Source organism: Enterobacter cloacae complex sp. P12RS, from assembly GCF_014895875.1.
In the GTDB taxonomy this organism is placed as follows: Bacteria; Pseudomonadota; Gammaproteobacteria; order Enterobacterales; family Enterobacteriaceae; genus Enterobacter; species Enterobacter bugandensis.
This window is the reverse complement of record NZ_JADBQO010000004.1, coordinates 1-57671: the sequence shown is the minus strand read 5'-3', so window position 1 is coordinate 57671 and position 57671 is coordinate 1. Positions and strand designations below refer to the sequence as shown.

Here is a 57671-nt window from a genome sequence, read left to right as displayed (position 1 = left end):
CTGCTCCAGCTCCTGAATCGCCCCGGTGACCGCCGACTGAGAAATATTGAGATGCAAGGCCGCCAGCGAGATCTGCCCCATTTCGGCGGTGGCAACAAAATAACGAACCTGGCGTAATGTCAGCATCTCTGCCCCTCTTTTTATTTAAGCAAAATGTTTGCCCATGAGCGTTCTGTTTTTCTGATATCAGACTATCTAAAAATAATACTTTTCGGATACAAATAAATCTTCATATAGTGAATTGACGTCCCCAACGGAAATAAGAAATTATTATGATGAAAACGGTCGATATCAACTCCGATATAGGAGAAAGTTTTGGCTCATGGATAATTGGCGATGATGTTGATAATGAACTTATGACGATAATCAGCTCCGACAATATTGCCACCGGGTTTCACGCTGGTGATCCCAGTATTATGCGAAAAACTGTCGAGTCGGCCAGAAAAAATGGCGTAGCCATTGGCGCACATCCGGGATTTAATGATTTACAAGGATTTGGTCGCCGCCATTTATCTATTCCGATGGACGAACTGGTTAACGACATTATTTACCAACTGGGTGCATTGCGGGAATTCGCACGTTTATACTCCTTGCCATTACAGCATATTAAACCGCACGGCGCGTTATATATGCACCTGGCGCGGGATGAAACGGCAGCGCAATGTTTTGTTGCCGCCCTGCATCAACTCGACGCCGGCCTCTATCTTTACTGCATGGCGGGCTCCGCCGTCTGGCAGGCAGCGCAGCGGCTGGAGCATCCGGTAGTCACCGAGTTTTACGCCGACAGAGAGTATGACGATCAAGGGCTTATTGTCTTCACCCGCAGTACCGGACGTCTTAATGTGCAGGCGATCACCGAGAAAGTGTTAATGGCCTGTCTGGAGGGGAAAGTCAAAACCGTTACCGGCAATACCATCCCGATTCGTTTCGATTCTATTTGTATCCACAGTGATACGCCCGGCGCACTGGAAATTATCAGCTCGGTAAAAATGGCGCTCATTAATGCAGGTATAAACGTCTGCTCACCGGGTATGGTTTAATCATTCCCGCTTATCTGGAGAGAAATACGATGTCTGATATTGAAATTTTTTCGCCATTGCCAGGTATTTTTTACCGGCAACCCTCACCGGAGGCTGCACCTTTTGTTAAGGATGGCGATAAAGTCGAACCCGATACCATTATTGGTTTAATTGAAGTGATGAAGCAGTTCAGTGAAATATTCGCCGAGACTCGCGGCATAATAAGCGCCATCACCATACAAAATGGTGATGCCGTCGAACCCGGACAGGTGATCGCCATAATAAAAACCGATAACGAATAATCACTGCGGAGGATTTATGACGGGGAAAATAAAAAAATTATTGGTCGCTAACCGTGGGGAAATAGCGGTGCGTATTATTCGTGCTGCGCAAACACTGGGGATCCCAACGGTGGCGGCATGCAGCGAGGCGGACAGCGAAAGCCTTGCGGCAAAACTGGCCGATGAGGTGTGCATTATCGGCCCGGCACCTGCCGCGCGCAGTTATCTCAACATTAATGCCTTACTGGATGCCGCCGCGCAAACCGGTGCAAATGCGATCCACCCTGGCTACGGTTTTCTGTCGGAAAATGCCCAGTTCGCCGAGCGGGTTGAACAGGCCGGGTATATTTTCGTCGGCCCCGACGCGCAAACCATTCGCGTGATGGGCGATAAAGCCGCAGCCCGCCGCACAGCAGCAGAAGCCGGTGTGCCGGTCGTTCCCGGCTCCCGGGTGCTGGAAACGGTACAGGCAGCGCAAGTTCGCGCCAGCCAGATCGGTTATCCCTGCCTGATTAAAGCCGCAGCCGGTGGCGGTGGTCGTGGTATCCGCGTGGTAGAAAATGATGAGGCACTGGCGCGGGAATTCCCCGTTGCCCAGAGCGAATCGAAAGCCGCTTTTGGCTCAAGCGCAGTCTATCTCGAGCGTTTTATCGCCCGCGCCCGTCATGTTGAAGTGCAGATCCTCGGCGATGGCGAGCGGGTGATCCACCTGTTCGACCGCGAGTGCTCGTTACAGCGCCGTCGGCAGAAAATCTTTGAGGAAGCGCCCTCGCCTGCCCTGAGTCCTGCCCAGCGGACCGCGCTCTGCGACAGCGCAGTGCAACTGGCGCGGCACCTACGCTACCGCGGGGCAGGCACGCTGGAATACCTGTTTGATGAAACGCGCGGCGAGTTCTGGTTCATTGAAATGAATACCCGTATCCAGGTGGAACACCCGGTAACCGAGATGGTAACGGGCATCGATCTGGTGCAGTGGATGTTACGCATTGCCAACGGTGAACCGCTAACGTTGGCGCAGTCGGATGTGCACCTGAGCGGCAGCGCTTGCGAAATGCGCATTAACGCCGAAGACCCCGACAAGAACTTCTTCCCTTGCCCTGGCCGGATAGACGCAGTGGTGTGGCCGGGTGGCGAAGGGATCCGTGTCGACAGCCATGTCTTCAGCGGTTACAGCGTTCCCCCGTGGTATGACTCCTTGCTGGCGAAGGTAATTGCCTGGGGCCCCGATCGCGCCGACGCGCTGGCCCGCGCCCGCCAGGCACTCGGCGGGCTTGAACTACGTGGCATCAAAACCACCGCCCCGCTGCATCAATGGCTGCTGCAACACCCGCAATTGCAGGCGGGAGAATTTACCACCACCACCCTTGAGCAGTGGCTGGCGGAGCGCGACAGTGCAGCCACGCCGCCGCTACAGGAGAGGCGCTATGGCCAATAATCCGATTCGCTACTCGTTTGGCGGAGATGAGCATCTTTTTGCCGAAATTGACCAGTCAATGTCGTTAAATGCTTTTTTCCACGGCCTGACACTGACACGGGCACTGGAGGCATGCCAGCTCCCCGGTGTGCTGGATATTTGCCTGGCGAACGCCTCTTTCCAGGTACGCTTTAACCCGGACGTGCTGGCACCGCAAACGCTGCTCGACAAGTTGCAGGCGCTGGAAGCCGATAGCGAAGCCGACGCAACGCTGGCGACACGCATTATTGAGGTGCCGGTGCTGTACAACGATCCGTGGACACACGAGACGTTAATGCGTTTTCGCGATCGCCATCAGGCACCGGAAGGCAGCGACCTCGACTATGCCGCACACATCAACGGTTATGCGGATAAAGACGACTTTATTGCCGCGCACAGCGGTACGCCGTGGTTCGTGTCGATGGTGGGTTTTGTCGCCGGATTGCCGTTTATGTACCAGATGGTCGGGCATGACAAACAGCTCCAGGTACCGAAATACCTGCGCCCGCGTACCGATACGCCCGGGTTATCCCTCGGTCATGGCGGCTGCTTCGGCTGTATCTACTCGGTGCGTGGCGCTGGCGGTTATCAGCTGTTTGGTATCACGCCAATGCCGATCTATGATCCGGCGCAACGTCTGCCGTATCTGCAAAGCGAAATGGTGTTCTTCAAAGCGGGCGACATTGTGCAGTTCCGCGCCATCGATCATCAGACTTATGACGACATCAGCGAACAGGTGAAAAAAGGCATATTTTCCCCGCGCATTCGCGATGTGACATTTGTGCTTGCAGACTTTGTCGCCGATCCGCAGGGCTATCCTCAGTTATTGAAAAGGGGGTTGTATGACCATCAATGTGATTAAGCCTGGCCTTGCCACCACGGTACAGGATGCAGGGCGTGAAGGCTATTACCACCTGGGCATTCCCCCCTCCGGCGCATTGGATCCGTATTCAATGCAGATGGCGAACCTGCTGGTGGGTAACGCAGCCGATGATGCGGTGCTGGAGATGACGCTGCTCGGCCCGGAGTTACATTTTTCCACCGATGCGCTGATCGCGGTGTGCGGCGCGGCGATGACGCCGATCGTTGACAATCAACCTGCTGCTGCGCACAGCGCGCTGTATATCCACGCCGGGCAACATCTGCGCTTTGCCCCGGCCCGCCAGGGATGCCGTGGCTATCTGGCGATTGCTGGCGGCCTTGATGTGCCGCGCGTCCTGGGAAGCGGCTCGACCTATACGCTGGGGGCGCTGGGGGGCTTTCAGGGGCGGCGACTGGCAGCGGATGATGTGTTGAACGTGCATCCAGTAAACGCAGATCGCTTCCGCCGCGAGGGGAACACTGTTCCTGAGGCATTACTGCCGGTGCTGGAGAAATCCGTCACTCTGCGACTGGTACCGGGCCTCTATATCCACCGACTGACGGATGCCGCGGTCGATACCTTCTTTGCCGACGACTGGTATGTCAGTACCGAAGCCGACCGCACGGGCTACCGTCTGAAAGGCGGGCAGCCGCTGGCGTTTAACCCACGGACGCCACCGTTTGGCGCAGGCTCTGATCCCTCCAATATTGTCGATGCCTGCTACCCCATTGGTTCCGTTCAGGCACCGGGTGGGCTTGAGCCAATTGTCCTGCTGCGCGATGCGGTGGGCATTGCATTCACTGCCTGACAGTCTGATTGCGCTCTTACTCCTTCCAAAATCTTGCGCTTTGCCATTTGAACTGCTGCTATTTGTACTGTATAGTACAGTACAAATATCTATCCAGACCGGAAGAATAAAATGGTAGCTGACGAAAGAACCTCCGCTCCTAAGCACAGAACTGCCAGAGGAGCCCAACGTGTCCGTGACCTGACTGAGGCCGCCGCCGAGTTGTTCCTTGAACGGGGCTTTGATGCAGTCGCTGTTGATGACTTGATTGCGCGTGTTGGTGGATCACGAAGCACCATTTACAGCCACTTTGGAGGAAAAGAAGGTCTTTTCAGGCATGCAATGATCGACCTCTGTACCGAGGTTGCCAGGCCGCTGGAGCAACTGAACATCGCGGACGGAGAGCCAGGCGAGGTGCTGCCAGTTCTTGGCCGGCAACTACTGAGATCTGCCCTGTCTTCACGCACCCTTGCGTTGCATCGACTTCTGGTCAATGAAGGCCGGCGCTTTCCGGACGTTGCCAGAGCTATGTGGGACGTCAGCTACGGTAAAGCCATCCAAATTCTTTCAGTCTGGATTGCCGCTCAACAGCAGCCGGGAAAAGGATTAGGCCGCGACGTCCCCGCCAAAGCGCTGGCGGAACATTTTGTCAGTCTGGTGGCCGCTAACACCAAGCTTCAGGCTGCGTCTGGACTTCGATCACCAACATTGACTGATGCTGAAATCGAGGAAATCGTTGGTCATGCTGTACAAATTTTTCTTCATGGCGCAGCGGGTGGGCAAACGGACGAAGACAGTAAGAAATGAAACATTTTTTTAACCACGTAGCAACCAGCAAGGAGAATGGAGGTAGAAATGTATGAATACTCAAAGTAGTCAGTCCGGAAAAGAGCAGGCTAATACGAATGCGGCCAATGTAAAAGTTGCCAGCCCGGAAAAAAAACACTGGGCACAACCGAGTTTCTTTAACGACAACGTGCTGCTCGATGCGCTGATCAAGCACATCCTGGGCCTGATGCCCTATGGCATGACCGACTTCGGCGAGGTCATGGACGTGGTGCACCAGCTCAGGGGCAGCGACGAAGAGACCTGGGTCAGTGCCTGGGCCGCGCTGGCGACCCGGCTGCAAGACAGGGCCGAAGATGCGGACAGAAATAACAGGTCTGTCACCGCGGCCAGTGCCTACCTTCGCGCTTCGACGTACTGGCGCTGCGCGTTGCTTTATTTCAGCGACTTCGGGGACAAGCGTATGAAGGAGTACGCAGTCGCCAGCGCATCGTGCTACGAGCGACACATCTCTCTGTCCGGCTATCCCGCCGAACGCATCGAAATCCCCTACGAAGGCAGCTTCCTTCCCGGCTATTTCTACAGATCACCTCATGCTGACGAGAAAGCCCCGCTACTCATCGTCACACCGGGCCGGGATACCTGGGCCGAGGACACCCGGTGGGTTTGCGAAGGTGCGCTTCAGCGGGGCATTCACTGCCTGACCTACGATGGCCCTGGCCAGGGGTTCGCGCTGCGTCTGAACAACCTGACCTTCCGCCCCGACTGGGAGAAGGTTGTCAGCCCGCTGATTGACTTCGCGCTGGAGAAGTTTACGGAGATAGACGCCTCCAATATCGCGCTGATGGGCCTGAGCTTCGGTGGCTATCTGGTGCCTCGCGTGGCTGCGTTCGACAAACGTATCAAGCTCTGCATCACTGATCCGGGCAACATCAGTTGGGGACGTCAAATCATCGCGCAGCTGGAGCGTTTCGCCGACCGGCCGCTGGCCGAGCTTCCTGATCAGTTACGGAATCTGGTGAGTGATTACGCCTGGAAGCATGGCGTGCCCAACTCGATCAAAGATGTAGTGCAGGCCCTCCAGCCCTATGACAACTCAGCCATCCTGGACCAGGTGACCTGTGAAACGCTGGTGCTGGATGGAACCGGCGAGGTCTTCCACGGTGCCAGGCCGTTCTTCGACGCCTTGAATTGCCCCAAGGAGTATCTGTTGTTCGATGAGTCTTCGACGGCGCAGTCGCACTGCCAGATAGGAGGCTATGCCACGGCCACCGAATTCATCTTCGACCGGATTGCAGACCGGCTTGGGCGCGGGTAAATCGCGCGTCTCGCTGAACCTTGTGGTCTTCTCAAATTTTCCCAGGAGCATGACATGGACTCATCCGCTACCCCCTCCCCTGAATTCCGTCTCGGCGGGGATCTGTCGATCAACCGGCTCGGCTTTGGCGCCATGCGCCTGCCTTGCAATGGTTTCCGCGGCCCGGCTCGCGATCCGGAGACCGGCCGCGCGGTGCTGCGCCGCGTGGTTGAACTTGGCGTCAACCTGATCGACACGGCCGATTTCTACCAAAGCTCCGATGGTGTAGTACGAGCCAATGCGCTCATTCGTGAAGCGCTGCATCCCTATCCTTCAAATTTGGTGATTGCAACCAAGGTCGGTGTTGTATTCAACCCGGATGGCAGCCACCGGCCCGCCACGGGCGGAGACATGCGTAAGCTTGTCGAGGAGAACCTGGCAAGCCTCGGCGTGAACCGCCTCGACCTGGTGTACCTGCGCATCGGTGAGATGACGGTACCGCACGGCGAGTCGCTTGCAGAGCGCTTCGGGGCGTTGGCCGCACTTCGCGAAGAAGGCCTGATTCGCCACCTCGGCATCAGCAATGTCGATATCGGGCATTTCAATGAGGCCCGCGCCATCGCTCCGGTCGTGGCCGTGCAGAACAACTTTCACTTCGCCCGGCGCGAGGATCGGAGCCTGTTGCAGACCTGCGAAGAATCCGGCATCGCCTTCTGCCCGTTTTTCCCGCTTGGCGGAGGTGTGGGCGAGATCGACGACGGGCGGCTTACCCGAGTGGCAAAGCGGCACGGTGCCACGCCTGTTCAGGCCGCGCTGGCCTGGTTACTGGCGTCCTCACCGGCCATGCTGGCAATCCCTGGCACAGGGTCGGTCAGGCATCTTGAAGAGAATGTCGCCGCTGGCGGCATCCGGCTCACTGAAGAAGATCATGCCGAACTCGCGTGAAGCGGTTTGCCGCACGATACCGGGCCACCCGAGGCACCGTTTTATACTGATCGCAGCGACCCTTGTTACAGCGGGCATATTGACCGGCTGCGCCAGCGTAAAACTGAGCGCCCCGCCCGCTGCAGCAGTGAGCTTCGAGGACTATCGACGCGAAACAATCCAACATATACAGGCTGGTCGCCATTTTCAGCTTGCCGACCACGATGCCGAACTGACGTGGAATACACCTCAGGAGTGGCGACCCGCGTCGTCGGAGAAAGGAAGTTATCCCCGCAAAGGGATCCTGCTCGTGCATGGCCTGGGCGACTCGCCGTGGTCATTCCGGGACCTTGGCCAGCCGCTGGCAATGCAAGGGTTTCTCGTGCGAACGGTGCTTCTCCCCGGACACGGAACCCGCCCCGAGGATCTGTTGCAAACCACAGCAGAGCAATGGCAGCAGGTCGTGTGGGAACAGGCCAACGCACTGCAGAAGGATGTCGAAGGACCAGTCTACCTGGGGGGCTTCTCCACGGGCGCCAATCTGGCTCTCGACTACGCTTACTCCCATCCAGAAATCGCAGGGCTGGTGCTGTTTTCGCCAGGGTTCAAGAGCATGCCATTCGACTGGCTTGCGCCACTGGCAGCCCGTATCAGGCCCTGGCTCATCACACCGGACGGCAACGTTCCGATGCAGAATGCCGTCAAATACTTCAATGTACCGGCCAACGGTTTCGCACAATTCTACCGGACCAGCGCCAACGCGCGCCGGCTATTGCGAGAGCGGGCCTATGACAGGCCGGTATTCATGGCGGTCGCCGGGCATGACTCGGTGCTGGATACTGGTTATCTGCTCGACGTTTTCCAGCGGCGCTTCACACACCCGGACAGCCGCCTGATCTGGTACGGCAAGGCACCGGACAGTCTGGTGGATATGCAACGCGTTCTAGTTCGTCCCGACAGGCTCCCCGCATGGCGCATCAGTCAGTTTTCGCACATGAGCCTGACATTTGCCCCGGCCAACCCCGTGTATGGCGAAGGCGGAATTATTCGTATCTGCCTGAATGGCTTTAGTGCAAAAGACACGCAGGCCTGCGAGCAAGGCGTACCGGTCTGGTATTCGGACTGGGGCCACCGTGAGCAGGGAAAAGTCCACGCGCGGCTGACTTTCAATCCCTATTTCAACTGGCAGAACTCGGTTATGGCGACCGTTCTGGGCAGGTCGCAGACAGCTGATGCCTCTGCCGAAAGGCCGGCGGCTGCCAGCGTCAAAGACATCGACATCAATACTCCGCCGCGCGACGCGGTGACGTTCTAAATCCCATTGTCATTACGAGGCATCCATGAAGAGAGTCCAGTTCAGCCGCTACGGCGGCCCCGAAGAAATGTCGCTTGCAGAATATTCGCTGCCAGCCCTTGAACCCCGGCGAGTCCGCGTGCGCGTAAAGGCCGCAGCAATCAACCCGCTCGACTGGAAGATTCGCCGTGGCGTCATGAAGTTCGTTACTGGCAACCGGTTTCCCCAGGGCATGGGCTCTGACTTTGCAGGCATTGTCGACGAGGTTGGCACCGCCGTGACAGACGTCCGGGTTGGCGATGAGGTGTTCGGCACGGTAGAAATCAAAAGGCAGGGTGCGTTTGCCGAGGTCGTCGATGCTGACGCGAGGCTGGTTGCCCCCAAGCCCGCCGCGCTGTCATTCAGTGAAGCTGCGTGCTTACCCATTCCATTCGCCACCGCCTGGGCGGCCATTGTGGGCGCAGCGCGTGCTGGCAGCGAGTCGCGGATATTCATTCACGGCTGCAGCGGCGCGGTCGGCAGCAGTGCTGTGCAACTGGCTCAGGCCTGTGGAGCACAGGTTTCCGGCGCCTGCGGCGAAGCCTCGCTGGCAAGCGTGGAGCTGGCCGGTGTCCGCCCGGCCTTTACCTACCCGGACAAAACGTCCTTCGCCGCTTATGGCCCGTACGACGCGGTGTTCGACACGCTCGGCACGCTCGACGTCGCCGAGGGTCTGGCGATGCTGAAGTCCGGGGGACGCTTCATCGACATTAATCCGACACCTGGCAGAATGCTGCGCGGCTTTATTTCAGGGCGCTACCGGATGGTGTTCGCAACAGGGGGATTCAGGAACCTGCGGGAGATAGCCCGACTGGCCTGTGAAGGCAAAATCCATGTATCCATTGGACTGGAAGCGCCGTTCACCGACGCGCTGACTGTCATCAGGAACGCAGAACTCGGCCGGCGGCCTGCCGGGCGGATTGTGCTGATCATGTAATCAGCGACGGACCTGTCTCAGGAACCCGGCAATGGCAGAAAACGGCCATTGCCGAACATGATATCAACTGAAACTCAGTGGCGATCATGACGGGACATGGCGACTCTGGTTAAACAAGATTGTTCATGTATAGCTATGCCACAGCAATATCGCATGGACTGAAGCAACGAAACGACTCCAGCCTAGCCCGGGCGGCAAGGTACACGGATCGCCAGTGGTGCACGAGAATACGGGTTTTACAGCGACACAGGTATCAGTGCCTCCTGCTTTGCCGTGACGAAGGAGCCGGGCAGCATGTTGCCGGTGGTGACCTGTGCTCCATCGCTCTGGATTTGGACTTTGCGATGAGAAGGTCAGACCGAGAACAATAGTTACTGTCCCCCGCCGTTGCTGACATAAGCCCGAAGGAACGCATCGACCGCTGTTGCTACAGCTTCCTTTGGCGTAAACCAGGGTTGAGCACCAAATAACAACGGTTCAATAAATCCGATTTCGAGCAAACCCTTTAGATGCGCCGCGGCAACGCGGGCGTCTACCGGACGAATCACACCATTCTCCTGCTGACGGGCAATATAGTTTGTCATATGTTCCCACGCCCGCCCGGCCCCCATCTCGTAGAGCGTGGCTCCCAGCGTAGAACTTGCGCCTTCGGCAATGGCAGCTCGCATGATGGCAAGCGTATCTGCAGAAGTCAGCAAAGCAAGCAGGGCCTCACCAAAACGCCGAAGTGCCAGTGAAACATCCGGCTCGGACAGATCAAGCAGTCCCATAATCTCATCTGCTTGTTCTTCCATCACTGCCATCATGGCAGCAGCGAATAACGCTTCCTTGGATTTGAAGTAGCCATACAGGGTGCCTTTCGATCCTCCGATCCGCGCTGAGATCATCGCCATGCTGGCGCGCGCATAACCGACATCGCGAAATACCTCGATTGCCACATCAAGGATCGCCTTACGCCGATCGTCTGTCTTTACTCTCATTCGAAACCTCACTTTTTCATACAGCACTGTACGATTTTGCATTGACACCTGCAAGAACATATATCTAAAATGACCGTACAGTATGGTTATGTAGGGCATGTTATGGGGTCATCAAATTTCCAATGGCGGACCACGGCGTCGGGAGGTGTCACCGCCTTTGTGGTTGTGCTCATGCTAAGCAGCTGTGCTCCCCTGCCACAAAAAAATGACGTGGTGCCTGCAGGACCAGAAAGCTTCGCGAGTGCTACAAGCTTTTCCGCACCCGGGAGGGCCTGGCCCTCGGATCGCTGGTGGGAAGAATTTGGCGACGCCCAGCTCAATGCACTGATCACCGAGGGGTTGAAGGGAGCGACCGATTTGCGCGTGGCTTCAGCACGTTTTGCCCGTGCCGAAGCACTGGTTCAGGAGACCCGGAGCAGGTTGCTTCCCGCCATCACAGCAAATGGTGAGGTCGGATCGACCAAGCAAAGCTACAACTATCTTTCCCCGGCAAGTGGGCTGCCCGAGGGCTGGCGTGATTATGGTCAGACAACCCTCAATCTTACCTGGGAGCTCGACTTCTGGGGCCGCAACCGGGCGGCATTAGCAGCAGCGCGTTCACAAGCCGAAGCAACAGGTGCCGAAGCTGCGGCCACTCGTCTGGCTGTGTCAGCAGGCATCGCCAGCGCCTACGGAGATCTGGCCGGAGATTACGCCGAACATGATGCCGCCGAACATGCTATTAAAGTGCGTAAGCGCACACTGGAACTGATAGAGGGTCGTAATAAGCAAGGGCTGGAAAATAAAGGTGCGGTTGAGCGCGCCCGTTCAGCACTCGCCACAGCTCAGGGCGATCTGGCTGAACAGAATGAATCCCTCTCCCTCACTCGTCACCGGATTGCAGCACTGATTGGGGCTGGCCCTGATCGCGGACTGACTATAGCGCGTCCGGGCGCGACCATTACTGGCAGCTTCGGCCTGCCAGCCAATCTACCGGCCGAATTAATCGGACGACGCCCTGACATCATTGCCGCACGGCTCCGGGCAGAAGCTGCTGCGAGCCAGATCAAGGAAGCCAGGGCGGCCTTCTATCCAAACGTCAATCTGACAGGTCTGATTGGCCTGCAGGCTCTCGGCATCGGAAATGTGTTTGAGTCAGGGTCCGATTTTGGAACAGTCGGCCCGGCCATCAGCTTGCCGATCTTCGACGGCGCGCGTTTGCGCGGACAGTACCGTGCCGCCGAAGCCGATTACCGGGTGGCCGTCGCCCAATATGACGGCGCATTAACGCAGGCGCTGCGAGATGTGGCTGATGCAGCCACAAGCACACGCGCGCTGGACCTGCGGCTTGAACACGCACAGGAAGCAGAGCGCTCTGCCAGTGCCGCATGGTTCGTTGCCAGCAATCGTTATCGCGGCGGCCTTGCGACCTATCTTGATGTGCTGGCTGCCGAAGACGCCCTCATCAGCACCCGCCGCACGGTCGCGTCTCTGAAAAGCCGCGCCCTTGTCCTCAAGATCGCCCTCATCCGTGCGCTCGGTGGCGGCTATCGCGCATAAAGGAAATCCGAGCCATGTCTGAATCCACCAATACCATTGAACAAGATGTTCCCGTTGCCAACAATACTGCTGCGGATAGCAGAGCGCAAAACGCCAGGCGAAAGCGGCTATTTCTGGCCCTGCTGGCGAGCGTCGCTACGCTCGGGGGTGGCTATTACGCATATGATCTTTTCGTCGCATCCCGCCATGCTGAAACCGACAATGCCTACGTCGGGGCTAATATCGCTCAGGTGACCCCTCTGATTGGGGGGCCTGTGCGCGAAGTCCTGGTGGATGATGCGCTGCACGTGAAACAGGGGGATGTTCTCGTTCGACTGGACGATACGGATGCCAGGATAGCGCTAAAGCGCGCCGAAGCTGAGCTGGCGTTGACTGAACGCCGCGTGCGCGGTCTTATCGCCACGGATGGCGGTCTTGACGCGCAAATAGCGGCACGGGCTGCCGACGAAGTGCGCGCCCAGGCGCAGGTCTCTTCTGCACAGGCTGATCTTGCCAGAGCGAAAATCGATCTTGACCGCCGCAACGCCCTGGCTGAGTCGGGCTCCGTCTCAGGCGAAGAGTTGACCACAGCGCGCAATGCCTACAGCACTGCGCTCGCCAGTCTGAGAGTTGCTGAAGCAGCCCGTACGCAGGCCGCGGCCAATCGTGCCACTGCCATCGGGAGCCGTGACGCCAACCGGGCACTTATAGACAAGAGTACACCTGACACCAATCCCGAGGTGCTGGCAGCACGTGCTGCACGGGAGCAGGCTCAGGTCGACCTCGAACGCACCATTCTTCGTGCACCCGTTGATGGGATCATCTCCCGTCGCCAGGTGCAGGTTGGTCAGCGTGTGCAGCCTGGCGCAATGCTGATGGTCGTGGTCCCGATCCACGCCAGCTATGTGGACGCCAACTTCAAGGAGGGTCAACTCAGGAAGGTTAAGCCAGGCCAGTCGGTTAAGCTCACCTCAGACCTCTACGGTAATAGCGTTAAGTATGACGGCAAAGTCGTCGGTTTCTCCGGCGGTACCGGCTCGGCCTTTTCTGTAGTGCCGGCGCAAAACGCAACCGGCAACTGGATCAAGGTCGTCCAGCGCCTGCCAGTAAGGATTGCACTCGATCCCCAACAGCTTGCAGAGCATCCTCTTCGTGTCGGTCTGTCTATGACCGCCGATATCGACGTCTCCAACTGATTGTGAGGAACCAGACGATAATGGTTGATTCCATCTCTCAGCATGAAAATCCAGCCGCCCGGTCATTAAGGGGCGGGAAACTCATCCTCGCCGCTATCCTGATCGGGCTGGGCAATTTTTTGGTCGTGCTGGATACCACTATCGCCAACGTCTCGATCCCCCATATCGCCGGCGGGTTAGGGGTCTCGTCCAGCCAGGCAAGCTGGGTTATCACCTCCTACGCAGTGGCCGAAGCGATCACTGTGCCGCTTACCGGGTGGCTCATGCGCCGCTTCGGTGGTTATCGTGTGTTCATTACCTCTTATCTGGCCTTCGGCGTGCTCTCGCTAGTGTGTGGCCTGTCGGGCACGCTTGGCATGCTCGTCGCCGGGCGCATATTCCTGGGTTTGGCCGGTGGCACGATCATTCCCCTTTCGCAGACCCTTCTGCTGCGTATCTTCCCACCTGAGAAGGCGACAATCGCGACAATCATATGGGCGATGACAACCACAGTCGCACCGATCGCCGGTCCCATTCTTGGCGGCACGATCTCCGATAACGTCGGGTGGGAGTGGATATTCTTCATCAATGTGCCAATTGCTGCCGCCGGTGGCCTAGGACTTCTGTACCTGATGCGAGGCCAGCAGGAAACGGTCACCCGGTCTCCGATTGATGTAGTGGGTCTTGGCCTGCTTATTGTGTGGGTCGGTGCGCTCCAAATCATGCTTGATGAAGGCCGCAACCATGACTGGTTCGCTGCAACAGAAATCCGCGTGCTTGCAGTGATTGCAGTAATCGGCTTTGTCGCCTTCCTGATGTGGGAACTGACCGAAAAGAATCCCATCGTTAATCTGCACGTGTTTCGCCATCGCGGCTTCGTTGCGGCTTCCATTACCTACTCGGTTGCGTTTGGTGCGTTCTTCGCCAGTATTGTTCTGATCCCGCTCTGGCTGCAGCAGAACATGGGCTACACCGCCACGTGGGCAGGATATGCCACCGGGATCATGGGGATTCTCGCAGTAATTAGTTCCCCCATCATCGGTCAGGTAGCGGCAAGGCTCGATCCACGGCTGATTGTATCGGTCGGATTGCTGGGACTTGGTGGCATATCTGCGTGGCGGGTGGGATTCACGCCGTTTATTACCTTCATTCAGATGGCCTGGCCGATGCTGCTGACGGGCCCATTCCTGATGATGTTTTTCATCCCTGTAACCGGTCTGTGTATGGCGAGCGTCACAACAGCAGAACAGGCCGACGCGGCCGGGATCTCAAATTTCATGCGAACGCTCGCCGGCGCGTTTGCGACTTCAATAGTTCAGACCGGGTGGGCCAACGCGACACGTGAGAACCAGACTGAACTGGCAAGCGCGATGACTCAGGGACAAACCACCCTCGACAGCATGATGGCCAGTGGAATGTCGAGAGAGGTTGCCACATCTACGCTGAGCAGCATCGTTGAGGGCCAGAGCGTCATGCTCGCAACACTCAACATGTTCGCTGCGATTGCTTTCTGCTTCGCCTTCGCCGCCGCATTAATCTGGTTCTCTCCAAAACCAAAGGGACCCATCGACATGAGCGGCGGTCACTAAACAACAGGGCATAAAACCATGGCAAAGAAACTGAGTCTCTCCGCTAAACTCATCGTGTTTCCAGACCTCGTTGTCTGCGAGCACTGCGACAGGGTGTACCGGCGCATCGCGCTGGCCCCGGGCGAGGTTGCACGCTGCGAGCAATGTACTGCCATCCTCTATCGCGCCAACCGTCTGGATGTCGATCGTTGGCTGGCGCTGACCGTCGCCGCAGCAATCGTGTTCGTGATCGCCAACGTCTGCCCGGTCGTTCGCATCAGTATGCAGGGGTTGCACAACGAGACCACGCTCTGGCAGTCGACGGCGGCGCTCGCCTACGGACCTGGCGCTCCCATTGCAGTACCAACTGCAATATCAATCATCGTGGCACCACTTCTACAGATCACTCTGCTGGCCTGGGTGCTGGCTTTTGCCCGCACTGGTCGGCGTGCGCCAGGCTTCGCGCAGGCGATGCGGATGCTGGTCGCGTTGCGCCCCTGGAGCATGATTGAGGTCGGTCTGCTCGGCATTCTGGTGGCGGTCATCAAACTGTCAAGTTTCCTCCAGGTAGCACCCGGACCGGGGATCTGGGCCACGGCCGTGTTAGTGCTGCTGATTACGCTGATCGCGAGCCGCGATATCCACTGGCTGTGGGAGCTGACCGAATACAACCAGCAACGGCAGGCGGGCCGCACATGAATCTGCCTCCCCGCGCGTGCCACCTGGGTGTCATCGGCTGCCATATCTGTAGACTCGTTTGCCAGGACAAGCTCGACGAAACGAAGCACGTACACTGCCCTCGCTGCGGCGCATCACTGCATCGTCGGCGCCCCGACAGCATTGTGCGGGCCTGGGCCTTGTTGATCGCTGGCTTGATTTTCTACATTCCGGCCAACGTGCTGCCGGTTATGTATACCAGCCTACTCGGCAGTGGCAGCGGTAGCACCATCATGAACGGCGCTATCGAGTTCTGGAAATCCGGGTCTTATGGCATCGCTCTGGTGATTTTCATTGCCAGCGTGGCAGTTCCCTGCACCAAGTTTCTTGTCCTCACACTGCTGCTGATAACTTCACAACGACGCAGTAACTGGGCGAGACGCGAGCGAGCCAGACTCTACCGGCTCGTTGAGGTGATCGGCTACTGGTCAATGCTCGACGTACTGGTGGTGGCTGTAGTTGCCGCGCTGGTCAAGTTCCAGGGCCTGAGTGATATCGAGCCACGAGTTGGCATCTTCTTCTTTGGCGTGGTGGTGATCCTTACCATGCTCTCAGCTATGACCTTCGACCCCCGTCTGATATGGGATGATAAACCGGAATGAATAACGAACCCGAACATATCCACCAGCCCGGCAATCCTGCAGTGGCCCGCCGTCGCTGGCGTATTTCCCTGGTATGGCTGGTACCAGCCATCGCTGCACTGGTCGGGCTGTCAATGCTGGCGCATACCTGGCTGTCAGCTGGTCCTGAAATCACTATAGCTTTCCGTACAGCGGCAGGACTGGAGGCAGGCAAAACACCGGTCAAGTACAAGGACGTGACCGTGGGCACAGTAACGGCAATCACACTCAGCGACGACGGCTCGCACGTTGCCGCCACGGTCTCGTTGGCCAGGAGCGCGGAAAGTCTGACCCGCAGCGACACGCGGTTCTGGGTCGTGCGCCCGCGTATTGGCACCGGCGGTATATCAGGCATCGACACACTTCTCTCCGGCGCCTATATTGCGGCGGATGCTGGATCGGAACATGCATCCAGCAAAGTCTTTACTGGCCTTGAAACGCCGCCAACGGTTATTGGTGGTATGCCCGGAAAGTCATTTGTCCTGCATACCGAAGATCTGGGGTCGCTGGATGTTGGCTCGCCGGTCTACTTCCGGCGTATCCAGGTGGGCCGGGTAGCCTCCTACAAGCTTGATGATGATGGTAATCACGTCAGCCTGCAGGTCTTCATCGACAAACCCTACGACAGCTTTGTCACTACCGATACCCGATTCTGGAATGCCAGTGGGATGGATGTTTCGCTGGGTGCTGACGGACTCAAGCTCAAAACGCAATCCGTGGCCACAATTGTGGCGGGAGGAATTGCTTTCGCCGCCTCTGCACGCGGCAAAGATCACACGCAAAAGGCACCTGAAAATACCCAGTTCAGTCTTGCACCGGATCAAGCCAGCGCCATGGCTGAACCCGACGGGCCGGAGCAGTTCGTCCAGCTACGCTTCGACCAGGCACTACGCGGTTTATCTGTAGGTGCTCCGGTTCAATTCTCGGGGATGGATCTGGGCAGGGTGGTATCAATAAACCTCGACTACGATCCAAGTACGCTCCGATTCCCCACAACCGTTGGCATCGTGGTGTATCCACAACGTCTTGGGCGTCTGTTGGATAAATTGCCTGGTACAAATACAGAGCAACAAGCCGCTCAATTTCTGAGAGAACTGGTCGAACATGGCCTGCGCGCGCAGGCGAGATCAGGAAATCTGCTGACCGGACAGCTCTATGTTTCGCTGGAATTTGTTCCGGATGCACCGAAAAGAACCATAGACATATCGGCACGCCCACTAAGCGTTCCCACAATCAACGGCAGTTTCGATCAGTTGCAGGGGCAGGTGGCCAGCATCGTCGGCAAGATAGAGAAGATGCCCCTCGACTCAATCGGGCGAAACCTCGACAGCACATTAGCAGAACTTGACAAGACCCTTAAGCAAGTCAACAGCCAGACGTTACCGCAAACCACGCAGACCCTGCTGCAGGCCCGGCAGGCCTTTGGTGCGGCACAAGGTGTGCTGGCCGAAGATGCGCCATTACAGCAAAACCTGGGCCAGACGCTACAGGAAGTTCAGCGGGTATCTCGCTCACTACGGGTGCTGACAGACATGCTTGGCCGGCATCCTGAATCACTGTTGCGCGGACGCCCGGAATCTCCCTCGCCTCCTGCCACAGGAAAAGACAACACAGTAAGTCAACAGGAATCGCATCAATGAAAAGTTACCGTTTTTCTGGGCTTCTCGTGCCGGTCTTCTTTCTGAATGCCTGCGCGTCTCCGCCAGTACATTACTACTCACTTCTCGCACCGTCCGGGGAAACAATAACGACGAAGCCACCGGCCCCCTTCATGGTTGATGTATTGCCGGTCGGTATCCCGTCACAGAACGATCAGTCACAACTGGTCGTACGACAGGGCGCCGCTGGTGCCGTTGTCCTTGATAACGAGCGCTGGACTGGCCCGCTGGATGACGAAATTCGTAGTGCCTTATCGTCAGTACTGACGCATGAGTTGGCCACCCAGGATGTGGCCGGGCTGCCACAGACCTCTGCCAGGCCTGTACTCAGAATCAAACTCCAGTTGCGTCGGTTTGATGCCTGGCCCGGACAACGGGTTCAGCTTGATGCCGACTGGAGTTTGGGATTCGCGAATGAGGCGGGAAAGCCACGGCTGGTCTGCCGGGGCTATCTGGATGAGCCCGCGCCAGGAGGCTATCCGGAAATGGTTCAGGCCCAACAACGACTGGTCGCTGCGTTAGCCAGGAGGATAGCGACAGATGCACGAGCCTGGGCACATTCTCGTCAGGCAGCTTGCGTGGACCCACAGGAGTAACCCCGGGAGTATTGCGCGTCCTGCCCGTGATCGACGGAGGATGTGATCGGGAGTCCGACGATAGTAGATTGATAGACAGCATCCGCAATCGCGAGAGGGTGGACCTCGCCTTCTTGAACCACCTCCCCATAAACATTGAGGGTTGAATGACAATGGATACACCCAAGAACCTGACAAACGGTGCAACGCAGGTAGCGCCGGTGGGATCAATCGAAGCCTCTGAAGACCTGACTGGAATTCCAGGCACGCATTGGCTGATCGTGAGCGTGAGAGCGTTGGCACCCGATGGCGAAGGGCGACTGGATTTGGTGAACACATCCACGCATGCAATCCGTGCCCTTTATCCCTCTCCGGAGGCGCAGGTACGCTTCGACGCGCACACCTTTCACGGCCAGCCCGACCGGCCGCCAGAGCGCTTCAATCCACACGGACTCACCATTCGTCGTGGCGCGAACGGTGTCCACCAGCTCCTCGTCGTGCATCACGGCGTCCGCGAATCCGTGGAGATTTTCACTGTCGATACCCGTGACGTTCTGCCCCGCATCCACTGGCGGGGTTGCGTGCTTACACCGGGTTCTGTGACCGGCAACGGGGTCGCACCAATGCCCGACGGATTCGTGATGACGCAGACCACGCTGCCCATCCCCAAGAAGGGAGGTCGTGCGCTGAATTTCGAGGAAATCGAGGGTGGGCGCAGCATCGGTGAGGTGCTGGCCTGGAGTTCCCGTTCCGGATGGAGCAAGGTCGATACCGGAGGCGACCTGATGCCGAACGGAATCGAAACGTCGGCTGACGGAGAATGGCTCTACTACGCAGATTCTGTCCGCCAGACCTTTAACCGCTTTTCGTTCAGAGCCGGTGCCGCGAAGAAACATGTAATTCAAACCGGTTTCCACAGCGACAATGTACACTGGGCGCCGGACGGTAGTCTTTTGCTCGCGGGCCAGCAAGGCACCCTACGGGAAATCGTTGAGTATTTCTCCGGGAAGGAAGGTGCTGCGTGCGGGAATGCGCGCGTGCTACGCATTGACCCACAAACAATGAGCGTGCAGCCGCTGGTTGACTGCGCGGATTTTCCTCTGGCGAGCGGCGCAGTCGAAATTCAGGGCACCCTGTGGCTGGGACGCATCAGGGGGACAATCGGCCGGGTGGATTTACGTCAGGTGCATACCGCATTGCCAGACTAGCGTGGGACGCCAGGGCTTGCAGGATCCACCCAGGCTTCCGCCAAGAAAGCGTGGGGACCGGGCTGCCAGCGGAAATCGTCAAGGCCTTACTCATTTTCTGTCTGTACGACAATGCGCTGACTGCCCGGCGGGTATGAGATTAGTCATTCGGATAACGCCACACGTCCGCGGTTTCGCCAACGGCAAGAACCCGCTTTTCCGATGCGGGAAGTCCAAGGCGCTCCCACTCTGCTGCCAGGCGAACCGGCGGTTCGTCTAGCGGCTCGTAGGTCAGCTTGAAAGTCCCCCAGTGCATGGCGAAGAAGCACCCGGCACCAAGATCCCTGTAGGCCCGGGCAGCCTCCTCGGGGTTCATGTGCTGGCGGCGCATGAACCAGGACGGCTCATAGGCGCCGATGGGCAAAAGTGCAGCATCGATCACCGGGAAACGGCGGCCGATTTCCCGGAACCCGTCAAAGTAGCCCGTATCGCCCGAATGGTAGATGCAGGCGGAAGCTCCCTCGAGAATGAATCCGCCCCACAGCGTTTCGTTTACGTCGGTCAAGCCGCGACGGCTGTAGTGCTGGGCGGGCACGAAAGTCACCCTCACGGGGCCGATGTCGATGGACTGCCACCAGTCCAACTCGCTTGCGGAAATCCCTTTTTTTGCGAGGAACGACGCCATGCCCAGGCCGGCGATCACCGGCGCATCGACGCTCTTCACGGATGGAAGGTCGAGATGGTCGTAGTGGTTGTGACTGATCAGCACCGCGTCGATGGATGGCAGATCCTCGGGGCGCAGGCCAGCCGGAACATTCCGCCCCCCTGGCCCCAGGGCAAGCTCACCGAAGACCGGATCGACGAGGAACGACTTCCCTTCGATCTGCACCAGCCAGCTCGCATGCCCGATCCAGGTCAGGCGCGCGCCTTCACCCGTGCCCGGTGGAGTGGCGATCGCGACGAGATCGGGCACCACACACGGCACCGAAGCCTTTCTCGGTACACCACGGCCCCGGCCTGCAAGACTATCGACGACCAGCATCCGAAATGCCGGCACCACGGTGCCGGGAGCTTCGCTCCCGTCAAGATTCCTGAAACGTCTGGATTTGCCGAAAATTGCCATAGCCACCCCTTCCACATTGACGATGAGGATGAACGCCTATGGCATGAGTCGCTCGATGAACACACCAATCGGTGTTCCAGAAGACCTTCCCAATACGTTGCATCCCCCTCATTTCGAGTCGAATGCGATACCCGGCAAACGCCAACAACGGGCGATGCCATCAATCGCTTCTCAGAACCGATAGAGGTAGCCGAGACCAAGGCCATACTGCGTGCTCTTTTCCACCAGCGGGCTGTTGCGGATCGAGCTGCCCATGTGCTTGGCGCCCATGTCGAGGAACATGGTGTGACTGGACACGGGCTGCCAGTCCACGCGAAGCCCGATTTCGGTATTGAGCGCGGAACTACCGCCGTAGGCCGGGCGCCAGCTCCGTGCCTCGTCTGACCTTACGCCGTATTAATAGTCCACGTACTCGCCATCCACCCACTCGGCCGCCAGCCGCGGGGCCAGCCCGATTGTGCCTGCGGTAAATCGCCTGTCGATCTGCAGCGTCGTCCGCATCCCCCCGCTGTTGCTCATGGCATCCGTGAGCACTTCAGCAGAGAAATTGGCAATGCCGGTACGCCAGATGGCGGCGGCGCCGAGCCAGAAACTGGAGTCTCGATCGCGCATGCCCGCGAAATATGGGGAATCGCCCGAATCGAAGCCTTCCCCGATGTACCGACCACGCAGCCTGAATGACACCGGCCCGACCGACGGAAGCTTGACGTCCAGGACAGGCCCGGCCACCTGAATCCATTTGTTCTCATAGGTAATCATTGGCAAGCCTCGAACGCGGTCGTCGAAGTCGCGGTAGACGCGGTACTGTATGCCACCGGCAACGCCAATCCCCCACGTCGGTTCACTGCGTCCGGCTTCGGGCATCGCCTGACCTCTCGCCGACTTATTCGTATCGTCGGTCTGAGCCCATGCAACGGGTGTTGAAAAAATGCCAGCGACCAGGATCGGTAGCGCAGCGTAAGACGGCTGCCGGCGCAGGCGGACTGCGCATTGAGGACGAGATGACATGATTGATCCCTTTTAAGGAAAACGTGAAAATGCCTCCCCTGTACTGGGGAATGGCAGCTCGCGGACCACGCCATCGGGCCATCTCGATGAGTTCGCGGACCATCACCAGCAGACGGCCGCACTGCACCGTCTGCCTGATTTCCATACCGTCCGGACGACACTGGGTCGTCCCGCACGGGTCAGTGCAGGCGCTGCGCATCAAGTTTCGATGTGACGAGTGAATTGCAGGACTGTTGAGTCGTGACGAGGTTAGTTGCGTCATCGCTCAACCTCGTCAGCGGTAGCGCGTACGGTGTGTCGAAAAAAACCAAGCGATGCCAGCCATTTCTCGATCCTGTCCACATACAGGAACACGGCTGGCACGACCAGCAGGCTCAAGGCAGTCGATGTGATAAGGCCGCCGATAACCGCCATGGCCATCGGCCGGCGGAAGCTAGAATCCGCACCTAACCCCAGCGCGATAGGCAACATGCCGGCGATCATCGCGATGGTGGTCATCACGATGGGACGGGCACGCTTGTGGCACGCATCCAGCAGCGCCTCGTGAACAGGCAATCCGCGCTCGCGTATACCGATAACCGCGTACTCGACGAGCAGGATGGAGTTCTTGGTGACGATACCCATAAGCATCACCAGACCGATCATCGAAGGCACACTCAACTGGCTGCGCGTGACCAGAAGCGCGAGGAACGCGCCACCTATGGACAGAGGAATGGCAGAGAGGATGGTGATGGGCTGAAGGAAATCCCTGAACAGCAGCACCAGAACGCAGTAGATGCACAAAACACCGACCACGAGCGCCATGGCAAAGCCCCCGCCGAGTTCGGCAACGATCTCCGCGTCGCCGGCCTCAATCACCTTCACACTGGACGGAAGGGACTTGATCGAAGTCAGGTTGGCCACAGCCGCCTGCGCCGTCCCGAGCGCGGTACCTCCCAAATCGGCCGAAATGGTGACGTTGCGAAGACGGTCATGGCGGTCGATCTGCGCGGGGCCACTTTGCACAGTCAGGCTGGCGACACTTGCCAGCGGCACCGACCCGTCGCGCCCCGGCACGCGCATGTTGCCGAGCGTGTCGATGTCCTGCCGCGCGGCATCGGGAATGCGCGCGCGGATATAGACCTGGCGGTTGTCGAGGTTCAGGCGCGCCACCTGAGCGTCGAAATCGCCTCTGGTTGCCACCCGCACTACGTCCCCGATCGCCTCGGTCGTCACGCCGCGCTCGGCGGCGCGCTCCGGGTCGGGACGGATGATGATCTCCGGGCGCTCCAGGCTGGCCGTCGAGGCAATGCCAGTAAGGCCCTTGACGTCGCGCAGTTCGGCTTCCACCGCATCCGCGCTCGCCTTAAGTGCCTCGGCATTGTCGCTGGCGAGGATGATCGTAAGCTTTTCGCCCGGCCCGCCGCCGCCGATGGCAAAGCGCGCCCCGGGAACATCGAGCAAGCGTTCCCGCACGGCTTTCTCGATGACCTGCTGCGAAGGGCGATCATTACGCGGCCCCAGCGTGAGCGTGAGCGACGCGCGCCGAACTTCGCCCGCCTGCGCCCCACCGGGGCCGGCACTTTGCGCCTTGCCCACCGTGGCGAAAACATGGGCGATGCCGTCAACATCGCCGATGGCTTTGCGGGCCGACCCGGCGACCGCCAACGTGTCCTCCAGCGAGCTGGCTGGCGGCAATTCGATGCTCAGGGTCGTGCTGCCGCTATCAGAGGCGGGGATAAAGCCCGTCTCGATGAAAGGCACCAGGGCGAGCGAAGCCGCGAGAAAGATGACCGCTCCGCTCAGGGTCGTCTTGCGATGCTTCAGGCACCAGCGCGCCGTTGCCATGTACCAGCGCATGACCCGGCCATCTTCCTTCTCGGGGATCGGCTCGGGCTTGAGCAGGTAGGCCGCCATCATGGGTGTGAGCAGGCGCGCCACCAGCAGCGAAGCGAGCACGGCGATCACGGCGGTCCAGCCAAACTGTTTGAACACCAGGCCGCCGATACCACTCATCATGGCCGTCGGTAGGAAGACGACCACCAGGCTCATTGTGGTCGCCATCACCGCCAGGGCAATTTCGGTCACGGCGTCCTCTGCGGCTTCCCGGACCGACTTGCCCCTGTGCCGGTGGCGCTCGATGTTCTCGATCTCCACGATGGCGTCATCGACCAGGATGCCGACGATCACCGCCAGCGCCAGCAGCGTCACGGTGTTGAGCGTGAAGCCCAGCCAGGCCATGGCCGCGAATGCCGGAAGGATGGACAGCGGCAGAGCGGTCGAGGCTATCAGCGTCGCCCGCCAGTCGCGCAGGAACAGCCAGACGACGATCATCGCGAGGATGGCCCCCTCGTACAGCATCGCCATGGAGCCCTCATACTGCTCAAGCGTCTGGCCGACCGACCCCGAAATCTCAGTCAGGCTGAGCGCCGGGTCGGCCTGTTGAAGGCCGGCCAGGGCCTCGCGAACGCCCTCGGCCAGCCGTACCTCGTCAAAGCCCCTGGCGCGGTACACGCTGAAGCCGACCACATGCTCGCCATCGAGCAGGGCCGCCTGCGTGGGGTCGGCCTGACCATCGACGATGGTCGCGATTTGGTCCAACCTGAAGCTCTTGCCGTTGGACAACGCGATTCGCAGGTCCGCAAGCTCCGATGCCTGGCGAACCGTGGCAATCGTGCGAACCGACTGCTCCTGGCCGCCAAGCTGACCACGGCCGCCGGAAGATTCCTGCTGAACCTGGCGCAGTGCACGGGAGACATCCGCCGCCGTGATGCCGAGGGCAGACATGCGCGACGGATCGAGCTCAATCCGAACCTCACGTTCGATTCCGCCAAGCCGCTCGAACCGACCGACTCCGGGAAGCGAGAAAATAGTCTTGGCAATGGTGTCATCCACAAACCACGAAAGCTGCTCCTCATTAAGCCGGGACGACGATATGGCGTAGGTCAGAACGGGCGAACCTACGCTCGTGGAAGCACTGACGGTCGGTTGCAGAAGATCATCCGGCAGATCAGACCGGATGCTGTCAACCGCGTTCTTGGTTTCGATCAGCGCGTCCGACAGGTTCTTCTCCAGCACGAATTCGACCTGGATTGAAACCAAACCATCCGTGATCGATGTGCGCAGATGGTTCAAACCACTCAAGGTCGCAAGTGAATCCTCGACCTTGCGCGCGACCTCCGTCTCCAGCTGCGCAGGAGCCGCCCCCGGCTGCGTCAGCATGACCGTGACCATTGGTAGATCAAGGTCTGGAAGATCCTGCGTAGGCAGCTTCTGGAACCCCCATAGCCCTGCGAGTGCCAGCAGTGCGAACAGCAGGATCGAGGGGATCGGATTGCGAATGGACCAGGTAGCGAAATTCATGGTCTGCCCGCCCCAGCAGGCTGCCCCTGCGAAACCCGGACCAGATCGCGATCCTTGAGGAAGCCGGCTCCCCGGACAACAACACGCTCGTCCTTGCCAAGCCCCTCGGTGACCTCGACCTCACGGCCATTACGCCGGCCGACGCTGACGCTTCGCAGCGACACGCGGGACGTGGCACTGGTGTCGGCCAGCACCAGGACGTGGCTGCGCCCATCGCGGATGACAACGCTCTCGGCGGGCACGACCAGCGCCGGCTCTGTCCCGAGTCCGAGCCTGCCGTTGGCGTACATACCAGCCCGTGCCGTGCTTCCAGGGTGGATGTCGGCGTAAACAGTGGCCAGGCGAGAGGTGCTATCCAGAATCGGCGAGGTCTGGCGAACCGTCGCCTTCGCTGTCTTGCCGTCGGGAAGGTCTAATGTTACCTGCTGCCCGATCTCGACCTGAGCGAGTTGCTCGGCGGTCAGTTCGCCACGCCACTCCAGGCGCCCCCGGCGAATCATGCGAAACAGTTCCTGGCCCACCGTAACGACGCTGCCGAGCGTTGCAGTCCTGTGGCTGATGACACCATCGTCCGGCGCAGTGACGTCGGTGTAACGCAGCCGCAACTGATTGGCAGCGAGCAGCGCATCCGCGGTCCTGGATTGAGTCACCAGCTGGAGCACGTCCTGTTCACTCATCGCGCGGCTGCTTTGCAACGCGAGCGCGCGCTGCCGGTTGGCGGCAGCCTGATCGGCATTCGCTTTCAGTTCCGCGCGTTCCGCCAGCAACAGATCCGGGTCAAAACGAGCGATAATCTGTCCCTTCCTGACGATATCGCCGACATTGACGCGAACATCGATGAGCTGATAACCACCAATCTGAGCACCGATGCTGGCTTCTTCCCATGCGGCAATCGCACCCGAAGCCCTGATCTCTATGGGCCACGAGACTTCCCGGGGGATGGTGCATGTGACGGTCAGCGCCGGCGTCGCCGCGGCAGTCGCTTCCTCCAGCGTCGTATCGCCCCTGCCGACGACTATCGCCAGCGCCGTCACAACGAGGGCCACTCCCCCCACGAAATACGCGATCCGGTGCCGCCGGAGGTGTCCCCGGGTGGGCTGGTTACGGTGTTCTTGTTCCTGACTCATGGCGATAATTTTCCTTACGGGCGATACAGGGGTGGCAGACGGAGCGTCGTCCATTTGCTCAGTCGTTGTGGGCTGCGGTACTGCGGCCCATAACGGCGGGTTCCCTGCGGCGCGCACAAGGAGACCCGGGATGGGTGCGATCGTAAGCAGCGGCGATGGCGCTTTCCTGCGCGCCCCTGAGCTGTCAACCCGGGCCTTCCTGCCCGAATAAGGTGATTACATCCGCCTTATACCGGACTTCGTTCGCGTGCGCGCAACTGCAGACGCATCGGCGGTCTGGAGAGAGGTATCCGCATCCAGCCACGCGGGGAACATAGCCGTCAGGGAACTCACGTCATTGGCGTTGCGCGCATCAGGCTCACTGCGGGCCACTTCTTCTGTCGCAGGGGCATCTCCCCACAGGTCTGGCTCTCACAAGAACCTGGCGCCAGAGAACCCCGAAGTGGTGCTGATCGTGTCTGTGCCACCTGTCTGGGTTTGCGATTTGTCTCGCGACACCGCGCCGTTGACCCCGGGCCATTGAGCGCATCTGGTCTGGCTGGGACCAGGGCCAGGCGCAGCGACCAGCACGCTCGTCATGAGCCGGGGACGATAGCGTTGCTGATGGCCCGACAAGACGTGCATAGCTGCCATCACAGTTCGCCCACCAATGAAAACGCCCTGGCCACGATGGAGCGCAGGTTCTGCCTGCCGCCATCCGCATACCACTCGTCAAGGGCAGCCGTCCATGCGGACGTCACCGCGCCCACGATGATGCGCGCTTTGAGCATGCTCAGCCCGGTCTCGCTTTCTCGTTCCACGAGTGCGGCAGCGAGCGACACCTCCCGATCCATCCGCTTTTCGCATCCCTTGGCGAGCAGAGCCGGCGTTTCCTTCAGCAGGCGCACCAGTGCAAAAGCCATGTCAGGATTGGCGTCATACCGCAGGAGCGTCGTGGCCAGCGTCTCTCTGACCGCATCCAGTGGCCCCTCGTGGTCGGGACGCCCCCGCAATTCATCGACCAGCTCATGCGTCTTCTCGTCGTGCCACAGGAAGATCAGATCTTCTTTAGTCTTGAAGTAGCGAAAGAACGTACGCCTAGCCACACCAAGCGGCTCGACGATGTGTTCGATGGTCGTGTGGGTAAAGCCCTGTTTCAGAAACAACTCAAGCCCGAGGTTGGATAGCTCCCTCCGGGTGCTCTCTTTGTGCCTTTCGCGAAGGCCGGGATTTTTATTTGCCATGAGAGTATTCTGTCATATCTGGCACCAAGTGACAATAAGGCACTTAGTGCCATAAGGCATCTGGTTTGCTCTAAACCGACGCTTCGAAGCGCTTCATTGCTGCCATATAATGAAGGTTTATAAAGACCGACCGGGAGACGCGGCTAGCACCAGAGATCAATGTGCCGGGAGGCTTCTTTCACAAGATCTTGGCCGCAGGTATAATCGAATGCTAAATCGCCTACATCAACTCAAGCGCTGCTTCGAGTCTTCCGTCGAAGTTCTGCACGATATCTGCGACACCATTGTTACGTGAGCTAGTGATCCGCTCCGCAAGTTTCTCTATGTTCTATCCAGAGGGCAGAAACACATCTGATTAGTTTACTTTTAGGTGAAATTTAGGTGGTACCAAGGGGGAATCTTCGCCTGCCAATGCCGCCCGATGTGCGACTGCAGAAGATCTCATGGAAGCCCCAATACACCGCGGGACCGTCCGCACTTGGGCTATTCGTGTCGGCCTGAGTGAACGCACTCTCGCACGGTTGCTTATTCAGGAAACCGGTATGAGCTTCGAACGCTGGCGCCAGCAGATCCAAGTCATTCTTGCGGTGAAATGGTTGAGTACTGGAATGTCGGTTCGACAGGTCGCCGATAGTCTGGGTTAAGAAAGTGCCGGTAACTTTGTGACTATGTTCCGCAAATCACTCGGCACTTCACCGAGGCGCTACATAGCTGAACGCAACCTCCGGCTCAGTTGATCGAGAGCAACGGCATCTTCGAGTGCCGTGGATGGATAGAATGATCTGTTTTATCGGGGTACCGCACGTTACTCCGACCGCGCATGACACTTCATGGCTGTGGAATGTGGCAGTGGTTTCCCGCCCCAGCCGTGGCTCGTTCACCGGCCTCCGTGGCAACAGCGAGAAGCTCGAAAAGGAATACACAGTCTGCTGCGGATTCTTGAGACCGGTTTGCAGGAAATTTATTCGCCCAAGCCATCGCGCAGACGATCGATAAGCCACTCTAGTGAAACAGACAAGCGGTTGTTCTCGGAGCGAAGCAAGTAAATAGTCAAAGCCGATTCGACTGCCAGGTGACGGATAACGACATCCGATCGTTGGCTTACCGGGATCTTGGTCGCAGTCATCAAGCCGATGCCATAGCCTGCGCCGTCCAATGTAAGCATCAGATCCAGCGAGGGACACTTCCCTCGATTAATCCTACCCTGCAATAGTGGACACGGGACTAAGTGAGAAAACTCTCAACCAGAGGGACTCATGACAAGATCATTATCAATAAGCAAAAAGCCCCGTAAATTACACACACCTGAATTCCTCAATGAAGCTCTGATTGTAGTGGCATAGAAAATTTGGCCACCTGATTAAAGGTTATATTCTCATTCAACACAAAACAAATGACTTAATGAGCAAGAAAACTAAGCGTACTTTCACCCCCTGAGTTCGTGGCATAATGTACTGACTTTCGTTTCTGGCCGTCCTATTAATGCCATTGCCGGTAGCGATTTTATTGGCGTCATTTTTTAGGCCGCCCCTTCTTCCCTCGGGTCCCTTCTGAGGCCTGACCTGCTGTTGTTCGCTCGGCAATCAATTCTCGCTCAAACTCCGCCTGTGCGGCAAAGATTCCAAAAACAAGCTTGTCACTGGCTTCCCTGAGGAATACACGAACCCCCTTCTGACGCTGCTGGGCTATGAAACACTCCGTTGTCGGGAATTGCCGCTGGCGCTGAAGCTGCCAACAGAACGCAGGGCGCGCAGCGTTGCAGACAAGCTGCTGAGCCAGCCGGCCTGCATAATGGATCAGCAACAGCCTGCCCATGAAGCGGGGCTCAGCATCAGAAGCATCAACTGTCTATTCAGTCAGCAGACCGGGCTGAGTTTCAGTCATTGGCACCAGCAGGCAAAGGTGGTGGCTTCACTGCGCTGGGTGTCAGAGGGATTGCCAGTCAGTGAAATCGCATCGCTGAGCGGTTATAGTAACGTCAGCGCCTATATTGACGTATTCCGTCAGAGCTTCGGTAAAACGCCCAGTCGGTTTAACTGAGAGCACGGCAGTACGGTGCATATCCGGTAAACATAAGTATATTCCCTGATTAACGAGAATTTACATACAGCCTTATAAAGCCTGAACAGAGCTTTGTGACGTGCATATATTAACCGCGCGCCTTATGCCGACTGACAGAGCGGCTGCATCCGTTACTCATCTGAATCCTGCTGCATCAACCAACGCGCGCACGTTGTCAAAGACATCGTTACCTTTATAATCACCTTCGTCTGGAGTTGTTGATAAAGCCTGCAGCGATACGCTCAGCGCCAGTATCAGTTTAGCGCGTTCTTCAGTTAGCATCGCTCTGGCTCAGTAAGAACAGTCCCCATGATTTCACTTTGACTAGGCTTAAACGTAGCTTTAAGACTCGCCTCCCGTTGTTTGCCAGGCATTGTACTTGATGACGGACAGGACGATTGCCGGCCTTAATGCAGCAATTGTTCTGCCGCGGGCCTTAATGAAATCCGCTGGCCCACATCTCACAATTACCTCAGCGAACTCAACGTTCGGAAGTCTTATCAGGTTTGGTGAACCACGGTCTGACCTGTTTTGGCATTACATTACACTGCCTGCACAACCTGTTGACATTCTCTTTGTACTCCCAAGCTCCGAGGCTTTGTGTTGCCAACTGTTCAGTTATGGGACCGCGCATGCTTGCCGCACTGGATGATAACCGCGACCGCTTCAACAGCGCCGAAGAAATTCAAAACTACGCTGGCGTTGGCAGTGTGCGAAGTTCGTCCGACAGACATTCGTGGAATGGACTGCGAAGACGGTTAACTCATCGTACTGGGCCAGCGAGAAAAAGGAAAATCGCATCAATCCGCTATCCGAGCTCTGGCGTTCAAATAGATCCGGATAATTTATAGCTGCTGGAAAAACAGAACCTGTTACGACGAAGCAAAGTATTTGCTGGCTCTCCAAGCGCGAAACTCGCCCTTACTGAAGCCATAAAAAGCTTGTCGAATGTCTCAGCGCGTGAAGCGGACATCACCTCCTGAGTGAGCCAGCGCACAAACCCGCACGAAACTCTTCGACGTGAATTTACATAACCTTATGAAATTTTATAACTGTATGGCATTTGCCTAACCCTTCCAGGGCAAAAATACATAACTACTCACCAACCCTGCTGCGTATAACTATAGCGGTGTTTTTCTCTCACTGAAGGTGACGCATGACACAACAACGCCATGAATTATCAGCCGATCATGAGGCGCATATCGCTTCTGCGATTGGCAAATTCTTCCGCCGCATTATCCCGATGCTGGCGCTGATGCTTATTATTAACCAGATTGATCGCGCCAACATTGGCTTCGTCAAAGCCCAGCTGCAAACCGATGCCGGAATCAGCGCGGCGGCCTTCGGCTTAGGCGCAGGACTGTTCTTTATCGGCTATGCGTTGTTTGAAGTGCCCAGCAATATGATGCTGAAGAAGTTCGGCGCAAGGGTGTGGCTCACGCGCATTATGATCACCTGGGGAACGGTGGTGGTACTTACCGGTTTCGTCAGCACGCCAATGCATTTTTATATGCTGCGTTTCCTGCTTGGCGTGGCGGAGGCGGGCTTCTTCCCTGGCGTGCTGTTCTATTTTCGTCAGTGGGTGCCCAATGCCTGGCGAGGCCGCGCAACCGCAATGGTATTGAGTGCAACCGCAAGCGCGTTTCTATTCTCTGGCCCGCTCACCGGCGCAATCCTGATGATGCACGATGTCGGCGGACTTGCGGGTTGGAAATGGGTCATGTTTCTGGAAGGCGGCGGATCGATAGTGATCGGCCTGCTGGCGGCGTTTGTACTGGTATCGAAGCCAGAAGGGGCGAAATGGCTCAGCGACGCGGAAAAACAGGCGCTCGCGCAGCAACTGGCAATTGAAGACGCGACGCGTGACGAGCGTGCCGTCACACAGGGACGCTGGGGATTGATCACCGATCGCAGCCTTATATTCTACTGCCTGATCTTCTTCACCATGACCATGACCGGTTACACGCTGGTGTTCTGGTTGCCGCAAATTATCCAGCGTATTCAGGGGTTCAACAGTTTCGAATCCGGACTGCTGACCGCCATCCCGTGGCTCTTCGCCATTGTTGCGCTGTTTCTGCTGGGCAAAGCCACCGACCGTTATCGCGATAAGCTGGAGAAAGGGCTGGGCATCGCCATGCTGATCGCCGCATGCGGCACCTTTATGGCCACGCTTGGCACGCCGTGGTTTGGCTTTGTGGCGATGATTGTGGCTTGCATCGGTTCCAAAGTCAGTGCCGCGTTCTTCTGGCCGATGCCGCAAAGCGAACTGCCCGTCTCGATAGCGGCACCGGGCATTGCGATGATCAACTCTGTCGGCAACCTTGGCGGATTCTTCGCACCCACGGTGTTTGGCTATCTGGAGATGCACACCGGCAGCACCACCGGCGGCCTCTACGCGCTGACCAGCGTGTCCGTGGTGACCGGCCTGTGGCTGTTGCTGCGCACCAAACCTGTTCCCCCCGCTTTAGGTCACAAGGAGAGACTTCATGTCAGACAGTCCAGTCATTAATACCATGCGCATCGTCCCAGTTGCTGGTTATGACAGCATGCTTTTGAATATCGGCGGTGCCCATAACTGCTTCTTCACGCGCATTATCGTGATCCTCACCGATTCTGCCGGGCATACCGGGGTGGGCGAAACGCCCTGTCATGCCTCGACGTTGCAGTTGCTGGAGCAGTTTCGCCCGCTGATTGTAGGCAGCTCGCTGCTGCGCCTGAATGCCACGCTGAGCCAGCTTTTCAACAGTGAGGCGCGTCAGAAGCACACTTCACACACCAACGACATCCACATTCCGCAGATGAATCCGGAGAAGTTTTATAACGCTGCGGCGGCGATTGAGGCCGCGCTACTAGACCTGCAAGGCAAGCTGTTTAACCTGCCGGTCGCCGATCTGCTTGCCAGCGGCAAACAGCGTGAGCGTATTCCGGTGCTGGGTTATCTGTTCTATATCGCCGATCGCAAGCGCACCACAATGCAGTACCGCTCGGGCGATAACGCGGCGGATGGCTGGTTCCGTCTGCGTCATGAGGCGGCAATGGACAGCGCTGGCGTTCAACGGCTGGCGGAAGCGGCAGTGGAGCAGTACGGCTTTCGTGACTTCAAGCTAAAAGGCGGCGTGCTGGCAGGCGAAGCGGAAGTGGAAACGGTTGAAGCGCTACTGGCGCGGTTTCCCGGCGCGCGCGTCACTGTCGACCCCAATGCCAGCTGGTCGCTGGATGAGGCGATTCGCTTTGGTAAACAGTTGGCAGGAAAGGTGCCCTATCTGGAAGATCCCTGTGGTGCTGAGCAAGGGTATTCAGGGCGGGAAACGCTTGCCGAATTCCGTCGCGCCACGGGCGTGGCGGTCGCGACCAATATGATTGCTAACGACTGGCGCCAATTACATCATGCGCTGCAACTTAACGCCATCGACATTCCGCTTGCCGATCCGCACTTCTGGACGATGCGCAATGCCAACGTGATAGCGCAATTGTGCAACGAATGGGGGCTGACCACCGGCTGCCACTCCAATAATCATTTTGATATCTCACTGGCAATGGTGGCGCACCTGGGCGCAGCGGCGCCTGGCGATCGTCAGACCGCCTTTGATACTCACTGGATTTGGCAGGATGGCCAGCAACTGACGCATCAACCGCCGCAGATCCGCGATGGCTATCTGGAATTACCGCCAGGCCCGGGTTTTGGCATCGAATTGAATATGGAACGCGTCGAGGAGGCGCATGCGCTTTACAACGCGCTGCCGGATAAGAACCGAAACGATGCGCTGGGGATGCAATTTTTAATTGATAACTGGCGCTATGATGCCAAACGTCCGTCAATGGTTCGCTAAGGAAGCGAAATGAAGAGAATATTACGTGCGGTGGCGCTCATGGCATCGATTGCCGCCAGCGCGCCACTGCTGGCGCAAACTTTTGTCTACATATTAGAAGCCAGTGATGGCACCATCGCACGCTACGCGCTGAACGAGTAAACCGACGCGCTGCAACTGCTGGGGTGACACTGACCCAAAATCCTGCTCCATTCAGAAACAGAATTCCGGCATGATAAACACTCCCCTGAACGGAGGTGGTGCCGATGAAAAAGTCACGATTTACCGAAGAGCAGATTGTCTTTGCCCTGTAGCAGGCCGAGCTGGGGATGTCCGTACCGGACGTCTGCCGCAAGCTGGGCATCTCCGACGCCACGTTTTACACCTGGTGTAAGAAATACGGTGGCATTTCACCCTCAGAACTAAAGCACATGCGCCAGCTGGAAGAGGAAAACCTGCGTCTGAAGAAACTGGTGGCCGATCTCAGCCTCGACAAGGCTATGCTGCAGGACGTGCTGGCAAAAAAGAACTGACGCTGGCACGCCTGCGCGAATGGATCAGGGATTTACAGGCCCGATACGGTGCCAGCGAAAGACAAATCTGTTTTGCGCTATGGCTCAGCCGCAGCTCGTTCCGGTACCATTCCGTTGCGGCAGACGACAGTGCGCTGCGCCTGCGCATCAGGGAGATTACCTAAACCAGGGTTCACCATGGCTACCGCAGGGTACACGTGATGCTCAGGCGGGAAAGCTGGCGTGATAACCACAAACGCATTTGCCGCCTGTACAGTGAACAGGGCCTGTCGCTGCGCCCCAAGCGTCCACGCCGTAATAAATCCGCACAGCGGCGACAGCCGCAGCCTCAGGGGCTGTATCCGAATCACGTCTGGGGCATGGATTTTGTCTCTGATGCGTTGTTTGACGGAAGGCGACTACGCCTGCTGACGGTTATAGACCTGTACACCCGCGAATGCCTGGGGATCTGCGTGGTGCAGAATCTGCGTTCAACAGAAGTGGCGGAAATGCTGAACAGCATAGAGCTCAGGCGTCCGTTACCTCAGATGCTGAAAACCGACAACGGCTCTGAATTTGCGGGGAAAATGCTGGACAGCTGGGTGTATGAACGGGGTATCCGTATCGACTTCTCACGCCCCAGAACGCCGACGGACAATGCGACGGTAGAGTCCTTCAACGGCAGGCTGCGACAGGAATGTCTGAACGAGAGCTGGTTCATGTCCCTGGAGGATGCGCGGTGCAAAATCGAAGCCTGGCGCATACACTATAACCAAAGTCGTCCCCATTCTGCGCTGGGCTGGATGACCCCCTCCGAATTTGCCGTAAAATCTGCCGGTTGCCAGAATATGCAGCCAGAATGAAGCCAGTTATTCCTGATTATGAATGGATCACATACGGGGAGCGGTTCAACAAACCGACATTATGGACTGACGGTTGTATCTAATACCGGGGGCAGGTCAAATCCTCTATGAGCTGTGAGTTCAACTGATGGATGCAACACACTGATTGAACCGTTCTGCGGGTGATTCATAGTCTAGCGTTTTTCTCGGTCTTTCGTTGAGCTGTCTGGCAACGCTGTTTAGTCTCTGCTGGCTGTGAATCGATAAGTCAGTTCTCTTTGGAAAATATTGTCTGAGCAACCTATTCGTATTTTCATTTGAGCCACCTGCCAGGGAGATTGAGGATCACAGAAGTAAATCTGGATGTCTGTAGCTACAGTAAATCGGGTGTGGCTGGTCATTTCAGCTCCTCGATCCCAGGTTAATGTTTTATAAAGCTCAACAGGTAATCCCCGGGCTTGCCTGATGAGTGCAGATATAACGGTTATGGTCTTGTTGTCCCTGATTTTGGCCAACATAACAAAGCGGGAATGGCGTTCTACGAGGGTGACGATACAGGAGTTTTTCGAGCCCTGGATCAGGTCACCTTCCCAGTGACCCGGTATGGCTCTGTCTGCGGCTTCAGGTGGCCTCTCGCTTATCTGTACCGCATTCGAGATTGATCCTAATCCTTTCCCTTTAAGCGATGACGTTCTGGATCTACGCACGGCTCTTCCGCTTCGGAGGCATTGCTGCAGTTCTTTTTTTAATGCCCCCCGAGTTTGTATGAAAAGCGTTTTATATATCGTTTCATGTAACACATGCATTTCCTGATTATCCGGATAACAGCGTTTCAGCCAACCGGCGATTTGTTCCGGCGACCAGTCCTGATGCATCTTCTCTGCGATGATTTTACAAAGTGTAGGTCTTTCAATTAGCTTGCAAGGTTTTGGTCTCAGAGCATTTTCCCACGCAGCAGCATCCGCTTTTGATGCACGATATTGTTTTGCACCACCGTGCCTCTTAATCTCGCGGCTAATCGTTGAGGGAGCTCTCGATAGTTTGTTTGCGATCGCTCTGATGCTGATTTTTGCTACAAGCGCTCTGGATATTTCCTCTCTTTCATCAAGTGAAAGCGCTAACGGGTGCCGCTTTCCGACAGGGGGACGGTATCCACCAGTCTGGTGGATAGTGGGCATAATAGAAGAATGATATCTGTCGAACATTCTGGCGATATCATGCACGGAATCACCTTGTTTGTATCTGTCTTGGATAATCGCTTTCTGTTCCGACGTTTAGTAAATCCGCGTTCTTCGTTTCATGGCAACGTCCCCCTTGATTAAGGATAGCGTTGCATCGACCCGTTGAACTCACAGCAAAAAGCGAACAAACCGCTTTTTGCTAACAAGTCTTATTGGCCTCAGTCAGTACTATTTTTATAGCAGGTACGACCGCACAAGTAGGCTTCCCAGCGCCACAATTAGGGAACATTGAATGCCTATAAACAGATTTATTTAACCCACAACTAATGGTGGTCATTTTGGTGGTCTTGACAGGATGAAGATTCAAGTTTAGCTTCCTTATTAGCCAGTTACTGGCAAAGGTGATCCCAGTCAGAGGAGCCAAATTTGAAAAGCCTGCTTTTGAAGCAGGCTTTTTGCTTTTCTGCGTCGGGTAGAATTGTCAGCTGGCGGCTGCGCCTGACCCGACCTACAAACCAGCGGACCGTTGATCGTCAAATAAAAAAGGCTCCCTGTCACCAGAGAGCCTTTTTCACAATTCGCTGCGATTATTCGCTTTTAGCTTCGGCGTTTTTGATTTCGCCCATCACTTTCAGCTTTTTGGAGATGTCGCGACGCTCTTTGGACAGCTCGGCATTTTTGATGATGTAATCATCAACGCGGTCTTCATAGTCGCTCTTCATGCTGGCGATGATGCCCTGAATAGCTTCAACGCTCATGCCCGGCTTGATGTAGTCGCTCAGGTTGTCGAGCAGCAGAACACGTTTCTGGTTGTCACGGATCTTCTTCTCAACGTCCTGGATTTCACGCTGCAGTTTGTTTTTGCGGCGGAACAGGCGGACGAATTCCAGAACATCCTGGAACGAAGGCTTGATAGTTTCCATTTTTTACACCCCTGATAATGTGAGATTCGGATTCGTTAAAGCAACCGCTGTAACAATAACCTTACTGACAGCAGCTGCGAATGACAATGGCTATATCGTTTAAAGCTATCATAACCCCAATTGCTGCTGAATCGAAGCAGCAGGCGTCACATCCGCGTTTTATTTGCGCAGCGCCCGACAAATCAGGTGCGATAGCAGCTCAAGCTGTCGCGCCAGCTCCAGGCTCAGCCAGACATAGCCGTGAATGGGCGTTTCCGCCACGTTATCGCCCTGCCGCTCGTTGATTAACTGCTTCAGTTCCGCCACGATTTCATTGAGACGCTCGCTGTTCGCCAGAACGGGCTGCGGGTTGCCTTCATAGAGCGCATGGGCGATGGTCAGCAGGGTCTGCTGCGTCATCATCTGCGTCTCTTTGAGGGTCTGGGCGTTAAGCATCAACAGATGGCTGGGACGCGTGGCCCAGTGCGCGTTGATTTGCAGTTCAAGCATGCACACCAGATTGCGGCTGACCGTCTGGATAGCTTCGAAAATCGCTTTCTGAATATGGGTCTCTTTACTGGCTGGTACTATCAGGCCGCGCATTTTGACCACGTCGTTGAGGATGGTTTGCAGATGCTTTTCCAGCCGGGGACGCTCAACCAGATTCGGTGAAAACCCCGCCTGGTAAACGCGGTTAAACGCCGTGACGTAGTTAGCCATCTGGATACGCCAGTGCAGAAAAGCCCGCTGCGGCCAGATGCCGGTAAACAGCATGGCGAGCAGCGAGCCCAGAATAACATCCCCGCTTCGCCACATCGCCGTGGTCATATCCCCTGCTGGCGCGCCGACCACGACCGCGAGAGTAATACCAATCAGCAGCGCCTGATAAGGACGTTTGCCCAGCGCCAGCCAGCCGCACAGGAACATGGCGGCACCGCACCATGCCAGCATCACTGGAAATGAGATGAGCTCAAGCTTCAGGGCAATCAGCCCCAGGGCAGAGCCAAGCACGGTACCACCTATTCGCTCGAAGGCGCGCGGGACAACGTTTCCCCAAAATGAGATTGGCCCCATCACCACCACCAGCGTGATCAGCGGCCACGTTCCTTCCGGTATATCCAGTAACCTGACCAGTACAAAGGTCAACACGAACGCCAGCGCGATGCGACACCCGTGCACCACGCGGTAATGTTTATATAAGCGAATTTCAAAAGGGGTTAATGATTTGTCGGGACGCACACCCGCTCTCCAGCAACACGGCAAATCACAATTGTACTGTGTTTTCAGCCGGGCGGATCGCTCCCGGCTGAAAAACCCTTCATTGAGCAGGCTTAAACCGTTTTGTGCTCAACCGCGATAAACATTTCAATATCCCAGTAGCCGTCCGCGTTGCCATCATTGAGATAGCGCTCAAAGCAGGGCTTAAGCGCCATCTGGTATTTATTATCCTGCAGCAGGGAATTAAAGAACTGATACCACGGGGTTGCAAAGTCGTAGTTTTCCACGCGCGCCGTCGCCACGGCATAATCACCGGCCGCGATTTCGGTCATCATCACCCCTTCGCTGTTTTCCGGGATGACGAAATCATCCGGTACGGTAACGGCCGTATCGCAGCGCAGTTTTTCTGCCGGAACCTCATCGGGGTTATCGTAATAGACCGCCACCCACTCCAGCGGCTCAATGTGACGCCCGTCTACCCACATGACCAGCTGTTCAAAGCCCTGCTTGACCGTTTTTTCCCACGGCCCAATAAGATGAAAACCCGCAATCTTACGTTTCTGTTGCTGCTTGATGCTGTAGTCCATGCTGCCTCCGATTAGCACTGTATATTTATACACTATAAAGCAGGATTTCTATTATCGGCAAACGAGGAGTGTTTATTATGTGAGCAGACTCGCAACCCTGCCAGTCTGCCCATCAGCGGTTAAAGCGTGTGGTGAAGATAATCGCTCAGGCGTGAGAATACGCCTCCCTTATCAACGGCTTCCAGAGTGACCAGAGGCCAGTGCGCCACGACCTTGTCGCGGTCATAGAGCTGGATCTCCCCGACCCGCTGATGCGCGGCAATCGGTGCTTCCAGCTCTTTTTTATCCAGCACGTATTTGGCTTTGATGTTCGGTACTTCCGCTTTCGGCAGGGCCAGCCAGAAGTCCTGGTCGGTGCCCAGTTTCACCTGTTCTTTATCGCCGTACCAGATACGCTCTGTTCCCACTTTTTTACCGTTATGCAGGATCTGCACCGTATCGAAGTTCTGTTGTCCCCAGTGCAGGAGCTTACGCGCCTGGTCCTCGCGCCCTTTCGGGCTGTCCGCGCCCATCACTACCGCAATCAAACGACGCTGACCGTCCACCGCGGAGGCAATAAGGTTAAAGCCTGCTCCTGAGGTATGCCCCGTTTTCAGGCCGTCCACGTTCATGGTTTTATCCCACAGCAGGCCGTTACGGTTTTGCTGGGTGATGCCGTTCCAGGTGAGACTCTTTTCGCTGTACATATGATAAAACTCGGGCTCACCGTGGATAATGGCCCGGGAGAGCACGGCCAGGTCATAGGCCGAGCTGTGCTGGCCCGGCGCGTCCAACCCGTGGACGGTTTCAAAGTGCGTATCACGCAGGTTCAGCTTCTGCACGTAGTCGTTCATCATCTTCACAAACTGCGGCTGTCCGCCCGCCACGTGATCGGCCAGCGCCACGCAGGCATCGTTGCCGGAATCGACAATCAGACCGCGGCTTAAATCACGCACGGTGACGCGATCGCCCTCTTTCAGAAACATCAGCGACGAACCGTCAAACACCGGGTTCCCTTTTGCCCACGCGTCACGCCCTACGGTGACAATGTCATCCGGCGAAATGCGATGGCTGTCAATGGCCCGATCCACCACATAGCCCGTCATCAGCTTGGTGAGGCTCGCCGGGTTACGTTGCTGATGTTCGTTGCCCGCCGTTAAAATTTGACCAGTCGTGTAATCCATCAGCACCCAGGAGCCAGCCTGAATGGCCGGAGGCTGCGGCGAAAAATCCAGTGGTTCGGCCGCAAAAGCAGATGAGACACTCGAAGCGAGTAAAGAAACAGCAATAAACAGACGGCGTTTCAACGGTATATCCTCAGGTCATTAAAAATCGATGACCTTTTTACGGGACTTCTGATGTCGTTACCTGGCTTAATTGCAAAAAAATGTGACAGAACGCAGGTTTTACGCGGAAGCGGTCTCGCAAATTTGCGACGCGGCGGCGCTTTTTATTCGGTCTGACCCGCACGATCGTTTACCATAGTGACGTCATTTTTTAACAGGATGGTATTACTGGTGTCTGACTCTGCCGCACGCCCGACTTTTTTATTCCACGACTACGAAACCTTTGGCACGCATCCGGCGCTGGACCGACCGGCGCAGTTTGCCGCCATCCGCACCGATGACGAATTCAACATCATTGGCGAGCCTGAGGTCTTTTACTGTAAACCGGCTGATGACTACCTGCCGCAGCCCGGCGCGGTAATGGTCACCGGGATCACGCCGCAGAAAGCACGGGAAAAAGGCGTTAACGAAGCAGAGTTCGCCCGCCGCATCCACGATCTGTTTACCGTGCCTAATACCTGCGTGGTCGGTTACAACAACATCCGCTTCGATGATGAAGTGACGCGCAATATCTTCTATCGCAACTTCTACGATCCGTACGCCTGGAGCTGGCAGAACCGCAATTCACGCTGGGATCTGCTCGACATCATGCGCGCCTGTTATGCCCTGCGCCCTGAAGGCATTAACTGGCCGGAAAATGAGGAAGGGCTAACCAGCTTCCGGCTGGAACACCTGACGCGCGCCAACGGCATCGAGCACAGCAATGCCCACGATGCGATGGCAGACGTTTATGCCACCATTGCCATGGCGAAGCTGGTGAAAACCGCACAGCCCCGGCTGTTTGAATATCTGCTGAGCCACCGAAGCAAGCAGAAGCTCATGACCCTTATCGACGTACCGCAGATGAAGCCCCTGGTGCATATCTCCGGCATGTTTGGCGCCTGGCGCGGCAATACCAGCTGGGTTGCGCCGCTGGCGTGGCACCCGGATAACCGTAATGCGGTTATCATGGTGGACCTGGCGGGCGATATTTCGCCGCTGCTGGAGCTTGACAGCGATACCCTGCGCGAACGGCTTTACACCCCGAAAAATGAACTCGGGGATCTGCCTGCGGTGCCGGTTAAGCTGGTGCACATCAATAAATGTCCGGTGCTGGCGCAGGCGAACACGCTGCGTCCGGAAGATGCCGACAGGCTGGGCATTAACCGTCAGCACTGCCTGGATAACCTGAAAGTGCTTCGCGATAACCCGCAGGTGCGCGAGAAAGTGGTCGCCATCTTCGCCGAGGCGGAGTCGTTCGTGCCGTCCGAAAACGTGGATGCCCAGCTCTACAACGGCTTCTTCAGCGATGCCGACCGCGCAGCCATGAATATTGTTCTGCAAACCGAGCCGCGTAACTTACCTGCGCTGGACATCACCTTCGCCGATAAGCGCATCGAAAAGCTGATGTTTAACTACCGGGCGCGCAATTATCCCGGCACGCTGGATGAAGCAGAACAGGCGCGCTGGCTGCAGCACCGTCGAAACGTGTTTACGCCAGAGTATCTGCAGCATTACGCGCAGGAGCTTGAGTCGTTATACAACCAATATGAAGGCAACGCAGAAAAACAGATCCTGTTAAAAGCCCTGTTCCAGTACGCGCAAGAGATAGTCTGAAGTGAGATATAAAAAAACCGGAGACAAGGTCTCCGGTTTTTTTTTTGACGTTAAGACTTAAGCAACGTCTTCGTACTGAGGAACCGGGTTACGGAAGCTCTTCGTGACACAGGCCAGGTACACCAGGCCGATACCTGCCCAAATCAGGCCAAGCACCATAGAGCTCTCTTCCAGGTTAACCCACAGCGCGCCCACGGTCAGGGCACCGCACATCGGCAGGAACAGATACTGGAAGTGATCTTTCAGCGTCTTGTTACGCTTTTCACGGATCCAGAACTGAGAGATAACCGACAGGTTAACAAAGGTGAACGCCACCAGCGCACCGAAGTTAATCAGCGCCGTTGCCATCACCAGGTCAAAGTTAATCGCCAGAAGCGCGATCGCACCGACCAGGATAATGTTCATCGCCGGGGTACGCCAGGTTGGATGCACGTAGCCGAAGAAGCTTTTCGGGAATACGCCATCACGACCCATTACGTACATCAGACGCGCAACGCCTGCATGCGCGGCCATACCGGACGCCAGTACGGTGATGGTGGAGAAGATCAGCGCGCCGACCTGGAACGCTTTACCCGCCACATAGAGCATGATTTCCGGCTGAGACGCATCCGGATCCTTGAAGCGCGAGATATCCGGGAAGTACAGCTGCAGGAAATAGGTCGAGAAAATAAAGATCAGACCGCCAATCAGCGCCGTCAGGAAGATGGCACGCGGGATCACGCGCTCTGCATCCTTCGTTTCCTCAGACAGGTTGCTAATCCCGTCGAAACCGGTAAAGGAGAAGCACAGAATCGTCGCCCCGGTAATCATCGGGATCACATGCGCATCACCAGACCAGAACGGTTTGCTGCTCGCCAGGGTGCCCGCGCCTTCGCCGTGGAATACGCCATAGATCACCATGCCAAGAATCACGGCAATCAGGACAACCTGAAGCACAACGATAACGGAGTTAAAGTTGGCAACGGACTTGATGCTGCGCAGGTTAAAGGCAGTCATAAAGGCTACCAGCGCCACGACGAAGATCCACGAGGGAATCGATGGCACCAGCGCTTCAAAATAGATTTTTGCCAGCAGAATGTTGATCATCGGCGCGAACAGGTAGTCGAGCAGCGAAGACCAGCCCACCATAAAGCCAACCGTCGGGCTGATAGATTTCTGGGCATAGGTGTAGGCGGAACCTGCAGACGGATAGCGACGCACCAGTTTACCGTAGCTCAGCGCGGTAAAGAGGATCGCAATCAGCGCAAAGCCGTAAGCCGTCGGCACATGACCGTCAGTGAGGCCCGATACGATACCGAATGTATCGAACAGCGTCATCGGTTGCATATAGGCAAGGCCCATCATAACAACCGGAATCAACGTAAGCGTTTTACGTAATTCCACGCGAGAGGTGTTTGGAGTTGCGTTATGCGACATAGTTATTCTCCTTTACGGTGATAACCGCCACGTAAGCGAAAAATTGCCCCATTTCTTTCTTCCTCAGCGACAACAACTGTCGGATTTTAGTAAATATCTATCCGGTACGAAGCCCGGCCTCTTGGTTTTTAGTTTCGTTTCGTACATGCAAAAAAAAATAACCGACGCCTTTTATATCGTCGATTATTCATTTGGTTGCAGCGGCGGCATTTTGCCCCACATCGGATACAAAAGGCAATACTTTGCAACGCACCGGGTCATTTTCTTTTTTCTAACTGGCTGATTTCTCGGCGCTCCCCTGAGAGTAAACTGCAGCGATAGCACTATTTGCTAAAATTTCGTCCCGCCACCAGGCGCTGGCCAGCCCGGCGGTTTGTTCATTCCAGCCGACCCACACCGATTCGTTACTGCTTTGCGCAAGCACCTGTTTTTCAACAAGCGCACCGCTATCAATAAAGCGCTGCGCCAGATAGCGCGGCAAATAGCCGCAGCCCAGACCGCTAATTTGCAGCTCCAGCTTGGTTTTAAAGTCAAAAACGGTAATGGCCTCCTGCTCATCCAGCAGCTGCGAGGAAACCGCACATTCGGGGCGCGAGCTGTCCCCGACTACTATTGCGCGGTACCCCTTAATAACGCGGCGGTTAAGAGGCTCAGGCTCCTGAGCCAGCGGATGATGGGGCGCCACGGCAAATACCTGCTCCAGCACGCCCAGGCGGGCAAAACCAAAGTCACTCAACTGGGGAGGCTCATGCAGGGCACCGACAAAGATGTCCGCCCTGCCCTGGGTTAAAGCCTCCCAGGAGCCGCCCAGCACCCCGTTGATGAAGATCAGCCGGGTGACGCTGTGATGCTGGTAAAACGCTTCAATGAGCGGCGTCAGCAGAGAAAACGGAAAGGTATCATCCACGCCAATCACCAGCTCATTCTCCCATCCCTGATGGAGCTTGACGGCCTGCTTTTCCAGCTCGCGAACGGTATGAAGAACGTCACGACCTTTTTCCAGCAGCATCTGCCCGGTGCGGGTAAACCGCGCGCGGTGCCCGGAGCGATCGAGGATCTGTATGTTAAGATCGCTTTCCAGTTTTTGAACGGTGTAGCTCAGGGCCGAAGGGGTTTTGTAAAGCTTTGCCGAGGCAGCCGCAAAGCTCCCCTCTTTTTCCAGTGCATCCAGAATAATAAGAACATCCAGCAGCGGTTTCATGCTCGCCCCCTTCTGGTGTGCGATTGTCTCCGCTGCGGGGTTTATTCCATGGGCATCACCAGCGGATCGGGATACTGATACTCAAACCCCAGCTCATGGCAAATGCGATTGCCATCAACAATTTTGCCTTTACTTTCGTTCTTTGCCTCACCAAAAACCGGCGGAGCCAACCCAAGCTGGCGTGCCATGAGCGGGTAAAACGTGCTGCGCGCCGGATGAGACGGTGCACATATATTATAGATGTGTCCGCCTTTTGGAGCCTGTAAGAGTAGCTCAATCGCGCCAATAACATCTTCAAGATGCACAAGATTCACGCCATGTTGACCGTCTGGTGCCGTCTTACCGGCAAAGAAGCGCCCCGGATGACGCCCCGGGCCAACCAGCCCCGCCAGACGAACGATATCGACCTGCGTGCCGGGAAGGTTATGCAGCCAGTCTTCCAGCTCTTTCAGGACCTGACCGCTCGCGGTTACGGGACGGCGCTCGGAACTCTCTTTCACCACGCCCTCAGCATCGCCATAAACCGACGTCGAGCTGGTAAAAATTATGCGCGGGACGTGATGCGCCAGCGCGCTGTCGACAATCTCCTGCATCGCCTGCAGGTAGAATGATTCGCCCGGGCCACTGCGCCGTGCGGGTAGCGTAATCACCAGCGCATCTACGTTCATCAGCGTGTCCAGATCGTCCGCATCACACACCAGCTCCGGCTCCAGACGCAGTTCAACGCCATCAATACCGCACATGCGTGCCGCTTCGACCCCATCCCGGGTGGTCTTGCTCCCGGTCACCTGCCAGCCTTTCGCGGCTAATGACATCGCCAGCGGCATTCCCAGCCATCCTAAACCGACAATCGCGACCTTTTTCATGCGAATTCTCCTGACTCTCACTCGTCTTTCATAAGGCTACGCCAGCCCGGCAGAACACACAATTCATAGCATCAATATGAAATGAATTAATGATCAAAAAAAGCCCTTGCAATATGTCGTACAACTGGTTTAGGTTAAAAGACATCAAATGAATAAGCATTCATCGAGAATTTATATGACACGCGTTCAATTTAAACACCACCATCATCACCATCATCCTGACTAGTCTTTCAGGCGATGTGTGCTGGAAGACGTTTGGATCTTCCAGTGGTGCATGAACGCATGAAAAAGCCCCCGGAAGATCTTCTTCCGGGGGCTTTTTTTTGGACCAAATTCAGACAGGTTAAAACAGGTTAACGAGGAATAAAGAATGTTAGATAACTCACGTTTACGCATAGCTATTCAAAAATCAGGCCGTTTGAGTGACGATTCACGCGAACTGCTGGCCCGCTGCGGGATCAAAATCAACCTGCACACCCAGCGCCTGATTGCTCTGGCTGAAAACATGCCGATCGACATTCTGCGCGTGCGTGATGACGATATTCCCGGCCTTGTGATGGACGGCGTCGTTGACCTCGGCATCATCGGTGAAAACGTGCTGGAAGAAGAGCTGCTGACCCGCCGCGCGCAGGGTGAAGACCCGCGTTACTTCACCCTGCGTCGTCTGGACTTCGGCGGCTGCCGCCTGTCGCTGGCCACGCCGGTTGATGAAGCGTGGGACGGCCCGGCCGCGCTGAACGGCAAACGTATCGCCACCTCTTACCCTCACCTGTTGAAGCGTTATCTCGACCAGAAAGGCGTGCAGTTTAAATCCTGCCTGCTGAACGGCTCCGTTGAAGTTGCACCGCGTGCGGGTCTGGCGGACGCCATCTGTGACCTCGTCTCGACCGGCGCGACGCTGGAAGCGAACGGTCTGCGCGAAGTGGAAGTGATTTACCGCTCTAAAGCGTGCCTGATTCAGCGCGACGGCGAGATGGCCGACGCCAAACAGCAGTTGATCGACAAGCTGCTGACCCGTATTCAGGGCGTGATTCAGGCGCGTGAGTCCAAATACATCATGATGCACGCCCCAACCGAGCGTCTGGATGAAGTGATTGCCCTGCTGCCGGGCGCTGAGCGACCAACCATCCTGCCGCTGGCTGGCGATCAGCAGCGCGTGGCGATGCACATGGTGAGCAGCGAAACCCTGTTCTGGGAAACCATGGAAAAACTGAAGGCGCTGGGCGCAAGCTCCATCCTGGTGCTGCCAATTGAGAAGATGATGGAGTAATGGCCATGAGCTTCAACACAATCATCGACTGGAATAATTGTAGCGACGAGCAACAGCGCGAGCTGCTGATGCGCCCGGCAATTTCCGCCTCTGAAAGCATCTCTCGCACCGTGGCGGAGATCCTGGATAACGTTAAAGCCCGCGGCGATGACGCCCTGCGTGAATACAGCGTGAAGTTTGATAAGACGGAAGTCGGCGCATTGCAGGTTACGGAGCAGGAAATCATTGATGCCAGTAATCGTCTCGGTGACGATATCAAGCAGGCGATGGCCGTCGCGGTGAAAAATATTGATACCTTCCACACCGCGCAGAAGCTGCAGACCGTGGATGTCGAAACCCTGCCCGGCGTGCGCTGCCAGCAGGTGACGCGCCCGGTGGCGTCAGTGGGGCTTTATATCCCTGGTGGTTCAGCGCCGCTGTTTTCGACCGTATTAATGCTCGCCACGCCGGCGCGTATCGCCGGATGCCAGAAAGTAGTGCTGTGCTCTCCGCCACCGATCGCCGATGAGATCCTCTACGCGGCAAAACTCTGCGGCGTACAGGCGGTCTATAAAGTGGGCGGCGCGCAGGCGATTTCCGCCCTGGCGTTCGGGACGGAGTCCATTCCTAAGGTCGACAAAATTTTTGGCCCGGGCAATGCGTATGTGACCGAAGCCAAGCGTCAGGTCAGCCAGCGTCTCGACGGCGCTGCCATCGATATGCCTGCCGGTCCGTCTGAAGTGCTGGTCATTGCCGACAGCGGCGCAACGCCGGACTTCGTGGCCTCCGACCTGCTTTCACAGGCGGAACACGGCCCGGACTCGCAGGTCATCCTGCTGACGCCGGATGCCGATATGGCGAAACGCGTGGGCGAAGCCGTTGAACGCCAGCTTGCCGACCTGCCCCGCGCCGACACGGCACGTCAGGCGTTAGCGGCCAGCCGCCTGATTGTGGCGCGCGATCTCGAGCAGTGCATCGCCATCTCCAACCAGTACGGCCCGGAACACCTGATTATTCAGACCCGCAGCGCGCGCGATCTGGTCGACAGCATCACCAGCGCGGGCTCGGTGTTCCTCGGCGACTGGTCACCGGAGTCCGCGGGGGATTACGCCTCCGGCACCAACCACGTGCTGCCAACGTATGGCTACACCTCTACCTGTTCCAGCCTCGGCCTGGCGGATTTCCAGAAACGCATGACCGTGCAGGAACTCTCCCGTGACGGGTTTGCCTCACTGGCTTCTACTATTGAAACCCTGGCCGCCGCTGAGCGTCTGACTGCCCACAAAAACGCCGTGACGCTGCGCGTTGCCGCCCTGAAGGAGCAAGCATGAACATTGAAGAATTAGCCCGCGAAAATGTCCGCCGCCTGACGCCTTACCAGTCTGCGCGTCGTCTGGGCGGAAACGGGGACGTCTGGCTGAACGCCAACGAATTCCCGACTGCGGTGCAGTTTGAGCTGTCGCAGCAAACGCTGAACCGCTATCCGGAATGTCAGCCAAAAGCGGTGATTGAAAACTACGCCCGGTACGCGGGTGTGAAGCCGGAGCAGGTACTGGTCAGCCGCGGCGCGGATGAGGGCATTGAGCTGCTGATCCGCGCGTTCTGCGAGCCGGGCAAAGACGCGGTGATGTACTGCCAGCCCACGTACGGAATGTACAGCGTCAGCGCCGAAACCTTCGGCGTGGCGTGCCGCAACGTCCAGGCGCTGGAGAACTGGCAGCTCGATTTACAGGGCATTGCCGACAATCTCGACGGCGTGAAGGTCGTCTTCGTCTGCAGCCCAAATAACCCCACCGGGCAGATTATTAACCCGCAGGATATCCGCACCCTGCTGGAGATGACCCGTGGTAAAGCGCTGGTGGTGGCCGACGAGGCCTACATCGAGTTCTGCCCGCAGGCGACGCTGACGGGCTGGCTGGAAGAGTATCCGCATCTCGTTGTGCTGCGCACGTTGTCAAAAGCCTTCGCCCTCGCGGGCCTGCGCTGCGGGTTTACGCTGGCGAATAAAGAGGTCATCGACCTGCTGCTGAAAGTGATCGCCCCGTACCCGCTCTCAACGCCGGTTGCCGATATTGCGGCACAGGCGCTGACGCCTCAGGGTATCAACGCGATGCGCGAACGCGTGGCGCAGATCCTGGAGGAACGTCAGTACCTTGTCACCGCGCTGAAAGACATCCCTTGCGTCGAGCAGGTGTTCGACTCGGAAACCAACTACATCCTGGCGCGCTTCACCGCCTCCAGTGCCGTATTTAAATCTTTATGGGATCAGGGCATTATCTTACGAGACCAGAATAAACAACCTTCCCTGAGTGGCTGTTTACGTATCACCGTAGGCACCCGCGCAGAGAGCCAGCGCGTCATTGACGCCCTGAAAGCGGAGAAAGTATGACCCAGAAGATCCTTTTCATCGATCGTGACGGCACCCTTATTTCGGAGCCACCAGCCGATTTCCAGGTCGATCGTTTCGACAAGCTGGCTTTTGAACCGGACGTGATCCCGGTGCTGCTTAAGCTTCAGAAAGCGGGCTATAAGCTGGTAATGATTACCAACCAGGACGGTCTGGGTACGGACAGTTTCCCGCAGGCGGACTTTGACGGCCCGCATAACCTGATGATGCAGGTGCTGACCTCTCAGGGCGTGGTATTTGATGAAGTGCTGATTTGCCCGCACATGCCAGCCGACGAGTGCGACTGCCGTAAGCCAAAGGTGAAGCTGGTTGAGCGCTATCTGGCCGAAGATATGCTGGATAAAACCAACAGCTACGTCATCGGCGATCGCATCACCGATATTACGCTGGCGGAAAACATGGGCATCGCGGGGCTGCGCTACGATCGTAACGACCTTAACTGGGCAAAGATTGGCGAGCAACTGACAAAACGCGACCGCTATTCCCACGTTGAGCGTAACACCAAAGAGACGCAGATTGATGTAAAAGTCTGGCTGGACCGTGAAGGCGGCAGCAAGATCCACACCGGCGTCGGTTTCTTTGACCACATGCTGGACCAGATTGCCACCCACGGCGGTTTCCGCATGGAGATCGCGGTAAAAGGCGACCTTTATATTGACGATCACCACACCGTGGAAGATACCGGCCTGGCGCTGGGTGAAGCCCTGAAGCTGGCGCTCGGCGACAAGCGCGGCATCAACCGTTTCGGCTTCGTCCTGCCGATGGACGAGTGCCTGGCGCGCTGCGCCATGGACATCTCGGGTCGTCCGCACCTGGAATACAAAGCTGATTTCACCTACCAGCGCGTCGGCGATCTCAGCACCGAAATGGTGGAGCACTTCTTCCGTTCCCTGTCCTACACCATGGGACTGACGCTGCACCTGAAAACCAAAGGCAAAAACGATCACCACCGCGTGGAGAGCCTGTTTAAAGCCTTTGGCCGTACGCTTCGCCAGGCGATCCGCGTGGAAGGCGATGCCCTGCCCTCGTCGAAAGGAGTGTTGTAATGAACGTGGTGATTCTGGATACCGGATGCGCCAACCTCAACTCCGTGAAATCGGCCATCGCGCGCCACGGCTATGAGCCGGTGGTGAGCCGCGATCCGGACATTGTATTGCGCGCTGACAAGCTTTTCCTACCGGGCGTTGGCACCGCGCAGGCGGCGATGGATCAGATCCACGCCCGCGAGCTGGTCGATCTTATCAAGGCCTGTACCCAGCCGGTGCTGGGGATTTGCCTGGGCATGCAGCTTCTTGGCCGCCGCAGCGAAGAGAGCAACGGCGTTGACCTGCTGGGCATTATCGACGAAGACGTACCGAAAATGACCGACCACGGCCTGCCTCTGCCGCATATGGGCTGGAACCGCGTGTACGCCAAAGCGGGTGACCGGCTGTTTCGCGGCATCGAAGACGGCGCGTACTTTTACTTCGTGCACAGTTACGCCATGCCGGTGAACGTCAATACCATCGCCCAGTGCACTTACGGCGAGGCGTTTACCGCGGCGGTGCAGAAAGACAATTTCTTCGGCGTGCAGTTTCACCCGGAACGCTCTGGCGCCGCGGGCGCGCAGCTGCTGAAAAACTTCCTGGAGATGTGATGATTATTCCCGCTTTAGATTTAATCGACGGCACGGTTGTCCGTCTTCATCAGGGCGATTACGGTCAACAGCGCGACTACGGAAAGGACCCGCTACCGCGCCTGCAGGATTATGCCGCCCAGGGTGCACAGGTGCTGCATCTGGTGGATTTAACGGGCGCGAAAGATCCGGCGAAGCGCCAGATCCCGCTGCTGAAAAAACTGGTTGCTGGTGTTGACGTGCCCGTGCAGGTCGGCGGCGGCGTGCGCACCGAAGACGACGTGGCGGCTCTGCTGGATGCGGGCGTGGCGCGCGTGGTGGTCGGTTCAACCGCCGTGAAAGAGCCTGAGACGGTGAAGGGCTGGTTCCGCCGCTTTGGCGCCGACGCGCTGGTACTGGCGCTGGACGTGCGCATTGACGAACAGGGTAATAAGCAGGTGGCGGTCAGCGGCTGGCAGGAAAACTCCGGCGTAACGCTGGAAGCGCTGGTCGAGACGTATCTCCCTGTGGGCCTGAAGCACGTGCTGTGCACGGACATCTCGCGCGACGGCACGCTGGCGGGTTCCAACGTTTCTTTATACGAAGAAGTTTGCGCCCGTTATCCGCAGGTGGCATTCCAGTCATCTGGCGGCATCGGTGACTTAGCCGATATCGCCGCGCTGCGCGGAACGGGGGTACAGGGCGTGATTGTGGGCCGGGCCCTGCTGGAAGGTAAATTTACGGTGACGGAGGCGATTCAATGCTGGCAAAACGGATAATTCCTTGTCTTGACGTGCGCGATGGTCAGGTTGTGAAAGGCGTGCAGTTCCGCAACCACGAGATCATTGGCGATATCGTCCCGCTGGCAAAACGCTATGCCGATGAAGGCGCTGACGAACTGGTCTTCTATGATATCACCGCCTCCAGCGATGGCCGCGTGGTCGATAAAAGCTGGGTCGCGCGCGTGGCGGAAGTGATTGATATTCCGTTCTGCGTGGCGGGCGGGATTAAGTCTGCTGATGACGCCGCCAAAATTCTCTCTTTTGGCGCCGACAAGATTTCCATCAACTCCCCTGCTCTGGCCGAGCCGGAACTGATTACCCGCCTGGCCGATCGCTTTGGCGTGCAGTGCATAGTGGTAGGGATTGATACCTGGTTCGACGCCGCGACCGGCAAATATCACGTTAACCAATATACCGGCGATGAAAGCCGGACGCGCGTGACGCAGTGGGAAACGCTCGACTGGGTGCAGGAAGTGCAGAAGCGCGGCGCAGGTGAGATTGTGCTGAACATGATGAACCAGGACGGCGTGCGTAACGGTTACGATCTCGAGCAGCTGAAGAAAGTTCGCACGGTGTGCCACGTTCCGCTGATTGCCTCCGGCGGCGCGGGCACCATGGAACACTTCCTGGAAGCTTTCCGCGATGCGAACGTCGACGGTGCGCTGGCCGCGTCCGTGTTCCACAAACAGATTATCAATATTGGCGAGTTAAAAACGTACCTGGCCGACCAGGGCGTGGAGATCAGGGTATGTTAACAGAGCAACAACAGGCGCAGCTGGACTGGGAAAAAACTGACGGATTACTGCCGGTGGTTGTACAGCATGCCGTCTCAGGCGAAGTGCTGATGCTGGGATACATGAACCAGGACGCGCTGGCAAAAACAATCGACAGCGGCAAAGTGACGTTTTTCTCGCGCACGAAGCAGCGCCTGTGGACCAAGGGGGAAACTTCGGGTCATTACCTGAACGTGGTCAGCATGACGCCTGACTGCGATAACGACACCCTGCTGGTGCTGGCAAACCCAATCGGCCCAACCTGCCATAAAGGCACCAGCAGCTGCTTCGGCGAGGCGAGCCACCAGTGGCTGTTCCTGTACCAGCTTGAGCAACTCCTGGCGGAGCGTAAATCCGCGGATCCTGAGAGCTCCTATACCGCGAAGCTGTATGCCAGCGGGACTAAGCGTATTGCGCAGAAGGTGGGTGAAGAAGGCGTTGAGACGGCGCTGGCCGCGACAGTACACGACCGGGAAGAGTTGACGAATGAAGCGTCGGATTTGATGTATCACCTGCTGGTGCTGCTGCAGGATCAGGAGCTGGATTTGACGGCGGTGATTGAGAATCTTCGAAAGCGTCATAAATAAAAAAACCGGGGAATTTCCCCGGTTTTTTTTAATCTGCAAATCAGGCTTTTGGTTTGTAGTTTCGCAGTGCGTTACGCGCCAGTACCACTACAGAACCCATCATCAAGCCCAGCAGCACGGCAAGAGTCAGAATGATTGGTTTTTTGGGGCTGTCACGATGTACAGGCAGATTTGGTTTCATAACGTAACGGTAGACGTGGATAGTATCCGGGTTTACGTTCAGATTTTGAATATCCAGCAAGTTTTGTCTGGTCTGATAGTAAGCAGCAGAAAAGACCAGCGGGCGTGACGCTTCATTGTCAATCATCGATTTCAGACCGTCGCTTCCCAGCAGAAACATCGTTTCCTGAGTCACATCCTGGGTTTGCTGAATGCGCGGCGAGGTAATTTTCGCCGCCTCAGCATTTTTCAGCGCCTCAGCAATCTGTTTGATTCGCAGCTCTTTCTGCTCTTGAGCGACCTTTTCCTGGCTTACCAGAGAATCGTTCAGGGATTTAATCTGTTCCTTGATATTGTCCTTGAGGTCAAGGGCAAGTTCTTTTGCCGTCTGTTCATCTACTTGCTGAATGTACTGCGCTAACTGCTTTTGAGCCGCTTCAGCAGAAGTGCTGATATAGGAGACGGTTAATGGCAACGTTTCCCCTTTAACAGCAGGCTCAATGGTCAGTTTTTCTGGCACGTCCTGATTGTCCAGCGCCTGCGATAACGCTGAGAAAGAAGAGTTAAAACGTCCAATAGCGCGCGTTTGAATGTCCAGCATCGAAGGGGCAGCGCTGCCGTAGAGGATGTTCAATGCATTTGAATAAGTCGCTATCTGGGCCGCATCTGGTTGTGCAATAATCGCCCGTGAGGTCCACTTTTCCTTTGCGACTGATAGATATCCTATCGCCATGGCAATAAAAACAAAAACAAAAATTGCTATCGTCCACTTCCCACGCCACAGCTGTAGCATTAATGCAAGTAAATCAATGTGCTCAGGGTCATTGCTTCGGCTGACCGGACTATTGTTGTTTTGCGTCATACAATCCCTAACAGATAAAAAGGGGGAAAATTATTATGTTTGCATAGTGTATATATTGCTGAGGATTTTTCTATAAGAATCCGATGAGTTATATCGGAAAGATGCGTTATGTAACTCGCCCCCTTCGCGCTATCATAGTCACTATGTGATGCGTTATCGCATCTGTAAGCGTTAGGTATTTGAGGAAAGATATGAAATTTCTGGTAACGGGTGCAGCGGGTTTTATCGGTTCGAATGTCAGCAAACGCCTCATTGAGGGCGGTCATGAGGTTGTCGGTATTGATAACCTGAACGACTATTACGATGTTAATTTAAAGCTGGCACGTCTGGAACGGCTACAATCTGAGCGATTCACCTTCCACAAGATGGAATTAGCTGACCGGGAAGGTATGGCTGCGCTTTTCGCTGACGAGAAGTTCGATCGCGTTATTCACCTGGCCGCACAGGCAGGCGTACGCTACTCCCTGGAAAACCCGCATGCGTACGCCGATGCCAACCTTATTGGCCACCTCAACGTGCTGGAAGGCTGCCGCCATAACCACGTTCAGCATTTGCTGTATGCCTCATCCAGCTCCGTATATGGCCTCAACCGTAAGATGCCCTTCTCCACTGCCGATTCCGTAGATCACCCGGTTTCACTCTATGCCGCGACCAAAAAAGCCAATGAGCTGATGTCGCACACCTATTCGCATCTCTACAACCTGCCGACCACCGGATTGCGCTTCTTTACCGTATACGGTCCGTGGGGACGCCCGGACATGGCGCTGTTTAAGTTTACTAAGGCGATGATTGAAGGCAAAAGCATCGATGTCTATAACTACGGCAAGATGAAGCGCGATTTCACCTACATCGATGATATCGCTGAAGCAATTATCCGCCTGCAGGATGTTATTCCCCATCCTGACGCAAACTGGACCGTCGAGACTGGCTCACCGGCAACCAGTTCAGCACCTTACCGCGTTTACAACATCGGTAACAGTTCGCCGGTAGAACTGATGGACTACATCACCGCGCTGGAAGAGGCGCTGGGTAAGAAAGCCGAGAAAAATATGTTGCCACTCCAGCCGGGCGACGTCCTGGAAACCAGCGCCGACACGAAAGCGCTCTATGACGTGATCGGTTTCAAACCGCAAACCTCGGTTAAAGACGGCGTGAAGAACTTCGTTGACTGGTACCGCGAGTTTTACAAGGTCTGAAAATAAAAAACCCGGCAAATCAGCCGGGTTTTTTATTTTAACGTAAGAGAATTAGTCGCTACCGAACAGATCGCGGGTATAGACTTTGTCAGCGACGTCAGCCAGCTCTTCGGCCATACGGTTCGAGATGATGACATCCGCTTCCTTCTTAAAAGCATCCAGATCGCGGATCACGCGGGAATTGAAGAACTGATCTTCCTGCATGGCCGGTTCATAAATAATAACCTCAACGCCTTTCGCCTTGATGCGCTTCATGATCCCCTGAATGGAAGAGGCGCGGAAGTTATCGGAACCGCTCTTCATGATCAGACGATACACGCCGACCACTTTCGGCTGGCGCGCAAGAATAGAATCGGAGATGAAATCTTTACGCGTACGGTTAGCGTCAACAATCGCAGAAATGAGATTATTCGGTACAGCCTGGTAGTTTGCCAGCAGCTGCTTGGTATCTTTTGGCAGGCAATAACCGCCGTAGCCAAATGACGGGTTGTTGTAGTGGTTACCAATACGCGGGTCGAGGCAAACCCCTTCAATAATCTGGCGGGTGTTAAGCCCAAGACTTTCTGCATAGCTGTCGAGCTCATTGAAGTACGCGACTCGCATTGCCAGATAGGTGTTTGCGAAAAGCTTAATCGCCTCCGCTTCGGTGGAGTCTGTGAACAGCACCGGAATATCTTTCTTCACTGCGCCTTCCTGAAGCAGCGCAGCGAAACGTTCAGCGCGATCAGAGCGTTCGCCAATAACGATACGGGAAGGATGCAGGTTATCATAAAGCGCTCTCCCCTCACGCAGGAACTCAGGCGAGAAGAAAATATTATCGATACCAAACTTTTCTTTGATGGCTTTGGTAAAGCCGACAGGAATGGTTGATTTAATAACCATCACCGCATCAGGATTGACCGCAATAACATCTTTGATAACCGCTTCTACGGTTGAGGTGTTGAAGTAATTGGTTTTTGGATCGTAGTCAGTAGGCGTCGCAATGATGACGTAATCCGCATCGCGGTATGCATCTTCTTTATCTGTCGTGGCGCGGAAATTCAGCGGTTTGTTGCTGAGATAGTCCTGGATTTCTTTGTCGACAATCGGCGATTTCTTCTGATTGAGCATATCCACTTTGGCCTGCACGATATCCAGCGCAACCACTTCATGGTTCTGAGCAATCAGAATGCCGTTAGAAAGACCGACATACCCTGTTCCGGAAATTGTTATTTTCATTCGCTAATGACTTCTTTTAGTTAACTGTATTGATGGCCAGCAGACCATCGCGATAAACATAACTGTTGGGCTTTGTACCTCCTGGCAAACAGCACTGTCAAGGCAAACCAGGAGTAATCACAACGAGGGGGATGAGATTCAGACTACTTCGAATAATGCGCGGCATTTTTTGCATAAAAAAACCCGGAGACAGGCTCCGGGTTTGATGAAAGCGAGTAAGTTAACTTATTCCATCCATTCGGTGTGGAACACGCCTTCTTTATCCGTGCGCTTGTAAGTATGCGCGCCGAAATAGTCACGCTGTGCCTGAATCAGGTTGGCAGGCAGAACGGCAGCGCGGTAGCTATCGTAATACGCCACCGCAGCGGAGAAGGTTGGAACCGGGATACCGTTCTGTACAGCGTAGGCAACCACGTCACGCAGCGCCTGCTGGTACTCGTCTGCAATCTTCTTAAAGTACGGTGCCAGCAGAAGGTTAGCGATACCTGCGTTTTCAGCATAGGCATCGGTGATTTTCTGCAGGAACTGCGCACGAATGATGCAACCCGCGCGGAAGATCTTCGCGATCTCGCCGTAGTTCAGGTCCCAGTTATTCTCGTCAGACGCCGCACGCAGCTGTGAGAAGCCCTGCGCGTAGGAGACGATTTTACCCAGGTACAGGGCGCGACGAACTTTCTCGACGAACTCAGCTTTGTCACCGGCTGGTTTAGCCTGTGGGCCTGACAGCACTTTAGAAGCCGCAACGCGCTGCTCTTTCAGAGAAGAGATATAACGCGCAAAGACGGATTCGGTGATCAGAGACAGCGGCTCGCCCAGATCCAGAGAGCTCTGGCTGGTCCATTTACCGGTACCTTTGTTCGCTGCTTCATCCAGAATCACATCAACCAGGTATTTACCTTCTTCATCTTTCTTCGTGAAGATATCTTTGGTGATGTCGATCAGGTAGCTGTTCAGCTCGCCTTTGTTCCACTCGGTAAAGGTTTCAGCCAGCTCTTCATTAGAGAGATTCAGGCCGCCTTTCAGCAGGGAGTATGCTTCTGCGATCAGCTGCATATCGCCGTATTCGATGCCGTTGTGCACCATTTTTACATAGTGACCCGCACCGTCCGGACCGATATAAGTCACACACGGCTCGCCATCTTCCGCAACAGCAGCGATTTTAGTCAGAATAGGCGCAACCAGTTCGTACGCTTCTTTCTGGCCACCAGGCATGATAGATGGGCCTTTCAGCGCGCCCTCTTCACCACCGGAAACACCGGTACCGATGAAGTTGAAGCCTTCAGCGGACAATTCACGGTTACGACGAATGGTGTCCTGGAAGAAGGTGTTACCGCCATCAATGATGATGTCGCCTTTTTCGAGGTAAGGCTTCAGGGAGTCGATAGCTGCATCGGTACCTGCGCCCGCTTTCACCATTAGCAGGATTCGACGAGGCGTTTCCAGAGACTCAACGAACTCTTTCACCGTATAGAAAGGAACCAGCTTCTTGCCTGGGTTCTCGGCAATCACTTCTTCAGTCTTATCACGGGAGCGGTTGAAAACGGAGACGGTATAACCACGGCTTTCGATGTTGAGCGCCAGGTTGCGCCCCATCACTGCCATACCGACAACGCCGATCTGTTGCTTGGACATTACATACTCCTGTCAGGTGTGGTCCCACCAGGTACTTCCCGGTGGATATATTATCGAATAATCTTAACTCAGAAATCGAGAGCAGAGGTAGGTAATTATGGTCATTAATACACTTTAGCCATAACAAAAGCATGGCTTTATCAAGTGGTCATTTTTGCGTCGTTGAAATACATTGCTTTTTATATTCTTTAATAGT

The 57671-nt window shown here is 56.4% G+C and carries 52 protein-coding genes, 6 pseudogenes and 1 other annotated feature (1 of these 59 running past the window's edge); of the genes and pseudogenes, 36 read left to right on the top strand and 22 right to left on the bottom strand.

The window, feature by feature from the left end:
• Positions 1-126 carry the start of a LysR family transcriptional regulator gene (locus tag IM284_RS01925; protein ID WP_047955833.1) on the bottom strand. 792 nt of this gene lie to the left of the window's left edge, so only the first 126 of its 918 coding nucleotides appear in the window; it begins with the start codon at positions 124-126; the stop codon falls past the left edge of the window.
• A gap of 146 nt (positions 127-272) precedes the next feature.
• On the opposite strand from IM284_RS01925, the gene IM284_RS01920 reads away from it, so the two are divergent.
• The 10 genes from IM284_RS01920 (at position 273) to IM284_RS01875 (ending at position 9679) form a co-directional block, all read left to right on the top strand.
• Positions 273-1040, top strand: a complete 768-nt coding sequence (locus IM284_RS01920) for a 5-oxoprolinase subunit PxpA (protein WP_200900453.1) — start codon at positions 273-275, stop codon at positions 1038-1040.
• A 29-nt stretch (positions 1041-1069) separates the two neighbouring features.
• Positions 1070-1321: an acetyl-CoA carboxylase gene (locus tag IM284_RS01915; protein WP_047063028.1), complete on the top strand. Its 252-nt coding sequence runs from the start codon at positions 1070-1072 to the stop codon at positions 1319-1321.
• 16 nt (positions 1322-1337) lie between these two features.
• Entirely contained in the window at positions 1338-2735 is a 1398-nt protein-coding gene (locus tag IM284_RS01910; RefSeq protein WP_159403332.1) for an acetyl-CoA carboxylase biotin carboxylase subunit, read from the top strand.
• Positions 2725-3615 (top strand): allophanate hydrolase subunit 1, encoded by an 891-nt coding sequence (locus tag IM284_RS01905; RefSeq protein ID WP_047063026.1) that lies wholly within the window; start codon positions 2725-2727, stop codon positions 3613-3615. The genes IM284_RS01910 and IM284_RS01905 overlap by 11 nt, the downstream gene beginning before the upstream one ends.
• Positions 3596-4423: a biotin-dependent carboxyltransferase family protein gene (locus IM284_RS01900; RefSeq protein ID WP_223812790.1), complete on the top strand. Its 828-nt coding sequence runs from the start codon at positions 3596-3598 to the stop codon at positions 4421-4423. Before IM284_RS01905 ends, IM284_RS01900 begins: the two co-directional genes overlap by 20 nt.
• A 111-nt stretch (positions 4424-4534) precedes the next feature.
• Positions 4535-5209, top strand: coding sequence for a TetR/AcrR family transcriptional regulator (locus tag IM284_RS01895; RefSeq protein WP_047063024.1), 675 nt, complete (start codon positions 4535-4537; stop codon positions 5207-5209).
• A gap of 52 nt (positions 5210-5261) precedes the next feature.
• The gene (locus tag IM284_RS01890; RefSeq protein ID WP_080346974.1) at positions 5262-6506 is read left to right on the top strand and encodes a S9 family peptidase; all 1245 of its coding nucleotides are present in this window, start codon (positions 5262-5264) and stop codon (positions 6504-6506) included.
• Positions 6507-6560: 54 nt separating this feature from the next.
• A complete protein-coding gene (locus IM284_RS01885) occupies positions 6561-7430 on the top strand; it encodes an aldo/keto reductase (RefSeq protein WP_047063023.1) in 870 nt (289 codons plus the stop codon).
• Positions 7375-8724, top strand: coding sequence for an alpha/beta fold hydrolase (locus IM284_RS01880; protein WP_223812791.1), 1350 nt, complete (start codon positions 7375-7377; stop codon positions 8722-8724). Before IM284_RS01885 ends, IM284_RS01880 begins: the two co-directional genes overlap by 56 nt.
• A 25-nt stretch (positions 8725-8749) precedes the next feature.
• Positions 8750-9679 carry an NADP-dependent oxidoreductase gene (locus IM284_RS01875; RefSeq protein WP_047063021.1) on the top strand — a complete coding sequence of 310 codons (930 nt, stop codon included), beginning with the start codon at positions 8750-8752 and terminating at the stop codon, positions 9677-9679.
• Between the two features lie 371 nt (positions 9680-10050).
• On the opposite strand, the gene IM284_RS01870 is transcribed toward IM284_RS01875, so the two are convergent.
• Positions 10051-10701 carry a TetR/AcrR family transcriptional regulator gene (locus IM284_RS01870; RefSeq protein WP_052768068.1) on the bottom strand — a complete coding sequence of 217 codons (651 nt, stop codon included), beginning with the start codon at positions 10699-10701 and terminating at the stop codon, positions 10051-10053.
• A gap of 129 nt (positions 10702-10830) precedes the next feature.
• Between IM284_RS01870 and IM284_RS01865 the strand changes: the two genes are divergently transcribed.
• The 8 genes from IM284_RS01865 to IM284_RS01830 all read left to right on the top strand — a co-directional run bounded on the left by IM284_RS01865 (position 10831) and on the right by IM284_RS01830 (position 19698).
• The gene (locus tag IM284_RS01865) at positions 10831-12198 is read left to right on the top strand and encodes an efflux transporter outer membrane subunit (RefSeq protein ID WP_047063020.1); all 1368 of its coding nucleotides are present in this window, start codon (positions 10831-10833) and stop codon (positions 12196-12198) included.
• Positions 12199-12212: 14 nt separating this feature from the next.
• Positions 12213-13373, top strand: a complete 1161-nt coding sequence (locus tag IM284_RS01860) for an HlyD family efflux transporter periplasmic adaptor subunit (RefSeq protein ID WP_047063019.1) — start codon at positions 12213-12215, stop codon at positions 13371-13373.
• 20 nt (positions 13374-13393) lie between these two features.
• Positions 13394-14941, top strand: coding sequence for a DHA2 family efflux MFS transporter permease subunit (locus IM284_RS01855; RefSeq protein ID WP_193055704.1), 1548 nt, complete (start codon positions 13394-13396; stop codon positions 14939-14941).
• 18 nt (positions 14942-14959) lie between these two features.
• Complete coding sequence (locus IM284_RS01850; RefSeq protein WP_047955835.1) at positions 14960-15619, top strand: paraquat-inducible protein A; 660 nt, start codon at positions 14960-14962, stop codon at positions 15617-15619.
• On the top strand, positions 15616-16239 hold the full coding sequence (locus IM284_RS01845; protein WP_047063016.1) for a paraquat-inducible protein A: 624 nt from the start codon (positions 15616-15618) through the stop codon (positions 16237-16239). The genes IM284_RS01850 and IM284_RS01845 overlap by 4 nt, the downstream gene beginning before the upstream one ends.
• Positions 16236-17897, top strand: a complete 1662-nt coding sequence (locus IM284_RS01840) for an intermembrane transport protein PqiB (protein ID WP_047955836.1) — start codon at positions 16236-16238, stop codon at positions 17895-17897. Before IM284_RS01845 ends, IM284_RS01840 begins: the two co-directional genes overlap by 4 nt.
• Positions 17894-18511, top strand: a complete 618-nt coding sequence (locus tag IM284_RS01835; protein ID WP_047063014.1) for a membrane integrity-associated transporter subunit PqiC — start codon at positions 17894-17896, stop codon at positions 18509-18511. Before IM284_RS01840 ends, IM284_RS01835 begins: the two co-directional genes overlap by 4 nt.
• A 152-nt stretch (positions 18512-18663) precedes the next feature.
• Positions 18664-19698: a hypothetical protein gene (locus IM284_RS01830; RefSeq protein WP_047955837.1), complete on the top strand. Its 1035-nt coding sequence runs from the start codon at positions 18664-18666 to the stop codon at positions 19696-19698.
• 139 nt (positions 19699-19837) lie between these two features.
• On the opposite strand, the gene IM284_RS01825 is transcribed toward IM284_RS01830, so the two are convergent.
• From IM284_RS01825 to IM284_RS01805, 5 genes and pseudogenes are all read right to left on the bottom strand, one after another.
• Positions 19838-20800: an MBL fold metallo-hydrolase gene (locus tag IM284_RS01825; protein ID WP_047955838.1), complete on the bottom strand. Its 963-nt coding sequence runs from the start codon at positions 20798-20800 to the stop codon at positions 19838-19840.
• Positions 20801-20971: 171 nt separating this feature from the next.
• Positions 20972-21664 (bottom strand): annotated as a pseudogene (locus IM284_RS01820) (MipA/OmpV family protein).
• A gap of 402 nt (positions 21665-22066) precedes the next feature.
• Positions 22067-25150 (bottom strand): efflux RND transporter permease subunit, encoded by a 3084-nt coding sequence (locus tag IM284_RS01815; protein WP_047063008.1) that lies wholly within the window; start codon positions 25148-25150, stop codon positions 22067-22069.
• Complete coding sequence (locus IM284_RS01810) at positions 25147-26277, bottom strand: efflux RND transporter periplasmic adaptor subunit (RefSeq protein ID WP_047063006.1); 1131 nt, start codon at positions 26275-26277, stop codon at positions 25147-25149. Before IM284_RS01810 ends, IM284_RS01815 begins: the two co-directional genes overlap by 4 nt.
• A gap of 632 nt (positions 26278-26909) precedes the next feature.
• Complete coding sequence (locus IM284_RS01805) at positions 26910-27500, bottom strand: TetR family transcriptional regulator (protein WP_047063004.1); 591 nt, start codon at positions 27498-27500, stop codon at positions 26910-26912.
• Between the two features lie 443 nt (positions 27501-27943).
• Between IM284_RS01805 and IM284_RS23295 the strand changes: the two genes are divergently transcribed.
• On the top strand, positions 27944-28144 hold the full coding sequence (locus tag IM284_RS23295; RefSeq protein WP_052768067.1) for a helix-turn-helix domain-containing protein: 201 nt from the start codon (positions 27944-27946) through the stop codon (positions 28142-28144).
• A gap of 317 nt (positions 28145-28461) precedes the next feature.
• On the opposite strand, the pseudogene IM284_RS01795 reads toward IM284_RS23295, so the two are convergent.
• A pseudogene (locus IM284_RS01795) lies at positions 28462-28677 on the bottom strand (LysR family transcriptional regulator); the annotation flags it as partial.
• Between the two features lie 258 nt (positions 28678-28935).
• Positions 28936-29144 (bottom strand): annotated as a pseudogene (locus IM284_RS01790) (recombinase family protein); the annotation flags it as partial.
• Between the two features lie 66 nt (positions 29145-29210).
• Between IM284_RS01790 and IM284_RS01785 the strand changes: the two are divergent.
• The gene (locus tag IM284_RS01785) at positions 29211-29540 is read left to right on the top strand and encodes a helix-turn-helix domain-containing protein (protein ID WP_052768066.1); all 330 of its coding nucleotides are present in this window, start codon (positions 29211-29213) and stop codon (positions 29538-29540) included.
• A 156-nt stretch (positions 29541-29696) separates the two neighbouring features.
• On the opposite strand, the gene IM284_RS01780 is transcribed toward IM284_RS01785, so the two are convergent.
• Positions 29697-29843, bottom strand: coding sequence for a hypothetical protein (locus IM284_RS01780; protein WP_154400831.1), 147 nt, complete (start codon positions 29841-29843; stop codon positions 29697-29699).
• Positions 29844-30181: 338 nt separating this feature from the next.
• Between IM284_RS01780 and IM284_RS01775 the strand changes: the two are divergent.
• From IM284_RS01775 to IM284_RS01755, 5 genes and pseudogenes are all read left to right on the top strand, one after another.
• Positions 30182-30497 (top strand): annotated as a pseudogene (locus IM284_RS01775) (IS110 family transposase); the annotation flags it as partial.
• Positions 30498-30717: 220 nt separating this feature from the next.
• Entirely contained in the window at positions 30718-32070 is a 1353-nt protein-coding gene (locus tag IM284_RS01770) for an MFS transporter (RefSeq protein WP_047955839.1), read from the top strand.
• The gene (locus tag IM284_RS01765; RefSeq protein WP_047062999.1) at positions 32048-33391 is read left to right on the top strand and encodes an enolase C-terminal domain-like protein; all 1344 of its coding nucleotides are present in this window, start codon (positions 32048-32050) and stop codon (positions 33389-33391) included. The genes IM284_RS01770 and IM284_RS01765 overlap by 23 nt, the downstream gene beginning before the upstream one ends.
• Positions 33392-33400: 9 nt before the next feature.
• Complete coding sequence (locus IM284_RS23630) at positions 33401-33532, top strand: hypothetical protein (protein WP_255467567.1); 132 nt, start codon at positions 33401-33403, stop codon at positions 33530-33532.
• A gap of 161 nt (positions 33533-33693) precedes the next feature.
• A pseudogene (locus IM284_RS01755) lies at positions 33694-34745 on the top strand (IS3 family transposase).
• Between the two features lie 120 nt (positions 34746-34865).
• Here IM284_RS01755 and IM284_RS01750 read toward each other — a convergent pair.
• The 5 genes and pseudogenes from IM284_RS01750 to dacD all read right to left on the bottom strand — a co-directional run bounded on the left by IM284_RS01750 (position 34866) and on the right by dacD (position 39898).
• Positions 34866-35980: pseudogene (locus IM284_RS01750) on the bottom strand (IS30 family transposase).
• A 512-nt stretch (positions 35981-36492) separates the two neighbouring features.
• Positions 36493-36828 carry a DUF496 family protein gene (locus tag IM284_RS01745; RefSeq protein WP_028013754.1) on the bottom strand — a complete coding sequence of 112 codons (336 nt, stop codon included), beginning with the start codon at positions 36826-36828 and terminating at the stop codon, positions 36493-36495.
• A gap of 159 nt (positions 36829-36987) precedes the next feature.
• Positions 36988-38046: an FUSC family protein gene (locus IM284_RS01740; RefSeq protein ID WP_028013755.1), complete on the bottom strand. Its 1059-nt coding sequence runs from the start codon at positions 38044-38046 to the stop codon at positions 36988-36990.
• A 92-nt stretch (positions 38047-38138) separates the two neighbouring features.
• Positions 38139-38612: a DNA gyrase inhibitor SbmC gene (sbmC, locus tag IM284_RS01735; RefSeq protein ID WP_047367879.1), complete on the bottom strand. Its 474-nt coding sequence runs from the start codon at positions 38610-38612 to the stop codon at positions 38139-38141.
• A gap of 119 nt (positions 38613-38731) precedes the next feature.
• Positions 38732-39898: a serine-type D-Ala-D-Ala carboxypeptidase DacD gene (dacD, locus tag IM284_RS01730; protein ID WP_028013757.1), complete on the bottom strand. Its 1167-nt coding sequence runs from the start codon at positions 39896-39898 to the stop codon at positions 38732-38734.
• Positions 39899-40096: 198 nt separating this feature from the next.
• On the opposite strand from dacD, the gene sbcB reads away from it, so the two are divergent.
• On the top strand, positions 40097-41533 hold the full coding sequence (sbcB, locus tag IM284_RS01725) for an exodeoxyribonuclease I (protein ID WP_370552113.1): 1437 nt from the start codon (positions 40097-40099) through the stop codon (positions 41531-41533).
• Between the two features lie 57 nt (positions 41534-41590).
• Here sbcB and plaP read toward each other — a convergent pair whose 3' ends face one another.
• The 4 genes from plaP to IM284_RS01705 form a co-directional block, all read right to left on the bottom strand.
• Positions 41591-42949: a putrescine/proton symporter PlaP gene (plaP, locus tag IM284_RS01720; RefSeq protein WP_028013759.1), complete on the bottom strand. Its 1359-nt coding sequence runs from the start codon at positions 42947-42949 to the stop codon at positions 41591-41593.
• On the bottom strand, positions 42939-43001 hold the full coding sequence (gene yoeI, locus IM284_RS01715; RefSeq protein WP_099458931.1) for a membrane protein YoeI: 63 nt from the start codon (positions 42999-43001) through the stop codon (positions 42939-42941). The genes plaP and yoeI overlap by 11 nt, the downstream gene beginning before the upstream one ends.
• Positions 43002-43220: 219 nt before the next feature.
• Complete coding sequence (locus IM284_RS01710; RefSeq protein ID WP_047367910.1) at positions 43221-44150, bottom strand: LysR substrate-binding domain-containing protein; 930 nt, start codon at positions 44148-44150, stop codon at positions 43221-43223.
• 41 nt (positions 44151-44191) lie between these two features.
• Positions 44192-45016, bottom strand: a complete 825-nt coding sequence (locus IM284_RS01705) for an SDR family oxidoreductase (protein WP_028013761.1) — start codon at positions 45014-45016, stop codon at positions 44192-44194.
• A gap of 175 nt (positions 45017-45191) precedes the next feature.
• Between IM284_RS01705 and hisL the strand changes: the two genes are divergently transcribed.
• The 9 genes from hisL to hisIE all read left to right on the top strand — a co-directional run bounded on the left by hisL (position 45192) and on the right by hisIE (position 52408).
• A complete protein-coding gene (hisL, locus tag IM284_RS01700; RefSeq protein ID WP_001364200.1) occupies positions 45192-45242 on the top strand; it encodes a his operon leader peptide in 51 nt (16 codons plus the stop codon).
• Positions 45218-45341: a sequence feature (His leader region), on the top strand. Its footprint overlaps the gene before it by 25 nt.
• A 45-nt stretch (positions 45342-45386) precedes the next feature.
• Entirely contained in the window at positions 45387-46286 is a 900-nt protein-coding gene (hisG, locus tag IM284_RS01695; protein WP_000886595.1) for an ATP phosphoribosyltransferase, read from the top strand.
• 5 nt (positions 46287-46291) lie between these two features.
• The gene (hisD, locus tag IM284_RS01690; protein WP_193055703.1) at positions 46292-47596 is read left to right on the top strand and encodes a histidinol dehydrogenase; all 1305 of its coding nucleotides are present in this window, start codon (positions 46292-46294) and stop codon (positions 47594-47596) included.
• Positions 47593-48654: a histidinol-phosphate transaminase gene (hisC, locus tag IM284_RS01685; RefSeq protein ID WP_047367911.1), complete on the top strand. Its 1062-nt coding sequence runs from the start codon at positions 47593-47595 to the stop codon at positions 48652-48654. Before hisD ends, hisC begins: the two co-directional genes overlap by 4 nt.
• Complete coding sequence (gene hisB / locus IM284_RS01680; RefSeq protein ID WP_028013764.1) at positions 48651-49718, top strand: bifunctional histidinol-phosphatase/imidazoleglycerol-phosphate dehydratase HisB; 1068 nt, start codon at positions 48651-48653, stop codon at positions 49716-49718. Before hisC ends, hisB begins: the two co-directional genes overlap by 4 nt.
• On the top strand, positions 49718-50308 hold the full coding sequence (hisH, locus tag IM284_RS01675) for an imidazole glycerol phosphate synthase subunit HisH (protein WP_047367912.1): 591 nt from the start codon (positions 49718-49720) through the stop codon (positions 50306-50308). Before hisB ends, hisH begins: the two co-directional genes overlap by 1 nt.
• A complete protein-coding gene (gene hisA, locus IM284_RS01670; protein ID WP_041909171.1) occupies positions 50308-51045 on the top strand; it encodes a 1-(5-phosphoribosyl)-5-[(5-phosphoribosylamino)methylideneamino]imidazole-4-carboxamide isomerase in 738 nt (245 codons plus the stop codon). The genes hisH and hisA overlap by 1 nt, the downstream gene beginning before the upstream one ends.
• A complete protein-coding gene (gene hisF / locus IM284_RS01665; RefSeq protein ID WP_047367913.1) occupies positions 51027-51803 on the top strand; it encodes an imidazole glycerol phosphate synthase subunit HisF in 777 nt (258 codons plus the stop codon). The genes hisA and hisF overlap by 19 nt, the downstream gene beginning before the upstream one ends.
• Complete coding sequence (gene hisIE, locus IM284_RS01660) at positions 51797-52408, top strand: bifunctional phosphoribosyl-AMP cyclohydrolase/phosphoribosyl-ATP diphosphatase HisIE (protein ID WP_047367914.1); 612 nt, start codon at positions 51797-51799, stop codon at positions 52406-52408. Before hisF ends, hisIE begins: the two co-directional genes overlap by 7 nt.
• Positions 52409-52448: 40 nt before the next feature.
• Here the strand turns inward: hisIE and wzzB are convergent, their stop codons facing one another.
• Positions 52449-53429 (bottom strand): LPS O-antigen chain length determinant protein WzzB, encoded by a 981-nt coding sequence (wzzB, locus tag IM284_RS01655; RefSeq protein ID WP_047367915.1) that lies wholly within the window; start codon positions 53427-53429, stop codon positions 52449-52451.
• Between the two features lie 191 nt (positions 53430-53620).
• Here wzzB and IM284_RS01650 point away from each other — a divergent pair, with 191 nt between their 5' ends.
• Positions 53621-54625, top strand: coding sequence for an NAD-dependent epimerase (locus IM284_RS01650; protein WP_047367916.1), 1005 nt, complete (start codon positions 53621-53623; stop codon positions 54623-54625).
• A gap of 51 nt (positions 54626-54676) precedes the next feature.
• Here IM284_RS01650 and ugd read toward each other — a convergent pair whose 3' ends face one another.
• Positions 54677-55843, bottom strand: a complete 1167-nt coding sequence (ugd, locus tag IM284_RS01645; RefSeq protein ID WP_047367917.1) for a UDP-glucose 6-dehydrogenase — start codon at positions 55841-55843, stop codon at positions 54677-54679.
• Between the two features lie 225 nt (positions 55844-56068).
• A complete protein-coding gene (gndA, locus tag IM284_RS01640) occupies positions 56069-57475 on the bottom strand; it encodes an NADP-dependent phosphogluconate dehydrogenase (RefSeq protein ID WP_028013772.1) in 1407 nt (468 codons plus the stop codon).
• Positions 57476-57671 lie beyond the last annotated feature (196 nt).

What these genes read in the sequence shown, in the direction of transcription:
- IM284_RS01765 (WP_047062999.1), top strand. Translation starts at nt 32,048, where the DNA reads ATGTCAGACAGTCCAGTCATTAATACCATGCGCATCGTCCCAGTTGCT.
- sbmC (WP_047367879.1), bottom strand. Translation starts at nt 38,612, where the DNA reads ATGGACTACAGCATCAAGCAGCAACAGAAACGTAAGATTGCGGGTTTT.
- IM284_RS01825 (WP_047955838.1), bottom strand. Translation starts at nt 20,800, where the DNA reads ATGGCAATTTTCGGCAAATCCAGACGTTTCAGGAATCTTGACGGGAGC.
- IM284_RS01915 (WP_047063028.1), top strand. Translation starts at nt 1,070, where the DNA reads ATGTCTGATATTGAAATTTTTTCGCCATTGCCAGGTATTTTTTACCGG.
- hisD (WP_193055703.1), top strand. Translation starts at nt 46,292, where the DNA reads ATGAGCTTCAACACAATCATCGACTGGAATAATTGTAGCGACGAGCAA.
- IM284_RS01705 (WP_028013761.1), bottom strand. Translation starts at nt 45,016, where the DNA reads ATGAAAAAGGTCGCGATTGTCGGTTTAGGATGGCTGGGAATGCCGCTG.
- IM284_RS01710 (WP_047367910.1), bottom strand. Translation starts at nt 44,150, where the DNA reads ATGAAACCGCTGCTGGATGTTCTTATTATTCTGGATGCACTGGAAAAA.
- IM284_RS01780 (WP_154400831.1), bottom strand. Translation starts at nt 29,843, where the DNA reads ATGCTAACTGAAGAACGCGCTAAACTGATACTGGCGCTGAGCGTATCG.
- IM284_RS01830 (WP_047955837.1), top strand. Translation starts at nt 18,664, where the DNA reads ATGGATACACCCAAGAACCTGACAAACGGTGCAACGCAGGTAGCGCCG.
- hisB (WP_028013764.1), top strand. Translation starts at nt 48,651, where the DNA reads ATGACCCAGAAGATCCTTTTCATCGATCGTGACGGCACCCTTATTTCG.
- IM284_RS01835 (WP_047063014.1), top strand. Translation starts at nt 17,894, where the DNA reads ATGAAAAGTTACCGTTTTTCTGGGCTTCTCGTGCCGGTCTTCTTTCTG.
- IM284_RS01650 (WP_047367916.1), top strand. Translation starts at nt 53,621, where the DNA reads ATGAAATTTCTGGTAACGGGTGCAGCGGGTTTTATCGGTTCGAATGTC.
- IM284_RS23295 (WP_052768067.1), top strand. Translation starts at nt 27,944, where the DNA reads ATGGAAGCCCCAATACACCGCGGGACCGTCCGCACTTGGGCTATTCGT.
- IM284_RS01880 (WP_223812791.1), top strand. Translation starts at nt 7,375, where the DNA reads ATGTCGCCGCTGGCGGCATCCGGCTCACTGAAGAAGATCATGCCGAAC.
- sbcB (WP_370552113.1), top strand. Translation starts at nt 40,097, where the DNA reads ATGGTATTACTGGTGTCTGACTCTGCCGCACGCCCGACTTTTTTATTC.
- IM284_RS01840 (WP_047955836.1), top strand. Translation starts at nt 16,236, where the DNA reads ATGAATAACGAACCCGAACATATCCACCAGCCCGGCAATCCTGCAGTG.
- IM284_RS01865 (WP_047063020.1), top strand. Translation starts at nt 10,831, where the DNA reads ATGCTAAGCAGCTGTGCTCCCCTGCCACAAAAAAATGACGTGGTGCCT.
- IM284_RS01770 (WP_047955839.1), top strand. Translation starts at nt 30,718, where the DNA reads ATGACACAACAACGCCATGAATTATCAGCCGATCATGAGGCGCATATC.
- IM284_RS01900 (WP_223812790.1), top strand. Translation starts at nt 3,596, where the DNA reads ATGACCATCAATGTGATTAAGCCTGGCCTTGCCACCACGGTACAGGAT.
- wzzB (WP_047367915.1), bottom strand. Translation starts at nt 53,429, where the DNA reads ATGACGCAAAACAACAATAGTCCGGTCAGCCGAAGCAATGACCCTGAG.
- gndA (WP_028013772.1), bottom strand. Translation starts at nt 57,475, where the DNA reads ATGTCCAAGCAACAGATCGGCGTTGTCGGTATGGCAGTGATGGGGCGC.
- IM284_RS01875 (WP_047063021.1), top strand. Translation starts at nt 8,750, where the DNA reads ATGAAGAGAGTCCAGTTCAGCCGCTACGGCGGCCCCGAAGAAATGTCG.
- IM284_RS01745 (WP_028013754.1), bottom strand. Translation starts at nt 36,828, where the DNA reads ATGGAAACTATCAAGCCTTCGTTCCAGGATGTTCTGGAATTCGTCCGC.
- IM284_RS01855 (WP_193055704.1), top strand. Translation starts at nt 13,394, where the DNA reads ATGGTTGATTCCATCTCTCAGCATGAAAATCCAGCCGCCCGGTCATTA.
- hisH (WP_047367912.1), top strand. Translation starts at nt 49,718, where the DNA reads ATGAACGTGGTGATTCTGGATACCGGATGCGCCAACCTCAACTCCGTG.
- IM284_RS01815 (WP_047063008.1), bottom strand. Translation starts at nt 25,150, where the DNA reads ATGAATTTCGCTACCTGGTCCATTCGCAATCCGATCCCCTCGATCCTG.
- IM284_RS01890 (WP_080346974.1), top strand. Translation starts at nt 5,262, where the DNA reads ATGAATACTCAAAGTAGTCAGTCCGGAAAAGAGCAGGCTAATACGAAT.
- IM284_RS01910 (WP_159403332.1), top strand. Translation starts at nt 1,338, where the DNA reads ATGACGGGGAAAATAAAAAAATTATTGGTCGCTAACCGTGGGGAAATA.
- hisC (WP_047367911.1), top strand. Translation starts at nt 47,593, where the DNA reads ATGAACATTGAAGAATTAGCCCGCGAAAATGTCCGCCGCCTGACGCCT.
- hisG (WP_000886595.1), top strand. Translation starts at nt 45,387, where the DNA reads ATGTTAGATAACTCACGTTTACGCATAGCTATTCAAAAATCAGGCCGT.
- ugd (WP_047367917.1), bottom strand. Translation starts at nt 55,843, where the DNA reads ATGAAAATAACAATTTCCGGAACAGGGTATGTCGGTCTTTCTAACGGC.
- plaP (WP_028013759.1), bottom strand. Translation starts at nt 42,949, where the DNA reads ATGTCGCATAACGCAACTCCAAACACCTCTCGCGTGGAATTACGTAAA.
- IM284_RS01895 (WP_047063024.1), top strand. Translation starts at nt 4,535, where the DNA reads ATGGTAGCTGACGAAAGAACCTCCGCTCCTAAGCACAGAACTGCCAGA.
- IM284_RS01920 (WP_200900453.1), top strand. Translation starts at nt 273, where the DNA reads ATGATGAAAACGGTCGATATCAACTCCGATATAGGAGAAAGTTTTGGC.
- hisA (WP_041909171.1), top strand. Translation starts at nt 50,308, where the DNA reads ATGATTATTCCCGCTTTAGATTTAATCGACGGCACGGTTGTCCGTCTT.
- IM284_RS01845 (WP_047063016.1), top strand. Translation starts at nt 15,616, where the DNA reads ATGAATCTGCCTCCCCGCGCGTGCCACCTGGGTGTCATCGGCTGCCAT.
- IM284_RS01870 (WP_052768068.1), bottom strand. Translation starts at nt 10,701, where the DNA reads ATGCAAAATCGTACAGTGCTGTATGAAAAAGTGAGGTTTCGAATGAGA.
- IM284_RS01805 (WP_047063004.1), bottom strand. Translation starts at nt 27,500, where the DNA reads ATGGCAAATAAAAATCCCGGCCTTCGCGAAAGGCACAAAGAGAGCACC.
- IM284_RS01905 (WP_047063026.1), top strand. Translation starts at nt 2,725, where the DNA reads ATGGCCAATAATCCGATTCGCTACTCGTTTGGCGGAGATGAGCATCTT.
- hisIE (WP_047367914.1), top strand. Translation starts at nt 51,797, where the DNA reads ATGTTAACAGAGCAACAACAGGCGCAGCTGGACTGGGAAAAAACTGAC.
- IM284_RS01850 (WP_047955835.1), top strand. Translation starts at nt 14,960, where the DNA reads ATGGCAAAGAAACTGAGTCTCTCCGCTAAACTCATCGTGTTTCCAGAC.
- IM284_RS01885 (WP_047063023.1), top strand. Translation starts at nt 6,561, where the DNA reads ATGGACTCATCCGCTACCCCCTCCCCTGAATTCCGTCTCGGCGGGGAT.
- IM284_RS01860 (WP_047063019.1), top strand. Translation starts at nt 12,213, where the DNA reads ATGTCTGAATCCACCAATACCATTGAACAAGATGTTCCCGTTGCCAAC.
- hisF (WP_047367913.1), top strand. Translation starts at nt 51,027, where the DNA reads ATGCTGGCAAAACGGATAATTCCTTGTCTTGACGTGCGCGATGGTCAG.
- IM284_RS23630 (WP_255467567.1), top strand. Translation starts at nt 33,401, where the DNA reads ATGAAGAGAATATTACGTGCGGTGGCGCTCATGGCATCGATTGCCGCC.
- IM284_RS01810 (WP_047063006.1), bottom strand. Translation starts at nt 26,277, where the DNA reads ATGAGTCAGGAACAAGAACACCGTAACCAGCCCACCCGGGGACACCTC.